The following is a 55108-nucleotide window of genomic DNA, read 5'->3' on the forward strand; positions in this document are numbered from 1 at the left end:
CGACCCGTCCGTTCCAGCTGGTGACCGGCCGCAACTGGCGCGGCACCGCGTTCGGCGGAGCCAAGGGCCGCACCGACGTGCCGAAGATCGTCGACATGTACATGACCGGCAAGATCGAGATCGACCCGATGATCACCCATGTCATGGGTCTCGAAGACATCAACAAGGGCTTCGACCTGATGCACGCCGGCGAAAGCATCCGCAGCGTCGTGCTGTTCTGAAGCCAATTTCAACCAGGAGGATATAATGGCAGTGATTTCGGGTGACGGCGTGTTCTCGCACGCAACGGTTGGCGCCAGCGATCTGGCCGCGTCGACGTCCTTCTACGATGCGGCGCTGACGCCGCTGGGCGTGAAGAATCTCGGGCCGTTCGGCGACAGCATCATGCTGTACGGCAAGGACAAGCCGGCGTTGCTGGTGCTCAAGCCCGGCAATGGCGACGCGCCTTCCAGCAACGGCGTGACGCTCGGCTTCGCAGCCGCCAGCTCCGCCGATGTCGACAGCTTCCACGCTGCGGGTCTCGCTGCGGGTGGCGTTTGCGAAGGTCTTCCCGGTCCGCGCGGTCATCTCCCCGGCGCTTATGCGGCCTATCTGCGCGACCCGGCCGGCAACAAGGTCTGTGCCTACACCTTTACTGCGGCATAAGGCGCGGCATGGCACTCGACATCGTATCGACGAGCGTCAGCTTCGGTGGCGTGCAGGGCGTGTACAAGCACGCTTCTGCCGCCACCGGCACCGGTATGACGTTCAGCATCTATGTGCCGCCGCATGCCCCCGGGCAGAAGCTGCCGGTGGTCTGGTATCTGTCGGGGCTGACCTGCACCCACGCCAATGTCACCGAGAAGGGCGACTATCGCCGCGCCTGCGCCGAGCTCGGCCTGATCTTCGTCGCGTCCGATAGCTCGCCGCGCGGCGAGGGCGTCCCGGACGATCCCGAGGGGGCTTATGATTTCGGCCTCGGCGCGGGCTTCTATGTCGATGCGACCGAGGAGCCCTTCGCGAAGCATTACAAGATGTGGAGCTATGTCACCGAAGAGCTGCCCGCGCTGGTTGCGGAGCATTTCCCGGCGGACATGACGCGCCAGTCGATCCTCGGCCATTCGATGGGCGGGCATGGCGCGCTGACGATCGGGCTGACCTATCCAGACCGCTACCGCGCGGTCTCGGCTTTCGCGCCGATCGTCGCGCCGGGGCAGGTGCCCTGGGGACATAAGGCGCTCGGCGGCTATCTTGGTCCCGACCGGGCGGCCTGGCGCAAGCATGACGCGGTCGCGCTGATCGAGGATGGCGCGCGGGTGAAGGAGCTGCTCGTCGACCAGGGCGAGGCCGACGGCTTCCTCGCCGAACAGCTGAAACCCAGCCTGCTCGCCGCCGCCTGCGCCGATGCCCGGATCGCTTTCACCCTGCGCATCCAGCCCGGCTACGACCACAGCTATTATTTCATCTCCACCTTCATGGAGGACCATCTCCGCTGGCACGCCGAAAGGCTCGGATAGTCCGCTCCGCACAGGCGGGGGAGCCGCCGCACCGCATCGGACAGGCCTATACCGCGTCCAGCGGAAGCGCCGTGGTGGCCTTGACCTCGGACAGCGCGGCGATCGAGTTGATTTCCTGAATGCCCTGCAGCCGGCTGAGCTTGTCGAAGAAGAAGCGCTCATAGGCTTCGATATCGGCGGCGACGATGCGCAGCAGGAAATCGACCGGCCCCATCAGTACATAGGCTTCGAGCACCTCGGGAAAGCCGCGAATTGCGGTGGTGAATTCATCGAGATGCTGGCGGCCATGGGCGTTGAGCTTCACCTGCGCGAATATCTGAGCGTTGAGACCGACCTTGCGCCGATCGACCAGCGCCACTTGCCGCGCGATGATCCCCGCTTCGCGCAACCGCTGGATGCGCCGCCAGCATGGGGTGGTGGAAAGCCCGACGCGTTCCGCCACCTCGGCGGCGGACAAGGTGCAGTCTTCCTGGAGAATGGCGAGGATCTTGCGTTCGTAGTTGTCGAGTTTCATGCAATAACATTCTCATAAATCGCGAAAAAGCGAAACATAAAACACAAGAAGACGCGATTTGGCCGAATTGAGGAACGGATTTTCCGGGATTTTCGTGTAAAAGCCTCCTTCCACCACAGGAAGGTAGACCGTGACCATTGCCGCCATGCCGCTTGCCGACGCCCCGCTGCCGGCGACCGCCATCGAGATCGAGGCGGACGTCGATCTGGGCGTGACGAGCCGGCTGCTCGACCTGCTGGTGACGCATGACCGTTTTCCGCGCCGCATGGACCTTGCCCGTGACGGCCGGACGATGACGGTAACGATGTCACTGCCCCCGGCGGCTGACAATGGCGGCAGGCTGCTCGCCAAGATGCGCCAGATACCGGGCGTGCGGCGTGCCGATGCACTGGCTGACGCGCCGTGAGCGCGCTCGCGACGCCGGTGGCGCGGGCGGAGCCGGCTGAAGGCAGCGGCGCGGCCTACCTGCTCGCGTTGCTTGCCGATGCCGGCATCGACACGATCTTCGGCTATCCGGGTGGCGCGGTGCTGCCGCTCTACGATGCGCTCGCGCGGCAGGATCGGATCCGTCATGTGCTTGTCCGTCACGAGCAGGCCGCGATCCACGCCGCCGAAGGCTATGCACGCGCCAGCGGGCGGATCGGGGTGGCGCTGGTCACGTCTGGACCGGGAGCGACCAACACGATCACCGGGCTCACCGATGCGCTGATGGATTCGGTGCCGGTGCTGTGCATCGCCGGGCAGGTCAACCGCGCGCTGCTCGGCACCGATGGCTTTCAGGAGGCGAACACGATCGCGCTGTCGCGCGCCGCCACCAAATATAATGTCGCGGTGCGCCGGCCGGGTGAGCTTGGTCCGATGCTGCGCCGCTGCCTCCACCTCGCGACGGCTGGTCGGCCCGGACCGGTGCTGATCGACCTGCCCAAGGATGTGCAGGCGATGGTCGCGCCCGACCATGTCTTCGAGGATGAGATCGCCGCGCTGACCGTGCGGCCTGTCCCGTCCCCCGATCTCGCACTGATCGCGCAGGTCGCGGCGCTGCTCGCGGAGGCGCGACGGCCGCTGATCTACAGCGGCGGCGGCGTGATCAATTCGGGGCCGCGCGCGGCCGCGCTGCTGCGCCGCTTCGCGCAGGCGACCGGAGCACCGGTGACGTCGACCCTGATGGGACTCGGCGCCTTCCCCGCATCGGACCCGCAATGGCTGGGCATGCCGGGGATGCACGGCACCTATGAGGCGAACCTCGCCATGCATGGCTGCGACCTGATGCTGTGCGTGGGCGCGCGCTTTGACGATCGCGTCACCGGGCGCGTGGCGGATTTCGCGCCCCATGCGAAGAAGGTGCATATCGATGTCGACCCAAGCGAGATCGGCAAGATCGTCGCGGTCGACGTGGGCGTAGTCGGCGACGCGGCGGACGTGCTCGATGCGCTATGCGACGCGGTGGCGCCGCCCGCGCCCGGCGCACTCGACGGCTGGTGGGCGACGATCGGCGAATGGCGCGGGGCGGAGTGTCTCGCCTATGAACAGCCCGCCACGGGCGCGATCCTGCCCCAGCACGCGATCCGCCGGCTCCACGAGCTGACCCATCGCCGCGAGCCGATCATCAGCACCGAGGTCGGGCAGCACCAGATGTGGGCCGCGCAACATGTCGGCTTCGACGCGCCCAATCGCTGGCTCACCTCGGGCGGGCTCGGCACGATGGGCTACGGCCTGCCTGCCGCGATCGGCGCACAGATCGCCTTTCCGGGCGCGCTCGTGATCGACATCGCGGGTGAGGCGTCGGTCCAGATGAATATCCAGGAACTGGCGACCGCGGTGCAATATGGCCTGCCGGTCAAGCTGTTCATCCTCAACAACGGCCATATGGGCATGGTCCGCCAATGGCAGCAACTTCATCATGGCGGGGTCTATTCCGAAAGCGTGTCGACCGTGCTGCCCGATTTCGTCCGGCTCGCCGAAGCCTATGGCTGGACCGGCCTGCGGATCGAGGAGGTGGTGGATCTCGACGCCGGGATATTGCGCATGATCGACACGCCCGGTCCGGTACTGGTCGATTGCCGGGTCGCGCCGCTCGCCAATTGCTATCCGATGATGCCGTCGGGCGCCGCGCATAACGAGATATTGCTCGGCTGACATCGCGAAAGTGTTCAAAAGCACGGATGGACCGTGTCCTCCTGCACGCAAGCCGCTGATTTCCTGAAATCATTTGGCAGCTTTGCCGCGCACCGTTACGCAGGCGGCGATGATTGGAGCTCCAGAGACCAGCGAAAGACGGGAAGAGCGGCGTTTCGCGCGCAGCGTGCTGCTGTTCATCATCCTTGGCTTTGCGGCGGTGGCGCTCGCCGGAATCACCTCCGTCGCGGTGATGGTGCAGGGCGAGGAGCAGACAGGGCTGGTCAATCACACCCATGAGGTCGAGCGCGGCGTGTCGGGTATCCGCCTGGCGCTGGAAGAGATGCGCAGCGCGCGGCGCGGCTTTGTCCTGGGCCTCGCCGGCGATAGCGGGGCGACCTATCCGGAAGCGTCCCGGCGGCTGTTTGACGGCATCGCCAGGGTTGGCCGGCTTACGATCGACAATCCGGTCCAGCAGAATCGCGTGGTGCGGCTGTCGGCGATGGCCGGCACGCTCGATGGCCTTTTCAAGGCGTCGATGGGGTCGAGCGCCCAGCGCGTGGCGATATCCGAGCGCGAGCGCCAGCAACTGGCCGGCAAGGTCGAGGCGCTGGCGATGCAGATGCTGGTCGAGGAGCGCCGTCTGCTGGTCGCGCGTGACGCGTCACGCATCGCGTTGGGGCGCACTTTCTATGCGGTGCTCGCGCTGACGGCCTTGTTGCTCATCGCCGTCGCGATCGGATCGATCTGGGTCATCCGCCGCTATACCGGCGAGTTGCTCGCATCGCGTGACCAGATGCGCGCGCTCAACCAGAATCTCGAAGGCGCAGTGGCCGAGCGGACCACCGACCTCCAGCGCGCCAATGACGAGATTCAGCGCTTTGCTTATATCGTCAGCCACGACCTGCGCTCGCCGCTGGTCAACGTGATGGGTTTCACCGCCGAACTCGATGCCGCAATCGAACCGCTCGACCTCATGATCGGGCGGGTCGAGGCTGAAGCCCCTGCGCTGGTCGACGAGGAGGTGCGCCGCGCGGTGCGCGAGGATCTGCCTGAGGCGATCGGCTTCATCCGCGGATCGACCCAGAAGATGGACCGGCTGATCAACGCGATCCTCACCTTGTCCCGCCAGGGCCGCCGCACGATCACGATCGAGCCGATCGCGCTCGACCAGCTCGCCAGCAGCGTGGTCGACGGCTTGCGCCACCAGATCGACGAACATGGTATCGCCGTCACGATCGCGCCGGACATGCCGAAAGTGGTCAGCGATCGGCTCTCGATCGAGCAGATATTGTCGAACCTCGTCGAGAATGCGGTCAAATATATGAAGCCCGGCCGCGCCGGCGAGATTTCGATTGCCGCGCGCCAGCTGAATGGCCGCGTTCTGGTCGACGTCGCCGACAATGGGCGTGGGATCGACAGGCGCGATCATGAGCGCGTATTCGATCTGTTCCGCCGCTCGGGCGTCCAGGATCGGCCGGGAGAGGGAATTGGCCTCGCGCATGTCCGTGCGCTGGCCTATCGTCTCGGCGGCACTATTACCGTCGACTCCGATCTCGATGTCGGGGCGACCTTCACCCTCAACTTGCCCGCGGAGTTCGCCGGCGAGAAAGCAGCATTGACGTGAGAAAGGCAAAGGCATGAACGCCCAGCAGCCCGTGAATATCGTGATGATCGAGGATGACGAGGGTCATGCCCGCCTGATCGAGAAGAATATCCGTCGCGCCGGTATCTCGAACACGATTCATCATTTCCTCGACGGCACCTCGGCGCTCAACTTCCTCTATGAGGATGCGAGCGGGCCGGTGCATGGCGGCCCGGCGCTGATCCTGCTCGATCTCAACCTGCCCGACATGAGCGGCACCGATATCCTGGCCAAGATCAAGGGCGAGGGCAGCCCGCTGCGCCGCGCGCCGGTCGTCGTGCTCACCACCACCGACGACAAGCTGGAGATCCAGCGCTGCTATGATCTGGGTTGTAACGTCTACATAACCAAGCCGGTCAATTATGAGAATTTCGCTGCGGCGATCCGCCAGCTCGGCCTGTTCCTGTCGGTGATCCAGGTGCCGGACGTCGAAGAGGGCTGATGACCGACACGCCCCCAGCTATTCTCTATATCGACGATGACGAAGGCCTGCGGCGGCTGACCGCGCGCGCGCTGAAGCGGCTCGGCTATCGCGTGGAAAGCGCGGGCAGCGGAGCGGAGGGCGTGGCGATGGCGACGGCCGAGGCGTTCGATCTGGTCGCGGTCGACCATTATATGCCGGGACAGGACGGGCTGCAGACGCTGTCGGCGCTGAAAGCGCTCCCCGAGCCGCCGCCGGTGATCTTCGTAACCGGATCTGACGAGAGCCAGCTCGCGGTCGCGGCGTTGAAGGCGGGCGCGATCGATTATGTCGTGAAGACCGTCAACGAGGATTATTTCGACCTGCTCGGCCAGTCGATCGCCCAGGCGCTGGCGACCGGACGGCTGCGCCGCGAGAAGGAGGCCGCCGAGGCGCAGCTGCGTGAAACCAACGATCGGCTTCATATGCTGCTTCAGGAGGTCAACCACCGCGTCGCCAACAGCCTTCAGCTGGTGTCGGCCTTCGTCCACATGCAGTCGCGCACGCTGGGCGATGGCGATGAGGCCGCGAAGGCCGCGCTCGATGATACCCAGCGCCGGATCGCCGCGATCGCGCAGGTCCACAAGCGGCTCTACACCTCGGCCTCGGTCGAGGCGGTCGACATGGCTGACTATCTCGGATCGCTGGTTGAGGAACTGGGCGACACCTGGTCGACCCCGAAAGCGCCGCGCGATATCCGCCTGGCCGCGGAACCGCTCAAGCTCGCCACCGACAAGGCGGTCGCGCTGGGCATCATCGTTACCGAGCTCGTCACCAACGCCTGCAAATACGCCTATGCCGCGAACAGCGGGGGTGAAGTGCGGGTGACGCTGACCGACGCCGGCGGCGACCGCTTCTGCCTGCGGGTCGAGGATGATGGCTGCGGCATGCCCGCCTCGGGCACGGCGCAGGGCACCGGCCTGGGAACCAAGCTGATCACCGCAATGGCCCAGACCTTGCGGGCGACGGTGGATTATGAACCTGCCGATCGCGGCGTCCGTGTGATCCTTCTCGCCGCGCAATGACCGGCCTTCGGCACGTTTGGCCGCATGTTAGGGAACAATCTTAACCCAGCGCTGCCAAGGCGATTGACCGACTCAAATGGCTTGTGGTCGTTGCATCACAACAGCAGACTTGGGGGTGTGTTGATGCTGGTTTTCTTCATATCGGTCTATGGATTCCTGGTCATGTTCGTGCTGCCCAGCCTTTCGCGCAACCGCCGCGAGCAGCGCCCTGACGCGCCGATTCTGGCCTTTGCGGGACGGGGGCTGATGGCCGCCTCCGCCACCGGCGCCTGCCTCGCGCTCAGCGCGGCGGCCTGGGGCTCGCTGATCCATTAAGCGGGTTGAAGAGAGCCTCCGTTTTCGGCTATCAGGCCGGCCTCCGGCGCGGGCGTAGCATAGTGGTAATGCTCTAGCCTTCCAAGCTCCCCGGATTGGCGGCTTTCTGCGGATTTCGATGTAAAACCCTGCAAAAAGCCGCGCTATCCTTTCAATAGCTTAGCGACACCCTGTAAAATTATCCGGTGCCTGGAAACAGCTCGCCCAGGCGATCGGCCGGCAGGTTGCTGATGATCAGTTCGCGTGCCTCAACCTCATTGCCACCGCCGGCGATCGAATAGATCAGCTGCAGTTCGACCATTGCGAACCCGTCGAACGTGCGGCGGATATCCGGATGGTCATTGATGCTCAGCAGGAAGGTGCCAGCCATGGCGCGCATCATATCGGCCATGACCGCGAACTGGCCGCGATCGAACAGGTCGCGGCCATAGTCGCCCTCGCTGCCGTAATATGGCGGATCGAGATAGAAGAGCGTCTCGGGTCGGTCATAGCGGCCGATCAGGTCCTGCCACGGCAGCCGCTCAATCACGACACCGGCGAGCCGCTCATGGATCGCTTCGAGCAGCGGGCCGAGCTTCGTCACGTCGAAGCCGGCCGGTTCGCCGGGGCTCACGCCGAAGTTACGGCCGGCCACCTTTCCGCCGAACGCGAGGCGCTGCAGATAGAGGAAGCGCGCCGCCCGTTCGAGGTCCGTCATGGTGGATGGATCGACCCGCGCGAGCTTCTCGAAGCCGGATCGCGTGGTGAGCTGGAAGCGGAGCATGTCGAGGAAGGCGACATAGTGCCGCTGCAGGATGCGGAAGAACGTCGCTACGTCCTCCGACCAATCGTTGACTACCTCCGCCTTAGCCTTGCGGCCGCGACGCAGGAAGACGCCGCCCATGCCCATGAAGACTTCGGCATAGGTGTGGTGCGGAACACGATCGATAGCGCGGGTTATCGGCCGGGCCAGCCGGCGCTTGCCGCCGATATAGGCTGCAGCCGGGTGGGTAGATGCGACAAAATCGTCGAAAAGTAGACTCGACTCCATATCCGATGTTCCATATTCGTTCCGCCGTCCGGTGCCGGATGGCGGGATGCGACTCATGTGGCCGCATGGGGACATGGTGGGTTCTGTCCACCGGCTCGGAGCGTTGGCGCGCTCCGGCCCCCGCCCACCGGGCGAGGGAGATTTTGTGTCACGCCGCGTACCGACCACCCTGCATGATCTTTGCGAGCTGTATGGAGGCGGGCGCATGCTGGTGCGCTGCTCGAACAGCCAGTGCGGCCGCGCGAGAATTTTTGACGTGCGGGCGATCCGCGACCATTGGAAGAAGAAGCGCTGGAGCGATCGTTTCCGTGATGTGCCCCTGCATTTCTATTGTGCGATTTGCCGATCGAGACCGGAGCGGTTGCAATGGATCGAGCCGGGGCCTTACGGCCTCGGCAGCACCATCAAAGCCCCCGCCGCATGTCTCGCGCCCTTTGGGATCAACCCGCTGGCGTGGGCGCTCGCCAGCCCCGAGGACCGGGAGCGTTTGATAAAGGCGCGAAGATAGCGAGTGTCACTTTTATGTTGACAGTGAAGATGGTGTCTCTTAAAAGAGACGAATGAAGACGACGCAAACTCCGCAGTTCGCCAAGTGGATCGATGGTCTGAAGGACCGCAAGGCGCAGGCCGTCATCCGTATCCGCATCGTGCGGGTCGAGGCTGGGCTGCTCGGCGATGTGAAGTCGGTCGGCGACGGCGTCAGCGAACTCCGCATCGCCTTCGGCCCCGGCTACCGCGTCTACTTCACCCGTCGCGGCGACGAACTGATCATCCTGCTGAACGGGGGCGACAAGGGCTCCCAGAGCAGAGACATCGAAGCCGCAAAGAAACTGGCCGCTCAAATCGAATGAGCGGCCTCAACAGCCATTTCGGAGGCACTCGAAGCCATGGCTATCACACTGGAAAACTATGACAGCGCCGAGCATTTCACCGATCCGGCGGCACAGGATGAACTTATTCGCGACGCGATCGAGCAGGGCGACGCCGGCTATCTCGCGCATGCCATCGGCATCGTGCTGCGCGCCAATGGCATGACGAAGGCGCAGAGCGACACCGGCATGAAGCGCCAGGCGCTCTATCGCGCCTTCAGCCAGGCGGGCAACCCGACGCTCGACACCTTTCTGAAGGCGCTGAAATCCGCCGGGCTGGAAATCACGATCAAGCACGCCACAGCCGCCTGACGAATTACTTCGGCCAGGCAGCGACCGTCCACCAGTGCCGAGCCGCGCAATCCCCATACATGGCGATCACCTGAGCTTCCCAGTCTGCCCGGTCAGGGTCGCTCGGTGGCATCGGTGGGAGGTCTGGGCATCGCTGCGCCAGATTGGCCTGCAGCCGCACCGTTGGCGCGGATACGCGCGGCGTCGAGCATGACGGCAACAGCATCAGGAACGCTGCACTCAGCGGGAATAGGCGGGCCATCTCGGTAAATCTCCCTGATCGTGTTGCGAGTTTCTACGGTCGCAGGTTCGGCCTCGGCGCGGGCTTGCTCATATCTTGCCGCGCCGGCGTCGACCTTGCCCTGCATCCGCTCGCGCAGCGCATCGCGTGCCTCGACCGCTTTCAGCGCGTCCGCATCGGCCTTCCAGTCGCGGACGGTCCACCCGCCCAATAGGCCGGCAAGAAGGACGACTCCCGCCCCGATCGCGAGGATCTGCGGCGGGATCATTCCGTCGCCGCCTTGGCCTTGGCGACGCCCTTATCCTTCGCCGCCACGCCAAAGCCCCCTGCTATCAGGATCGAGCCGAATCCAGCGCCAAACTCGATCGCGTTGAATGCCTGCTTGTTCAGGTAGATGGCGACGCCCTGATAGACGATCATCGCCAGGACGCCGACTGCCCATAATATCCTTCCAAGCTCGAACTCGTCACCGATGCCCTTGAGCATGTTCACAAGGCCGCTCATGCCTCGTTCCTCGACAGCGCGCCGCCGCCATCGGCGATAAGCACGAGCGCGGTCGGCAGCGCGAGCGTCGCCGGCCAGCGGAAGCCAAGGACCCGCGCACGGTCGAACTTGGCCTCGCAGACCTTGTCGCCCTGATTGCCGCCGACACCCCAGACGAAGTTCTTGGACACCTTCATGACGAAGAACACATGGCCGCCGCCGTCGCGATCGAGAATGCAGACAGCGCCGTAGGCGGGCTGACATGCCCGGCCCCAATCGAGCCAGCCTTTCGCCCGGTACCAATGCTTCGGCAGCGCAAAGCCCGCTTTCTGAAGGACATGGCCGACGAACACGCCGCACCAGGGCGTTGCATCGTCAAACCACCAAGCCTTCAGGCCCTTGAGCCATCCGGCTATCACTGCGCTGTTGCCCGGTCCGGGCACCTCGCGAAGCCCGATCAACTGTAGCGCATACGTCATCCATGCCAGTGACGCTGTCGTCATTGGAACCTCCTTCAGGGTGTGAGTTGTCGATGGTGAGCCGCCGCCCGCTTAGGCCGTGCAGCGATGGGTCATTTCGCTCGCAGGATAGTTTCCAGCATGTCGGGCGGCAGCGTGCCGCTGGGGAACGCCCGCTTGAGCAAGTCAGGAAAGGTGGACCCTATCAGCGCCTTCGCATGCCCGATGACGGGCGCGTCCGGCCGATGCTGGCCGATATCGTTGACGAGAAGGAAACACACCGCGACTAGGCAATCGACCTGCCGGACGTAGTCAATCTGCCCACCCGCCAGTTGCTCGACTCTGGCTTCAAGCCGCGCGATCCTGCCCCTGCGATGACGGATAGCCCAGACGATACCTCGGCCAAGGATGGCCAGCACACCGCCGGACGCCGTGACGACGGCGGCGGCTTCCCCGCCCGACATGCCCCCCGTGTCGGTCATGGATCAGAACTCCCGCTTGAAGTGGATGCCGATTGTGGTGCCGGTGACGATCAGGTTGACCCGCGCGATCGTGCGGGCCGCGCCGGGGTCGCGGTCCTGCACGATCGACACGGCGACCGACGACAGGATGATCGTCCCCATCCGCGTGCCGATCACCTGCGCCGCGTTCGGATGCTGGCCGAACGCCAGCGCCATCGGCCCCACTTCGCGGCACGTTCCGCGATCGAGGCAGCGCACCGTCCAGGCGGCGTCGATCGCCGACACGGCGACGGCCGCCTTCTGTTCGTCGGGAAGGTCGGCGATCCGCTCGCCGATCGAGCGCGCAGCGGCCGGTGATGCGCAGCCCAGCAACAGGGCCGCGACAATGGCGGTTTTCATGGATCTTCTCCGGGCAATAAAAAGCCCGCGCGAGGCGGGCCAAAACACAGATGATGGAGAGCCGATCAGCCGGCAGGCGAGGCCCAGGGCAACGGCGGGGTGACCATCGGCGGCGACACTTGCACCGCTATCTGGCCTTCGATCGACTCGATGACCGCATCCATGCCTGCGTCGCCCATCGCCGATTGCGCCCAGCCGATCACCACCTCGGGCGTAAGCTGCTCATAGGGCGTGAAGTTCTCGTCGTCCGCGAACGGGATATTCTGCGCCCCGTAACGGGTCGCGACATAAGTGCCGTCCGTGCCGTTGACCCGCCAATGGATGCAGGACACGACATTGGTGAAGCCTTCTACCTCGGGAAAGCAGTCGATCTGCTCGACGATCCATTGATAGCTGATCATGCCCCCTTCTCCGTGCGGGGCTTGGGGGCGCCACGGCTCGCGGCGCGACGCTGCTGCCGGTTCGGGACATCTGCTGCACCGGACGCCTCCGCGCTGGCGGCCGCGATCTGCGCGTCCGCCTGCGCCTTGATGTCGCACAGCAGGGGAAAGGCACCCGATGATGTCGGCAGCTGGCCGAGGGTGTTGATGATCCCCTGCACCGCCTCAACGTCCAGTTCGAGTTTGATTTTGGTCACGATCGTCTCCTTGGTTAAGCTGCTGCGATGGTGGTGACGGTGCCCGAAGAGCCCCGATATTTCAGGGCGCCGGCCTCGACATAGAGCTGGCCGCCGCTGATGTTGGTGGTAGGCGCGGTGCCGTTGGCGAGGCCGATGACGCGCAGGGCGGAAGTTCCCACCGCCGTAACCCCGAGCATGAAGTTTCCGCCCTCGAAACGCGCGCGCGCTGTGGCACCATCGCCGAGGATCAGAGCTTTCCCGGTGTCTGCGTAGATGAACCCATTCCCGGATGTATCCACCTGCATCACCAGATCGGCGAGCGTGTTGCCCACGAGGATACGCGCTGCGCTCGCCCCCGAATCGCGAAACGCGCCGAGCAAGGCTCCGCCGCTATCGACTACCGTAAGCTTGCCGATGCTCGTTGGCGTGCCGATCGTGACATGCCCAGTAGTGTGAAAGCGTACCTTTTCGCCGAGCGATCCCGGATTGAACGTGATCGGCTCACCCGTCGTGCTGCCGAACGAAACACCCGAACTAACCCCGTAGCTTAGGATGCCGTAGGCCTTGGCGGTCGAGCCCCACTTGATCGGGAAATTGGTGTCCTCACGAACGTCCAGGCGAGCATCGCTAATCGTGGTCGTGCCGATTAACACATGGCCTGCGAAATGGTTGGGGGCCGTGCCCACCATAAAAGCATTCCAGCGGCCTGTCGCCGCGGCGAGGGCACCAAAGAAGCCGTAATTATTCGCCGCACCCGTGAGGCCGGGTTCCGCCTTAAACCCGTACTGATTAGTTACGGTCGAACCTGCTCCAATGGTGCCTTGATCGGCGCGAAACTGTGCGAGGTCTGTCAGCGTGAACGATGCGGCCTGAGTGCCCAGGTTTGAAAAATAACCGACAGCTTGGCTGGTAACGTCAGATTGCGCTACACCCGAAGCACGGAAGGCATAGGAGCTTGTCGAGCCCGATAAATTCTTCTGATTGAAGAAGTTGGTACGGGCCTCGGGGCTACCGCCCATGCTGATCGAGCCGTCAAAGCGCGAGAATGCACTTCCTGCGCCATAGAAAGCGTAGGTCGCGCCTCCTCCGGAGGCGGCATTCTGGTTCGTATAATAGGCATAATGCGTCTTGCCCGAGGTGACGGCGGCCGCATCCGCCGCGTAAAATGCGTAGTTGTTCGTAGCGCCGATGAGGGTGCCGGAAGCCAAAAATCCGTACTGTCGCGTTACGGTCGAGCCCGCGCCGAGCGTGCTTTGATTGGCCCCGAAGTGCACAAGGTCGCTTAGCGTGAAGGCCGCGGCGGCTGTCTGTGCCTGTGAGCGAAAATAATATGCAGACGTTACATCGGACTGGACAGTTCCATCAGAAAAGTGCGCGGCGGAAGTTGTGGCCCCGGTGATGGCCTTGCCATTGCGGAAACTGTAGCCGGTCAGCGCCGTTACACCGAGGCCGAGCGATCCATTCTCGATGCGCATCCACTCGGTGCCCGCTTGATTGCGCCACACATGCTTTGTGAATTCGGAGCGCAATTCCGTTACAGCCGAGCCGCTGCCGAAGGTGGCGAAGGGTGCACCGCTGTTGTCGTTTAACGACAGGTTGAGACCGGCATTTGCCGTCCCCGTCCCGAGCATAAGAGCAGCAGCCGCCGCCGCGCCGGTCGCCAAGTTCTTGATACGGTTGACGATCGACCCGGCCGACGACTTCTGGATATCGAAGTCATAGGCAGCGGCCGCGCCCACGCCGATCCCGGTGCCATCGAAACGAACCGTCTCGACCCCGCCGAGCGCGAGCGCGAGGCTATTGGCGCCGGGGCGAAAGAAGCCGGTGTCGAGATCGGACGCGAACTTGATCGCGGGCGCGGCCGCATCGCCGTCCCCAAAGCCGTTCATCACCAGCCCGGCAGACAGCGCAGCCGCCGACGCACTGGTAGCGGCTTCCCCCGCCTTGGTCGTCGCGATGCCCGCCTGCGTCGTTGCGGTGGTGGCAGATGCCGCCGCCGCCGACGCGCTGCCCCCGGCGGCCGCAGCCGATCCCGCCGCCGTCCCTTGCGAAGTCGCGGCATCGGTCGCGCTCGCGGCAGCGGCGGATGCGGAGCCGGCGGCGGCGGTCGCCGAACCGGCGGCGGCCGTCGCGCTGGTGGCGGCATCGCCCGCCTTCGTAGTCGCTATGCCCCCTTGCGTCGTCGCGGTCGCGGCCGAACCGGCGGCGGCGGTTGCGCTGCCGGCAGCGGCCGTGGCGCTGTCCTCGGCTTCGGTTTCCGATTCGGCTGCAGATGCGGCAAGGCTGGCAGCGGCCGCCGCGCTGGTCGATGCGTTGGTCGCCATGCTGGTGGCGGTGCCCGCACTGGTCGCGGCCGATGCCGCGCTGGTCGCCGCGTCGCTCGCCTTCGTGGTGGCGATACCGGCCTGCGTCGTCGCGGTCGCGGCCGAACCGGCGGCCGCCGTCGCACTGTCGGCCGCGTCGCCCGCCGAACCATCGGCCGCCGTCGCGGAGCCGGCGGCGGCGGTCGCGCTGGTCGCCGCCTCGGCGGCCCTGGTCGCGGCGGTCCCCGCCTGCGTCGTCGCCGTGGCGGCCGAGCCGCTGGCGGCCGTCGCGCTGGCGGCGGCCGCTGTCTCGCTGGCCGATGCGGCACCGGCTGAGGCATCCGCCGCCGTCGCCGAACCCGAAGCGTCAGCCGCGCTCGCCGAGGCCTCACCCGCCTTCGTGGATGCGATGCCGGCTTGCGTCCCGGCCGTGGTCGCGGACGTCGCCGCCTCGCTGGCCTTGGTGGTGGCGATACCCGCCTGTGTCGTCGCGGCCGTCGCTGAACCGGCGGCCGCGCTCGCGCTGCCGGCGGCGGCTGTCGCGCTCGCGTCCGCCTCGCCGGCGCTATCTGCCGCGTCGATCGCCTCATTGGCCGAGGTTGAAGCGGCGCTTGCGGCGGCGGCGGCGCTTGCCGCCGCCTCGCCCGCCTTGGTTGTCGCGATCCCCGCCTGCGTCGTCGCGGTCGCAGCCGAGCCACTGGCGGCGGTCGCACTGCCGGCCGAGGCCGTCGCGCTGGTCGCCGCAGCGGCCGCCGAACCATCGGCGGCGGCGGCGCTGGTTGCCGCTTCCGCTGCCTTCGTGGTGGCGATATCCGCTTGGCCCAATGCTGTCGCAGCGGCGCTGGCGGCGGCGCTGGCGCTTGCGGCCGAGGCGGCGGCGCTATCGTCCGCATCCTCGGCCGAGCCGGCCGCAGCCGTGGCCGAGCCGGCCGCAGCTGTCGCGCTCGCGGCGGCACCATCTGCCGACCCATCAGCGGCCCCCGCCGAGCCCGAAGACGCGGCCGCGCTGGCAGCCGCCTCGCCAGCCTTCGCCGTGGCGATCCCGGCCTGTGTGGTCGCGGTCGTGGCCGAGCCTGCAGCCGCGCTCGCGCTGCCCGCTGAAGCGGTCGCGCTGGTCGCGGCGGCATCCGCCGAGCCATCGGCCGCATCGGCGCTGGCGGATGCCTCACTGGCCTTGGTCGCGGCTATGCCTGCCTGCGTCGCTGCCGTCGCCGCCGATCCCCCAGCTGCGCTCGCGCTCCCCGCCGAGGCCGTGGCGCTGCCGGCGGCATCATCCGCCGAGGCATCAGCCGCCGTCGCCGATCCGGCCGCAGCAGTGGCGCTGCCGGCGGCGGCATCGGCGGACGCATCGGCCGCCGTCGCCGAGCCCGACGCAGCGGTGGCGCTGCCGGCGGCCTCGCCCGCCTTCGTGGTGGCAATGGCCGCCTGTGCCGCCGCCGTCTCGGCGCTGCCCGTCGCGGCCGTGGCGCTGCCGGCAGCTGCCGTCGCGCTCCCGGCCGCATCGTCCGCCGATCCTTCAGCCGCCGCCGCCGACGCTGCCGCCGCGCCCGCGCTCGCGGCGGCGTCATCCTTCGCCGCGATCAGCTCGGCCGTCGCGTCGCTTTGCGGTATCTCGAAATCCAGCACCGCCGTGGTGCGCGTCCCCACGTTAGTGACGCGGGCCGGCTGACCGCCAGGCACAGTCACGACCGCGCCGACATCGACAGTCGCCGGGCTGCCGCGCTCGACGAAGTTCACCCGGTTCGACGCCTGCACGATCGTCACCGCGACATAGGGCGAGGGCGAGATGCTGACCGGCGGCGATTCGACGGGGCTTAGGGCGGGCGAGCGCGACACGAACAGCGCGCCATCGCTCAACACGGTGCGGCCGTCCTCGACCACTTCCGCGATCTGAAGCCGCATGGCGCCCTCCACCGCGTCGGCGAACAGCGCCTCGGTATCGGCGCCGACAAAGGCAAGCAGCACGCTATCGCCGGCCGCGACCGCCGACACGCTCTTCAGCACCACGGCGCCGACCGCGCGATACGCCGTCATCACGAAGGTGCGATCGGTGAGGTCGATCGGATCGCCATCGACTTCGGTCACCAGCGTCAGTTCGACCGGAAAGGTCTCGCCGGCATAGATCGTCACATCGCCTTCGACAGAAAAGCGGGCGCGGATTCTCGTCATCTATTTTACCCCGTGCGTGGAAGATTAGGCGGTGGGCCATTCTATCTTTGCGGCGGCCGCGAACTCGGCGAGCGAGCGCGCCTGCCGGGCCGCTTCCTTGGCCGCCGTCCTGACCGCTTCGAGCGGCACCGCGTGCGCCAGTTCGGCAGCGCGGTCGGCTTCGGCGCGCTCGATCACGCGCGCCGCCAGCGTCTTGAGGGGGATATCCTTCAACCGCGCTTCGGCGTCGAGGAAGGGCGTCGGGCCTTTCAGGTCGCGAGCCTCGGCCTCTTTGGCCGCATAGACGCGCGCCAGCGCCTCGTCTTTGACGGGGCGGCGCGCTGCCGCCTCGGCGTCGATCCTGCGCAGCAAAGGTCGGCGGATCACATCGAAGTCGTAGCTTTCCTTGATGCCATCCTTGGCAATCTCATAGCTGCGAAAGCTGCCCTCGATCTCCAGCGGGATGAGCCGCCCGCTATCGGTGTTCGCGGCCAGCTCACTTTCATGAACGTGAAGGATATCGCCCTGACCCGTGATCGGGTCGAGCATCACATAACTGCCCATCAGTTGTTCCTTTTTGCTGCATCGACGGTCATCACCGCATCGGACAGGAGGATGCCTGCGCCGCCGCCGCGCCAGCGCATGCGAATTATGAAGGTGACCGGGTAACTGCCCGACGAAAGCGAGACGATCGCACCGGCAACGCAGGTCGCCTGATAGTCGCCAGCGCCGCCCGACGATCCCATGCCGTATTTCACCCCGTCGATCGTGACCGCGAATTCGTGATCGGGGATTGAGCCTGAGTAATTTTGCGCGCCATTGGCCTGAATGATCACCGAAACCGGCTGATCGATGGTCAGGCTGATCGCCGACCCGACGTTGACGAAGGCGCCAGAGCCCGCGACCGCCGACCCGATCTGCGTTCCCGCCCGCGTCGCGAGCGCGCCGACCTGTACGGCGAGCGAGCCGACCATGTTCGACTTCACCGTGCCGTTGCTGTTCAGGGCATCGGTGATACGGCCGTCGGTTAATTCGGTCGGCCGACTGTCGACCAGTGACCAGCTCGCCTTCGTGCCGGCAACTTCATCGATCTTGTTGAGCAGGGCTTGCCGGGCGCTATAAACGTCGTTGAACCGTGTCCGGAACGTACTCGCGACAATCGTCGTGTTGCCGGTGAGGTTGTTCCACGCGACCGCGCTGGTCAGGCCGCCCAGGTAGCTTGTGAGGGTCGTGACCGCATTGTTGTAGCTGGTGCGCTGGGAGGTGATCCCGTAGGCCAGCGCTTGCGACGATATACCGCTCTGCTCATTAAGGATCGCGGCATATTCCCTGATAAGGAAAGGCTTCTCACCGGGCGTCAACAGCGCATCGTTCGCGATATCGGCCAAGGTCGCGAGAGCGGCGGTCAGACCCGGATCGGCAGCCTGATAGAGTGACCAATAGGTGACGTTCGGCGGCGCGTTGCCGGCGGTCGGCGTCGTGCTGACATACAGGTATCGCGCACCGGTGGTGGGGCTGAAGACTATATGACCTTCGCGATAGGTCTCCCCCGCGTCATAGGTGCCCCGGTCGATCAGCTCGGCCGTGAACGCCACATCGCTCAGCGCGTGAACTTCCCATGTCCGTTCGGCCTGCACCGCCATGCGCCAATAGGGTTGCCCGACCGCGATCTGCGCGACATCGCCGACCGGCGGCCAAGCGGTGCCGTCGCTGCGCAGCGTCGTTGCCGGTGCGCCGATCGCGATAGGCACCACAAACAGCTGCCCCATCCACGATACGCCCGCGACCGCATTCACGCTGGCCGCGATCCGCTGGATGATGTCGCGCAGCGTCACTTGCTCCGCGAGGTAAATCGACAGGTTCCACGGCCGCGATATGTCGAGCGCATCGACCGATGCTTCCGAGACCCGGCTGACAAAACCGCGCAACTCGGCAAGCCGCTTGATCAGCTGGCCCGGCTTGCGCACCCAGCCATCACTGCCGGCGGCATCGCCCCGGAGCATGTAGCTGGGCAAGCCCTGCAGCGGAGCGCCATGGCGTACAAGGCCGAGGGCGTTGCACGTCGCCCACTTGCCCGGCGGAATGGCGGCCGCGACCAGTGCAGCGAGGCTGGCATGATTGCCGGTCGCGGCGCCGAAGCGATTGAGCTTTTCGAGCGCGGTATCGATCCCCTGCACCGTGCCATAGCTCGACAGCTGCAGGACGTTGTTGGCGCTGTCGATCAGCACGCCGGGCGCATAACGTGGCTGGCCCAGGCTGAGCGGCTTCGGCGTTCCCTTCTGCGCCGCCTCGCCCTCGATGCCCGTCGTGCCGGCGTAGAGGTCGAGCACCGGCGTATCGAGCCAGCGGTCATCTACCGCGAACTCAATCGCCGCCGTCAGTTCGTCGATCCGGGGTTGCCCCGTCACGATCCCGTCAAAGCGCTGGGTGAAGCCCGCCCACGCCGCGCCGACCTCGCCCGTCCAGAGCTGCAGCCGGGCATCGGCCAGCGCGAGGCGCGGCAGCGTGGGGAACGCTTCGGTCATCAGCGTGAGGTTCGATGACGGTGTATCGATTACGCCGTCGAAGCTGCCCGAGAAGAAATCGTACCGCAGCTTCGGTAGCTCGGCGATGGCCGGCCACCACAGCTGTCCGTTCAGATGACAGACCGCCGGATGATCGTGGCTGGCTGCGCGCAGCGTCACGGTTGCGGCAGCCACCGGATCATAGGCGTCGATCTGGATCAGGGTGGCGAGCATCAGATCAGGCTCACCATGTTGAACCCCGACTGCCACGCATCGGCCTTGCGCCACACGGCATTGATCTCACCGACGCAGAAGCCGAAATAGGCCCGACGCTGGCGCATCGCATGCTCGGCAGGGTCGGTGATAACCGCCAGCATGTCGGTGTTGCCGAGCGCTTCGATCAGCGGCAGCACGGCGGCTTCGGCTTCGCTCTTGTGGATCGACTGGAAGGTTAGCCCGAGCGTGCGTAACTTCTTGCCACGCGCCCGCTTCAGCACGCCGAGCCGGCTCAAGTCGATCGAACCCGTGTCGCGAATCCCGAAGGCGGCGGGGAACGAGAAATTGCGGGCGAGAGGCACGGCAGCACCCAGCACCACGCGCCCGATCGTCGCCTGCCCACCGGCCAGACCAGCGATCGTGAACCGCCAGTAGCGGGACGCCGGCGGCGGACTTGCCGGCGCCTGCCACAGCGCGACGCCTCGATCGTTTTTCGGCATCTCGCTGCCGGCAAGAAACGGCAGCGTTGCCCCCACCCATGCGCCGCCGGGAAAGCCCGAGCCAAGAGCGGCCGTGCTTGCCTCGACCTTCAGCGTCATGGTGCCCGTCGCGCCGTCGCAGCCGAACAGCATGGCCGTATCGCACAACACGTCCGCGCCCATATCGACGGTCAACGTTGCCGAGCTGCCCGCCGTGCTCTTCCAGACGATGCCCATATAGTCGTTGCCGACATAGGCCGGATCGTAGCCGGGCGCGGTTCCGCTGGCCGTCGCCGACGATATCGGCTCCGGCTTCAAAATCAGGACATTCGACATGCGCTATCCGAACAGTTCGAGGTTGGTTGCTTCGTCTTCGAGATCGATCTCGAACCGGGCCGGGATGCAGGCCATGTTGGCGGCCTGATCGGAGTCGACCAGCTGATAGGTGGGCAGCCCGGTGGTCGGGTCGATCCACAGCACATCCTGCACCGGCACCGTGAAACGGCGGCGCTCGACGCCAAGCAGCGCGCCGCGCTGATCGATGGCGGCCTGCGCGTCGGCCTGCGTATCGAAGAAGCCCTCGGCCGGCGGCGAGCCTTGGTCGCGCGCGCCGGGATAGCGCGTCTTGATCGTCGCGCTCTGCCAGGTGAGATTGACCGCTTCGCGCGATGCCGCGGCGATGTCGGACGGCAACGCAGCCATCAGCCGAACTGCCTCATGCCGCCGAGGAAGCCTGTCCCGCCATTGGCCCGCAACGCCGCGAGAATGCCGTCAAGCGTGCCCTGCTGCGTCGCCGTCTGCTGGCTGATTTGCGACAGCAGATCGACGCTCGCCTGCGTCGCGGTCGATATCTTCTCGGCGAACGGATCGCTGGCAGGGCCGCCGATCGGAACGGCATTGTCGATCGCCGCGATGGCCTTGGTGGTCGCCGCCTGGATCTGATCGAACGCCGCGAAGAAGTTGCTGGTCGAACCATATAGCTGCCGCTCGATATCGAGATAGGTCTGCGCGGCCGCCTGATAGGCCGATTGGTCGATGCTCGAACCCGCATTGATCTTGTCGAGGAACGGCTTGAGCGCCGCTTCGGCCATCGCCTCCTGATCGCGCAGCGACAGTGGCGACGCGGAGCCCATCCCGAGCGCCTGCAGGAAGTCCTTCAGATCGGCCGAAGCCGCGCGCGTCGTATTCTTCACCTCGTCCAGTTCGAGATTATAGAGCTTCTGCGCTTCCGCCATCTGCTCGGCCGAGGCGCCGCCCTCGCGAAGCGCGTCGACGGTCCGTTCCCACTTGTCGTTGAGCGCATCGATCGCCGCGCCGAGTGGATCGAGCCGGGCTTTGAGGCTCTTCGGCACACCTTCGATCAGGCCGGCCTTCATCACCGCGTCTTCCAAGTCCTGATCGGATTTCAGGATATTCTTTGCCGCCTGCGAAATCCCGTCGATCACCGCGCCCGACAGCATCTGCTTGATCGCATATTCGATCGCCGCCTGCTGATCGTCGTCGAACTCCATCGCGCCCTTGGCGATCTTGAGCGAGGTGCCGCCGGTGTTCACGCGATAGTCGCCGTGACGCTGGCCGATCGTGATATCCGGGGCGCTCAACAGATTGCCGCCCAGCTGCTCGATGATCGATTCGAGGCTGCCAACCACGGAAGACGCGCTCGCGCTAGCTGCCTTCTTCGCGCTGCCGCTGTTGCCCGTCGCATCGCCCGCCGACAGCGCGCCATCCTTGAAGGATATCGTGGATGCGCCCCATTTCACTTTCGTAAAGGCGCTCCCCAGTGCCGAACCGAGCAGGCCGCCGGCGATTGAGCCGAGCGGACCGGCGAAGCCCGCAAGCTTGCCGAGCGACTTGCCCATGGACTTGCCAAGCATTTCGCCGGCTTTCTCGCCCAGCGCCCCGCCAGCCATGCCGCCAAACTGCGACGCTTTCGACGACCCGATAAGGCCGCCGGCCTGCGCGCCGAGAGCAGCGCCCGCGAGCATGCGCCCGATCGACTGCGTGAACTCGCCCGACAGACCGAAGATGCCGCCAATGGTTTTGTCGAGCTTGCCGACCGACTCTGCCGTTTCGCCATCCTTTCCGGCAATGCCGCTATTCTTCCAGATGCTCCCGCCCTTCGTAAGCATATCGAGATAGGGCGAGGTCGAACGCCCACCGCCGGCAACGGAGAATAGATCGCCGATCAGCTTGCCTGCCTTGCCGCCGATCAGGTCGGTCATGATATCGGCGACATCCTCGACGGCGCGCTTGTTCACGTCCTTCCAATAGTCGGCCGTTTCGCGGATTGCGGCACGCTGCGCCTCGCCGATGTCCTGCGCCTCGCTCGCGCGTGTCGTCAGGTCGCCCGTCCCCAGCTGGGCCTTCACGGCGGCTGCCAGCTTCCCGTCCGGGTCCATGCCCGCGACCTGCACGTTGAGCTTGAGCCGGCTTGCCTCGGCCGGGCCGATGGTGCCCTTGCTCTGCAGATGGTCGATCTCGCGCAGCGCCTCGACATATTCCCATGTCGCGGTGGAGACGCTGCCATATTTGTCCCGCAGCGAGTCGAGGCTGCTCGTCAGGTCGCTGGCTGTCTTTTCGGCCTCGCGCTCTGCATCGGACTGCGCCTTGGTGGCGGCCTTCTTCGCCGCCTCGGCCGCGCGATCCTTCTTTCGCTGCGCCTCGGCGGACGCGTAGGCGCGTCCGGCTGCCCCTTCTGCGATCATATCGCCGAGCGACGTGAAACCGGGCCGGCTGTCGAGGTCGCGCATCGTGTCGCGCATCTCGCGCGGTTTGGGAGCTGGCGTGCCCGGCGTGAGATATTCGACCGTCGCGTCAAAGATATCGCGTGCGGATTTAGCGTTGGTGTAGCCGTCCGCCAGCCTTCCAACCGAGTCCGCGAGACGGTCCACCGCGTCGCGCGACGCGTCATATGTGCCGGTGCTGGTCGCAAGCCCACGCGTTGCGTCGCCGACCGCATCCCCCAAGCGGAAGAACGCGCCCGACAGGCCTTCCCCGTCTTCCTTCTTGTTGCCGCCGACGCTGCCGGCGAGCGCATCGAGCAGGGCTTGCTGCGCTTCAGCCGTTTTGCCCATCTCAGCGAGATTGCCGATGGTGGTCAGCGTCTCGACGCCGAGGAACTTGAACCCCTTCGACAGCCCCGTCACCTCGCCCTGCGCGAGGTTCTGCAGCACCGTGCCGACCTTCTCCACATTCGATGTGAGATCGCCGCCATAGACCGCCGACAGATCGGCTGCGCTCTCGATCGCCCGCTTGAAGGTCGATCCGGCTACACCGTCGAAAGAGGCCAGGACCTGTTCGGCCTTCATGATCTCTTCCGCCGGCGTCGCCCAAACACCTTCCATGTCGTTGGCGAAGCCGACCAGCTCATCGCGCGCCATACCGGTGTTGTTGCCGGTCGCCTTCAGGACGGCATCGATCCCGCGCACCGCCCGCTCATAGGTCTCGGCCTCGGCGATTCCGTTCATCATCGCGAGCGTCACGGCGCCGAGGCCGGCGGCCGTGATGAGCGCCGTACCCGAAAGCCCCGTCAATGCACCGCCCAGGACAGGCACCCGCGATGCTGCCTGCTGCAGTCCGCCGCCGATGCCATCGCTCAGGTTCCGGCCGATGACGCTGCCCGTGCTGCCGAAGCGGCGCTCCGCATCGCCGAGCGTGCGGCCCAGCTCCGCCGAGAAGTTCTGGCCGTTCATCTTCAGGCGGGCAACAATATCCATGCGTACCGGCTCCAATGAAAAGGGCGCCGGTTTCCCGACGCCCTTCGTAGTGCTAACTCCCTCGGGTCACTGACCGGGGAGAGGTCTAACTATGCGCGTCGTTTTCCACGTCCTGATCGCCATCTCTTGCCTGATCGGCGGCCTTGCTCTGCTGCTCGCCGGTTTCAGCGGCGCAATGTCGGCAGTCCAGCAAGCAGCGATTGCGGCCATGGTCTCCGCCTGGGTGATCATCTTCCACGTTGTCAGTTCGATGCTCGATCGCCGGTTCATCGCCGAGGGCTGATCAGCCGATCTTACCGCGCACCTCATCTCGCGCGGCCATGATCATCCGCGACTGCTGATCGAACACTTGGGCCATCCGGCTGCCCGATCCGCGCATCACGCTCTCGACCGAGAACTTCTGCTGGAAGGCGAAGGGCGCAACCAGCACGAAGATCGGCACGGACATTTCGCCGCGCTGATAACCGCGCTTCGCATCGGCCGCCGTGCGCTTGCGGGTGATGGTCCGATAGCTGCCGCTGCGGGCGTTCAACGTCCCCTTCGCCACCAGCAGCGCCGGCTTGTTCCCACCGCGATACACATATTGCAGGCGTTGCCCGTTCTGGCGCTCCCACTCGCCCGGCGTCAGATCGCGCGTGCGGCCGCGCGATCCGGCAGCGGGCAGCGGGATCGCGAGATATCCGCCCGTCTTGGAGGTGACCGTCCCGCGTCCCGTCAGAAACTCGATCGCGCCGCGCGTCCGCTCACCGCCATTGACGTAGATGAACCCGGCCGGCTCGCGGGCAATCTGGCGCTTGCCCTTCGGGCGGACATCCGAAGCCCATGCACGCCAGAGCTTCCCCCGCGCCGCGACCTCCGTCGCGCGCTCCAACTCTTTTTCATATTCGCGGGTGACGATCGTGACCGTCTCTTTGGCCGCGTACAGCATCCCCCGGATCGTCGCCTCGCGGGCATCGCGCAGGGCCGGGGCATCAAGCACCAGGTCGGCAAATCTATCCGCCATCCTGCAGCATCCCGTCGAGAAGAGTGAAGGCTTCCATCAATCCCGCCGGCTGATCGGCCGGCCCGCCGGAGCAGGGCAAAGGGCGGCCGGAATAGATACCCGCCTGGGCGCGGCAAAAGCGCCAGAGATCGACCACGCCCCATATCCATTGCGGGACGATCAGGCGGGGGTTTTCGCTCCACGCTTCACCGCCGATGAGCCACCCTTTTTCGATCGTGCGCCCGAAGTCGAAATCGGCCGGGCGTCGGCGGACTTCGAGGGCGCCACGAAGTTTTTTAGCTGCGTGCCCGCCTGCAGCATCGCATAGGCTTCGCGCCCCGCGAACTTCATGAGCAACGACGGGATCGAGCCGGCAGCCGGCAGCGTCACCAGCCTGTCAGGACCCGCCGCATAGGGCAGGGCTTCGGGGAGATTTTCCCATCCGACGCAGAAACGACGGAAGGCCAGCAGCGGCACCAGCTGGTGCCGCCGATTATACTGCGCGACCAGGGCGCGATATTCCGGCCAGTGTTCGGTCAGGACCTCGCGCGCCACGGCGAGCTTCTGACGCTCATCGGGCGGCAGGACCGCATCGCCTTCAAGCGCCTGTTCGGCCGCCGCGAGCGCGAGCCACTCGTCCCGGCCGGGATCATCGCCCATCAGCGTCACGATACCGTCGTTGAACGCCCGCATCAGATCTCCGCCGAAAACATGGCCGGCGCGATATTCGCCGGCCAGTTCGGCTTCGAGCAGATCCCGCTCGATGACGGTGCCGGGGCGGAGATAGAAGGCCGGCGACGTCTCATCGCCTTGGTCGAAACAGGCCGGCACATAGCGCACCGGCGTGGTGGATGTTGGGATCATGTCAGTGCCCTGTTGGGGCGGCAGGCCCGGCCCGCCGCCCGCGCGTCGATCAATAGAAGCAGATCACCATGTCGGTGTTCCGGTCCTGCGCATCGCGCCCGCTGCCGAGCAGGCGATATTCGTTCTGCTCCGACCGCATCTTCTGCCGCTCGCTCGGCTGACTGCCCGTCGTCTGCACCTTCGGCAGGGTGATGGCGATCCGGTTGCCGGCGGCGCCGAGGAAGCGGATCGCTCCGGTAAACTGCGTGCCAGCGGCAAGATCGGCCAGCGTGTCGCGTACCGCCACGTGCGTCCCCAGCGGGTCGCAGCTCAGCATCGGAGTGCGGCCGCCAATCACGCCCGGCCCGAAGCCATAAGGCGTGTTCGGATCGTCCGGGCTGGTGAGATCGCCGCCGGTCTTGATGCTGAAATTGCTGATCGGCAGGGACGTGCGCTTGAGCGAGAAAGCCGGGCTGATGCCGCTCGGTCCGCGCACCAGCGTCGGTGCGCTGTGGCCGGGATATGCGATATCATCTGGGATAGCGACATCGGTGCGGCCCCGGAAAATCCCGCGCAGCTTGAACGTAGCGAAGCCCGGCTTGGCTGTGTTGGCGGACAATTCGTCCATGACAGCACGGCAACCCGTGAACTTCAGCAGCGCGCCATCCTCGTAGATGTACAGCGTGCCCGAAGGATGGTCTGCCGCGCGATCCGCCACGCCCTGCGGCGAGGTGCCGGCATAGGTCCAGTTTGCAGGCAGCGCTGCGCTGCTGTCCGTCGCCAGCGGCGCGCCGAACAGATCGGTGAGCGTTGCCACCTTGCCGGCGGAATAGGCGGTGATCAGCGCGATTGCCCCCGCCGAAGCGCCGCTCATCAACAGCGGCATACCGACATAGGCGTTGACCGTGGTGTTGAAGCCGGTGCCAAGCGTCGCCGAGCTGGTCGTGCCGCCGGTAAGGGCCGCCGCCGCGATGGCCGCCGTGAACAAGCCGCGCATGCCCGCGATCGTGAACAGCGCGTGATGCGGAGGCTTGACCAGCGACGTGTATGTGGCGGCCGCACCTTTCAGCCGCACGCGGATCGAGATATCCGCCGGCTGCCCGATGATCAGCGGCGCACCCGCCACCATGTCGCCGGTCGCCTCGTTCGAGTCTTCGCTGGTGAACGGGCTGTTGTAGCTATAGCCGTCCGTCTCGAACGGGAAGGCATCGACGGCCGCCGGGGCGGCATCAACGTCTTCGGTCGTTTCGACCTTCAGCAACATCGCGACGTTGGAAATGCGGATGATGGATTCGGCCATGACGGCGCTCCTTTCTACTGACTCGCGGGATCGCCGCGCCGGGTGGTGAAGATGATGGTGAACGCCTTCTTGAAGCCCTTGCGCGGCTTGGAGGCGAGCTGGGCCGTGTAGCGTTTGAGCGGCCCTTCCTCGAACCGTTCGGCCAGGCCGTCGATCGGGGGTTCCTGCATCAGCGCCTGCACGACGGCGGCGTGGATTTCATTCAGCTCGGCCGAGACCTCGCTGCCATGATAGCCCTCGGCATAACATTCGATGTCGAGCGACATCGCGTAACGGGTGATCCCGGACTCTTCTTCCAGCGGATCGTCGCCATTGTCCGTCATGCTGAGCGCGGGAAAGTTGGTGGGATCGGCCGAAGGGTCCCGCTCATATTCGGCGATTCCGGGGATCGACTGCAGGCGCTGATCGAGGATCGCGGCGATGCGCTCGCGGACCGCCGTCATCGCGCCTGCTCCACGATCGCAAACCATGCATCAACCGGATCGCGATCGGTCACGTCCTGCACGCGCCAGAGCTGGCGGCCGTCGTCGATCGTGTCGCCCTTTTCCGGCCGCCTGGGCAGGGAGACGCGCTTGATCTCGAAGCCGATCATGGTGACGGTTGCGCCCGGTCCCATGAACGGCTCGCCGGGCATATCCTCGCGGATCGCCGAGATGGGATCGTTGAGCGCGATCCCGCTCCCCGCATAAGTGACGGACACGGCAAACGCCGCGTCGATCGCCGCAGATGCCGTGTCCCAGATACTCACTTGGCGTCGCTCGGCGCCAGCTGATCGACAGTGATCTGTTCACCGGTCAGTCCGAGCGAGGCGCTGGCATCTTCCAGCATTTCGCCCTCGGCAAGGTCGCGCGGTTGCAGCTCGGCCGTGTCGGCAACATCGACTGGCGGGCGCGGCTGACGCGGCTTGCTGCCGCCCTTCCGCCCGTTATCGTCATGGTCGAGCGGGTCCGCCCTGACAGCGCCGCCACGCTCAACGAGCAGCGCCGCACGCTCCGTCGTGGTATCCCCGCCAACGACAAGGGTTTCCCCCGCATCCGCGAATATCCAGTTGCCGTCGACCAGCTTTCTATCGGCGGTGTTAAGGGTGATCTTCTTCATGGGAATCTCCTTTCCAGGCCGTCGCACACGGCGGCCTGAAAAAGAGGGCGGCCCCGGCAAACCGGAACCGCCCCCTCTCGTTCATTATGATCAGCTAGATCAGGTAAGGATCACGCCTGCCGCTCGAAGCTCGGCGAGCAGGATATTGAGCTTGACGACGACCGCCGCGACGTTGTCGCCGCCACCTGCATCGGCGATAGCTGCGCCAGCAGCCGCGATCCGGGGAACAAGTACAACCTTCGCCAGCGCAACCGTCGAAACCTTGTCTTCGACAAAGACGCCGACCAGCATGTTGCCAGTGGCCGTCTTGGTGATCTTCTTGGCCGTGGCATCCCAATAAGCGGAATCGCCGGCAGCCGCCGCCTGGTTGGTGGCATGCACCGCCGCTGCCAATTCAAACACGCCACGGCGGCGCCCGATAAAGGGTTCACCTTCATCAGCGTCGATCGTAGCGACGACAAATAGAGCACCGATCAGGACACCGCGAAGGGCGACGACACCCCCGGCGGGAGCAATGAGAGGAAGGGCATCGCCTTCCGGCTGAATAATACGAGCCATAGTCTTTCACTCCAAACGACAAGGGCGGCCCGAAGCCGCCCTTGTCGTGATTTCAGAATCTTCCGATGCGCCGGAACGCTTCGGATTGATGGTTTAGGCGACGCCGGTGCTGCGACCGGCCGATCGAGAGTTGACACCGCCGACGCCATAATCGAACCGCACCTTCCACTCGGTGCCGTCCACCCGCCAGCCTTCCTCACTGTCGAGGAACGGTTCCTGCACACCGTCGAGGAAGGCAACCTCGATCGCCGGCGCGATGTTCGGATCGGCGAAGCTGTACCACGGGGTGCCCGTCAGCCTTGGCGTCCCGACAACATCCTGGAACATGCCGGCCACCATGTTGGGCTTCTGCAACTTGTTTGCGGTATCCGGATCATATTCGGACCGATTGATGACGTCGACCGTGCCACGCAGGCTGAGCGGCCCGAGCCAGACGGCCGGGCGGATGTCGAGAAATTCATTCCCGCTCAAGTCGAGCTGGCTTCCCATCAGCACCGCCATTGCATCGAAGGCAACAACGGACGGCGCCCCCGTGCCGACATTCAGGTGGTCCACATGGAACAGCGCCTTGCCGTCGTTCATCGTCGGCCCAAAGCCGCCATTCTGCGCGAGTAGGGCATAGACGTCCTTCTCGATCGACAGCTTCGCCGCACGGCCGAGATCGACGGCCAGGCCCGAAAAGGCGTCCATATCGTCGTTGACGATCGCCTGTCGCGACAGGGCGATGATATTGCCCTTCGTCTTTGCGGTGATCGTTTCCTTCGCAGCGTCGGGGATCGGCTTGTTCTGGAACTCGCCATTTTCCAGCAGATCGTCGAGGCTGCTGAAGGTGCCGCGCAGATAGCGGTTGTGCGCCCGGAAATCGGACACGGAGCCGACGCCGCAGAAGCGCGACCACGTATCGGGCGTGATCGCATAGGCTGCCTGCAGCACCTTGTGCATCACGTTCTCCAAAAGAACGGGAAACTCACTGGTGGTCTGATAGGAGCTGGAGCCCTGCGCGCCGATCGCCATCTTGACGATCACGTCGCGATCGTAACTCGCACAGCGGATGCCCGCCATATCGAGCGACATACGCGCCAGCTCGACATTGCGAATGCCGCGGAACTCGCCCGGATCGAGGTCGATCTTATCGCCGCGCGCCTTTGCGGCCGCGTTGATGAGGCCCGCGAGACCCGCGCGATGGATGATCGAGTTCATCGCGCCGATCTTGAATTTCTCGCGCGCGTCCTGCGTCACAACGGCGGGTCCGCTATGCCCGATGCCGACCGCATCGCCGGCCTCGGCGAGCTTGTCGAGGATCACGCCGCGTGCGTCTTCGAGCGACTTGCCCTCGGCGATCAGCGTGTCGGCCAGGGCCGTGCCCAGCTTGTGCTTCTCGACCAGAGCGCGAATCCCGCTGATGCGCGTGCGCTCGGCCGTGACTGCGGCGGCCGAAGCCGTGCTGGCGAGCGCCTGGGCGGCTTCGGTCGTGATCGTGTCAGGTGCCTGGTTGCCCGGCACCGTGTCATTACCCTGTGGGTGGGGCATGTCATTACCTTTCGGCTTGGGACCGGCAAAGGCCGGCCGGGTGGTGCCCATCGCCATGGCGGCGATGCGCGAACTATCGGGCGCCTTGCGGAACCCGAATTGCTTGATGTCGAAAGCGGCCACCTGGGCGGCGGCGACTTCGACCGAACTGATCGACGTGATGAACTTCTGGTCGAGCGCCTCGCTCGCGGTCAGCCAGGTCTCTGCGTCGAGCATCGGGATCAGCGTCGCCGCGTCGATTCCCGTCTGCTTGGCGTAGATGCTGACCATGATGTCGCGGAGCTGGTCGAGCCGATCGGCCGCACTGCGTAGCTCGATCGCGTCGCCACAGGCGCAGTCCCACGGATTGTGGATCATCATCAGGGCGTTATCGGCCATGACGATCTCTCCACCCGCCATGGCGATGATCGAGCCCATCGAGGCCGCCAGACCATCGACATAGGTGGTGACCTTTCGGCCCTTGGCGCGCTCGCGCGTGATCGCGTTGAATATCGCGATCCCCTCCATGACTAGGCCACCGGGGCTGTTGATCCGGATGTCGAGATCGTCGTCACCCGCCGATATCAGCGGAATAAGCCGGGTCGCTTCGAGCCCGTCCCACCAGTCGCCGATCACCCCGTAAACAAGGATTTCTGTCATTTCGCGTCCCTCTGTTCGGTGTGCTTGTCCAGTGACACCGCGTTGCCGACCGCAGTCACCTTGCGGGGATCACTGTCGAAGGTCAGGCCGAGTGCGTCGAAACGCTGCGCGTCTTCGGCCCATTCGGTGAAGAAGGTGTCGGGATCGTGCCCGCGTTCGCGGACCGCCTCCGAAGGCGTCATCTGGCCCGAGCGGATCGCGTCGCGGATCGCCGGCACCTCGCTGGCCGGATCGAGCATCGGAACGCGGGGCGGCGTCCAGCGCATCGTGACCCCCTTCAGATCCTCGCCCATCATGTCGAGCGCATCGAACGTCCAGCGCTGCACCGCGCCGCAAAACTGCGGGATGAACATGAGCCACTGGTGCGTCGCGTTCTTGCGATAAAAATTGAGCCGGCCGAGACGGCCCGAGATGAAGCTGACCCCCGACAGATCGCCGGTCATGATCTCATAGGGAACGCCGAGCCCTGCGGAGATGGCGTGGAGCGAGACGCTCGAATAATCCTTGTAACCGTCGACCGTCGGCGGATTGGCGAACTCGATCTTCCCGTCCCCCGGCATGTCATAGATCATGCCCGGCTCGATGCTCTCCAGCTCGGCGCTGTCGTCATCCTCGTCATTGTCGTTGGCGAGCGCTTCGGCGCTGTCCGGATCGCCGAAGCGGAACGCCGCAAAGCATGCCGCTATCTTCTGCCGAAGCCCCTGCGCATCCTCATAGTCGGCGAAGTCCTTCATCCGCAGGATGACGGGCGCGAGCCATGGAACGCCATGCTCCTGCTCGGGCCGATCGGCGCGGAATACATGCGCGACATCGCTAGCCGGCACGAACTTCGACGTGCTCGATCCGGGCCTGATCGAGCCGGGGTGATTCGAGTAGAGCCAGTATCCGCGACGGCGGCCGAGCTGGTCGAACTCGATCCCGTTGATGATGTATCCACCGTCGGCCAGCGGGCCGTGCTTGCCCATGTCGATATAGTCGGCTTCGAGCAGCTGAAGCTGGAACGGCAGCGGCAGACGATCGCTTGCCCGGCGCCAGCGTCGGCGCATCACGATCGCGCCGCCGGTCACGATCGCCTTGGCCGCCTGCAATTGGAGGCCATAGAGATCATGGCGGCCGGCCGCGTCGCAGTCGGCCCCATCAAGATGGGCGCGGACCTTGGCGGTCAGCACCGGATCATGCTTGCCGTCGCGGTAGAGCTGGAAGGTGATTCCCTCCCCGACGATGTGCTCGGCATGCGCCGCAACGCCACTCGACGCATGCGGATTGTTCCGCACTAGATCGTGCGAAATGCCGCGCAGAGCCATCATCGTGCGCGGGCTCAGCTCGGCATTGGCATCGCGGACCTTGCGGCGCCAGCTGGTCGAGCGGCGACCCTGCGTCGCGCCATCATATTCGGCGCTGACTCGGTGCAGCTTTCCTAGTACCAGGCGCGCATGCTCGCGCTTCGCCGCCCAGCGCGGCGACACGGCCTCAATGGCGCGATCGAGTGCGCTACGCTGGCGCATCACAAGCCGCTCCGATACGCGGCGAACCGCTTGCGGCGTACCCCTGTCGCGACATTGAGCTGCGATGCGATGACCCGCTCAGCCGCCATCAGCGCGTCGGTGGACTGATAGGTGACCTCGCGCCCATCGGCGAAGCGCACCTTCATGACGCCCGATGCGATGTGCGACCGGATCGTGGTCAGGTCATTCTCGGAATAGGCCACCGTCAATTCCTCTTCAGCCATGATCCGGTTGCCCGGCCCGTCAGCTTGTTCACGCCGCGTCGTTTCTTCTTCTGAGCAGCCGGCGCGGAGACGGCACGCGTGCCACCTTCCGCGCCGCGCCCCTGACCATCGGGCCGATCTCGCGCTGTTTCGTCGATCGCCCCCGATGCGGATGGCTTGATGCTGGCGCTATCGAGCGCCGCCGGTTGCGGGCCGTCGTCGTTCCTCGCCGCCATGAAGCTCTCCAGATCCTGTTCGGGCACCCGATACTCGGCCGGCACCCAACGCATATGCGTGCGCGTCCCCGCAAACGGCGGGCGCATCAGCGTAGCGATCGATTGCACCAGCAAATCGAGCGTTTCATTCCGGGGCCTGATCTTGACCCACTTGCCCTTCTGCTTTTCCTCGGCAGTCAGTTCGTCGAGATACTGATCGGCCAGCCCGTGCGGCAGGTGGATATATCCCGGCCCAGGCTGCTCCCGGCGGATGCGAGCGTCTAAAATGTTCTTCAGCTTATGGACGTTTACCGTCCACCGCGCCGGGCTGTTCCGCTTCACCCCACCCCGTGTCTTCTGGTCGGAGCGACGGGCGCGGCTTATCAGCTCGGCCTTCGGATTGTTGCCACCTTGCAACAGCGTGACCCGCTGCTGGTGGATGCCGGCCGCGACGCACATATGCCAGAACCCGGTCGGCAGATCGGATTCGCCGCCGCGCGCATCGACCGCGACCGATAGCGGCGGCGGGCTCTGCCCCGACCCGTCCGCGAGCGGCCAAGTGCGGCTGAACAGCGGCAGCAGCGCCGCCCAATGTTCGCGATATTTCAGCGGCTGCAAGCCGGTCAGCCCATCGTTCAAAGTCTCGATCGCCCAGCGATCAATCAGCCAGGTCTCGTTGCCCTCTCCGACGCCGACCGCCGCGCACTCGAAGCGATTGTGCTGCACATCGACCAGCAGCAGGATAACCTTCACCCCGCCCGGCACGGTGCCGATCTTCCATCCTGCCTCGCGCCGTGCGCCTAGTTCGTCGATCGTCAGCGGCTTCTCGCCTGCCAGCTGCGACCGATAATTCTGCCCGCCGCGCGAATTGAAGAAACCGATCAGCGGTGCTTCGTCCTGCCGCGCCTCCCAGGCGATCTGGGCGTTGCGCCATTCGAGCGCCAGTTTCGGCCAGCTGGTGACGTTCAGCAGGCCGTCGACCCGGAAGCCCCGCCGACGCCGCCCGACCTTCATGTTGGTCTGGACGAACCCGCGATTGGGCAGCCCGATCAGACTTTCCAGCAGCCTGCGCCGGTCGTCCGGCTGCAGGATGCACCCGTTCGCCGGGCAGATCACATGCGCGCTCGCCTCGGCCTGCTCCGCCGTGCCCTTGTCGTCGAACTTCAGATCGCGCCGGATATCCAGCTCGATGCGTTCGTCGCAACTCGGGCAGATCGGCCGCAGCCTTTCGTCAGTGCCCTGGGCGACGAAGGCTTCGACGCCGCCGCCATCCTCGCGCGCCGGCGAGCTGCTGATGAATTTCTTGTCGCGACCTTCGAACCATGTCGCGCGTGCGTCGAGCAATGTCGGCGCGGAGCCCTGCCCCTCGATGTCGTCGGGGATGGCGTCGAAGTCGTCGAGCCATCCACGCGGCACCGGCCGCGCGCGGAACTCCGAAGCCACCGGCCAGATCGAGGTCAGCAGCATCGCCCGAAATTGTTTCAGGAAGATGTTGTCAGCGCCGATCTCCGGCAGCAGCTGCGCCTTCACTACCGGCGTCTGCTGGATCATCGGCGCCACGCGGCGCACGACGAAATCCTGCATCAGCGATTTGCTGGGCTGGCAGATCATGAAGCCGGCCGGATCATGTTCAACCGACCAGCCCATCCAACCCAGCCCGATCTCGGACTTCCCCGCCTGCGCCGGCGCCATAAGCCCGACCTCAGCGGTTTCCGGATCGCTCAGCGCGTCCATGATCTCCGGCTGCCAAGGCGCTACCTCGGGATCATAGCTCCGGTGCTCGATCGCCCATTCGCTCACCGTCATCGGCCGCTTCGGCCGGATCAGCTTCGCCACCGGGCGCAGCAGAACCGCCGCCGTCGCGAAGGGCGGGATCGGCTTGATCGGTTGGAACAGCATCGCTCAGCTTTTCAAGTTGGTCGGCGACCCAGCCCAAGTCGGCCTCGACTATCCTTTGCAACGTCGCGAGCGCATCGCGCGCCAGCGTGATTTTTTTCGACACACGGTCGGGTAGGCTGAGAAACCGCCGCTGAAATTCGACGGCCATCTGCCCCAGCGCGGTCTCGACTTCCGCCCGCCGCACGAAATCGCCGCGCAGCACGCCGAGCTTGATCGCCGCGATCTCCGCTTCGATCAGCTGCTGCTGATCCTTCGCGGTCAGCTCTGGCCGGTCGGGCTGGGCCGAGGCAGCGGCGTCGCCGAGCAAGTTCAAACCGAACTGACGGACATCGAGCGCGCGCTGCCGGGCAGCTTCATCGGCCTTGCGCTGCAAGTCGCGGATGAACAGCGCAGCCGCGCCTAGGTCGATTTCCCACGCAACTCCACGATCGCCCCGCGTGATGATCGGGAAGTCGGGATTGTCGTCGATATACTTCTTGATCGTCGGCTCGGACCCGAGCCCCGGCATCGCAACCAGTTCAGACAGATTGCCGATCATGCGCGGCCGCTCAGCATTCGCGCCGTCGTCGATCATCGATCCGAACCCAAAAGAGAAAAAGAGCAATCCCGGAAAAACCGGACACTCACGTTTCATGCGCCTTTGCGCCCCGCATAGCGCAGGTGCCCAGGAAGGACCCAAAGGGTGGGGGTGGGTCTATGCCACCCCCACCCGGCGGGCTTCGCTCCGGGGGCATTATCGGTCGCTGCGGTGATCATGCCGCCCGGCCCACGGAACGGAACGGACGACATGACCAGCGAAGCGGTCGAAAAGCACCGCGCCCGCCGAGCAAGGGAGCAGGGCGGGCGCGGTCAGGCTTAGGAGAGGATGCCTGAAAGGCCGTTGGTGCCTCGCGTCCATAGCGGTGCCCCAACGTAGGAATAAATAGGCCCATTCACCCCTAGAAACGAACACGGAAAAGTTCACGCCGCGCAAGTTCTAGGGCTTGACGGCCTCTAGGCCCCGAAACTCCTAGCGTTCAGCGCATTGGCTATCGCGGTGATGGCGCGGCCATAGCGCATCCGGAGCGCGTCGGTGGTCCATCCCTTGCCGTCACGGCCAAGGCGGCGAAGCACCGCCGGCCATTCGATCCGCGAGCGGTTGCCGAGCGCGAGCTGCATCAACGCGATGCCGACGATCCGCCGCGCGATACCAGCCTCGACCCACGCCGCCACCCAGCCCATCGCCTCGTCCGCCCGCTCGACATCGGCGCGCGCCATGCCGCACGTCACCAGCACCTTGTCGGCATCCCCTGCGTCGGCGATCTCGGGCCGATACTGCCGCCACATCGCCAACGTGCCGGGATGCAGCCAGCCCCACTCACGATCCGACGATCGCATCAGCACCTCCATCGCCGCCCGCAGCCGTTCCTCGACCGCATTGAAGTCGTGAAACGCCTGCTGAAGCCCCGGAACCATCGCGGAAGGATCATGGAATGATCCAGCACCATCACTCACCATCACAAAACCCCTTATCTCAATTACTTAACCCAACCCTCGGAAGGGTTGGAAGGATTGGAAGGATAGATAGGGTTTGTGTGCGCACATCCGCGCGCACACCCGCACCCCCGCACATGGAAGCCCAGCAAGAAAACCCTTCCAACCCTTCCAGACGCGCAGAAATCCGCCATTTCACCCTTCCGTTAACCCTTCCGCCACCCTTCCACCCGGAAGGGTTACAACACCGGTTCGCCATCATCGGAGGTGCGGAACCCGTCGTCCGGGTCGCCCCAATTGCCCGCGCGATCGTCGGGTGGCGGCGTCGGCGGCGGCGCGGCCGAGGCGTCATCATCGACGCTGAAGCTGGTCCGCGCCTTGCCGGTTGCGGCGTCCACGAACTCGTCAGGGTCGCGCACGATGCGCATGCCCAGCCAGTACATCCCGTCGCTCTGTTTCTTCTGATAGCCCTTGGAGGACATCGCCCGGCTAAAGCCCTTCTGCTTCCACTCGGTCTCGTCCGCGCATTTGCACCACGCCTGAAACAGCTCGTAGAGCTTCGACGATCGCGCCGTGCTTTCCGGGTCGGGCACGGTGCAGAGCTTGAGGAAGCGCGCCAGCGGGTCATTCTCCGCGCGATATTGCGCCGTGTCCTTGGTCACGTCCTCCGGCTCGATCAGCCCGTTCGCCAGATAGTCGAGCAGGCCGGCGACCAAGCGGTTGAAGATGCCGCTCAGCTCGGGCGCCATCTTGTCCTTCAGGTACGGGTCCTTCTGCCGCGATCCGTGCGGGTTGGTCTCGTCTATGACGCGCTCGCCCCAATGGATCAGCTTCACGCGCCGCCAGATGCCGTCATCCGTCTGCCGGATGTCGGGCTTGTGATTGCCCTGCACCGTCAGCTTGAACTGGATCTTCAGATTGAAGAAACCGCGATTGAGGTGGCGCACCGGCACCGGCTCGCCGCCGGTCACCAGCTTGATCAGGCCGGTCGATAGCTTGGCCCCTTCGTCGGGCTCCGACGTGCGCAGCAGGCGCACACCGCCCAGCTTGGCGAGGTCGGGCGAGGCCTGATCGCCGCGCTTCTTGATGCCCTGGTCGAGGAAGCTCTCGATCGGGATGGTGTCGCTATAGTCGCCGAGCGCCTCGCACCACATATCCATAACGGTCGATTTGCCGTTGCCGCCTAGACCGTACCAGAAGTGGAGCATCTGCAGCCCGACCTCGCTGGTCATCGAATAGCCGCCCCACGCGTGGATATAGCGGCGCTTGGCGGCGATCGGCTGCGCCCACTGGATCAGATCGTCATAGATCGGGCACAGCGCCCCCGGCCGCCCATCGGCCGGCGGATCATAGATGACCGGAGCGAGCTTGCTCAGCAGATCGTCGCGCCGGTGCGGCGTAAGCTTCACCTCCGCCCGATAGCGTTCCTTGCCGTCCACGATGCCCAGCGGCACCTTCTTGAAGCGCAGCGTGCCGTTCAGCACGTTGATGGCGAGCGGGTCTGTATCGAACTGATCGACGCGCACCGCGAGCCAGCTGCGCGCGATCTGCGCGATGGCGGACAGCTTGCCCGACGCCTCCGACGTGCGCCCCCATTTCTTGATCAGGTCCGACCACAGCGGGTTGCCGCGTGCGTCGGTGACATAATCCATGGCATCGTCGCACTCGCCCGTCTCGATATACAGCGCCAGCTGCTTCTTTTCGCGAACCGTAAGGTCCTCGATCGCGACATGATCGATGTCGGGCCGCTTCACCCCGCTGCCGCCAACGAACGCCGCCTCGTCCTGTATGGCGCGCACCGTGTCGAACACGGCCTGCATCACGACGGCCGGCACGCTCTTTTCGTCCTGATCGAGCGCGGCCCAGCGGCGGCCGTCCCACCCCATCCAACCCAGCGCCGGCGACCAGCGGAAGTCGCGGCCAAATCGCGCGCGGAACCGCTCGGCATTGCCCAGGTCGGTATGCGGGAAGAACAGGCACTCGCGGTTGATCTCGTCCGCGTCGCGCTCGTCCTCATCCCCCCCGCCCCCTTCTTCAGCGTCAGGGCCGCTCCCTTCCGAACGGAAGCTTTGCAGGGCTTCCCCCGAGGCCGGGGGCGGGGGGCGCAGGCGAGAGGCGGCCGAGGGCGAGGACCTAGATCGCGAAGCCCGCGCGCGGGCCGCTTCCTCGATCTCGCGAAGGTCGCGCGGTTTCGCCTGCCCATCGCGCAGCCCGCGATCGAGCGTGGAGCGCGCGCCGTCCGGATCGTCATTGCCGGGCATCCGGTCGATCACGTCCTGTATCGCCGCGCGCGCCACGCCCTCGCTCAGCGCGCCGGCCGCGACCAGCGAGCCCATCTTAAGCCCGGCATGATAGATGCCTTGGTTGCGGCCGTTATATTGCCCGCCACCCTTCGGCGTCGCCGCCAATTCGCGGCACTCGCCGTCCAAGGCCGTCAATGCGTACTTTCGCACCGCATCGGAAGCGTCCGGAAGGGTCGCGCCTGTTCCCCCGGAGGGGGAGGAAGGGGAGGCCGAGGAAGAGGGGGGAGACGATGCGGATGTAGCGCGACAAGAGGTTCTGGAGTCTTGGACAAGAGGTTTTAGAGCACTCAATCGCGACGACATGGCTCCTCTTAGCAGCCGTTGAAGGGTCAATCAAAGGCCCTTCAACGGCCCCTTCCGAGTGTTAAACCTCGGCCCCGAAGCTCGCCTTGAAGCGCGCCAGAATCCCGTCAGCCTGATCATGTCGGATAACGGTTGGCGCAAACAGAATGTCACCGCGATTCATAGTGGAGACGGACCGCTCGCCCGAATATGGGCAGGTTGCCGTATGCACCTCCTGATAATGCCGCAGGCGTACTATGGTGGCTTTGTCTATGGTGCAGGCACCGCCGGGTACGATCGTGTTATCCTGTCCATTCTTCAGGCGTGATAGAGCAACGATCGGATCGAGCAGCCGCCCAGCCATGACACTGAACTCGGCAATGAACTGCTCGACCAGGATATCATGGGCGGTTCTCACAAAGCTCTGCCAGGCCTCTCCACGGGCTTCGCTAAGCGCAGGCTTCTCCGCATAGATCGAGGCGATCTCATCATCGATTCGCGATAGGGCCTGCTCAACAAGTGAGACGCCCGCGCGCCAAGCGTCCTCAGCCGCCCGAAACTCCGCCTGTCGGTTTACTGCGGCGGATATCACGTCCCCTCCGGCTTCAACTGTCGGATCGGCAGCGATAGCAGCGACCAGCCCGTCATCGACATTAGCAGGCGGACTTGGTTTGGTGGCGTGAAGAGCAGACAGCCTACCCTGAAGCGCCGCGCGGCGGGTTTCGACCTCATCGACGCGAGATTTGATAGCGTCCTCGTCGGCGTCACGCCGCTGATACTCGCAATAGATGGCCGCGACTTTATTGAGATAAGGCGGCAGTGTGGTTGTGCTTTTCATAGTTACTCCATTGTGGCTTGGGTGAAATTATCGACCGGGCAGGCGCAGGCCGAAGTCTGAAAGCTGAGATGGGAGCGCGGAGGTGCCGAGTTTGGCGACGGCCGCGATCAGCTCTTGCTGGCCCGACAGCAGACGCGACAAAAGGTCGTTGCCTTCGTCAACGCCAGTGGCGGTTTCTTTCGCCGCCTGAAGAGCCTCCTGCGCCGCGCGTTGGGCCGCCTGGGCTCGATCAGTCTCAAGCTTGATGATCGCGTCCAGCTCGGTTTTAGTGCTGGAGCGGTCGCCCGTATATTCAGCCCCCGCCGTGCCGAAGAATTGCCGATCCAATTCTAGGAGCCGGCGACGCAAATCGGCATACTGCCCCGATGCTCCCTCAATGCCCGCCTCGGCATCGGCACGCGCCTTCGCTACCTGAGCGAGAAGCGCGTTACGCTTATCGACCGCTGAGCCTTCGGCCAGCTCGCCGAAGTTGAGATCGTCTAGCAGCGCCTTCAACGGCTCGATGCGGCTGCTCAGAACCTTGTCGAACGCAGCCGCGCGCTCTTTCGCGTTGAGCTCCTCCAATTTGACCAGGTCGAAGCCATATTCTTTTGCGACGCGCAGCCTGTCCGCTGCCTGCTGTTCGAACGCCTTGAATTCGCGCTGCATGATCGAACCGAGGCCACCGAGAAGATCTTCGACCTCTTGGACCTTCAAAGCCTCGCGCACCGACTTCTCTACGTCGGGCGAAGATTGGAGCGCCTTCTGCACCTGGGCAGAGACCCCGACGATGCCGCCATCCTTGATCGCGTCGAAAACGGCCGCCATTACGGCTTCCGCTTCACTTTTGCCGTAATTCGTTGTGCCAGCCCCCTTGGTCAGGCCTGAACCGCTTGGGTCAACGACGAACTTGTCTTTCCGCACGCCGATGGAAACTTTGAAATCGCCGAGCTGGCCGCCGAGCTGATCTACGATCTGCTGAAGAACATCGCCGACATTGCCCGCCAGCCCCTTCGCAGCTTGGATGCGACTCTGGCTATTACCGGATGTTCCGGTGACGCCGGCTTCCCCATTGACGTTGCCGATTGTCGCGGAGCCCTTTTTGACCGTCGCGAACATACCGCCCACCAGCGAGCCGAGCATGCCGCCCGCAATCGCGCCTAGCGGCCCTGCCGCTCCGCCAAGGAAGCCTCCGAGTTTGCCGCCCACGGCCTTGCCGATCTCCGGGCCGATTAATTTTCCGGCCTCTTTGCCGAAGATGCCTCCAAGCGCTCCGCCTACCCTATTCGCGGTGCCCCCGCCGACGAGACTGCCATATTGTGAGCCCAGGCTAGCGGCCGCGCTGATCTCACCAACCTTCTCACCCCAGGCCTTAAACAGCTTGCCCATCTCGCTGTCGGGCCCGAAATTCTCCTTGAACGACGATTTGAGTTCCGCGCCGAGCTTTGCATAGCCTCGATCGAAGGAAGCGCCGCCGAACAGCTTTTCGCCCGTAGCGCTTATTTTTGAACCCGCACCGAGGTTATCTAGCGTCTTGCCCAGCGCCTTCGACACGGAAGGGAACAGGTTCTCGATCGATTTCCGAGCACCCTTGCCCAACTGCTCGCCCGCCTGATCGAGTGACGAGCTGAGCACCTGCACTGGTCCCGAGACCATATCGCGGAAGGCTTGCGACGAAGCCTTGGTCAGACCGTCCTGATATGCCTTTGCGACATCCTCATCGAGCTTAATGCGCGCATCTCGCATGGCGCGCTCTGCCTCAAGGCGCAGCTGGTCCGCCTTAGCGTCGCTGATCATCTTCGCCTGGGTGAGTTTTTCGATATTTTTAAGCCGCTCGGCATATTCATTCTGTATCGCCGCGAGCGGGTCTAGATCCTTAAGCACTGAGCCCAGCGTGCTATCCAGGCTCTTCGGCTTCGGCGTCTTCACGTCCTTCTTGAACACCGATGGTAATTTGCCGGTGTCGAGAGCCCTGTCGATCTCACCCGCCGTGACTTCCTTCGCAGCGGCGGCGGCAAGATCGATAACCGCCTGCCGGAATTGCTCCGCCGTTACGTTCAGGCCCTTGAAGTCAGTCTTTTCACTGAAGTTGAGCGCACTCTGCACAGCCTTCTGACGATCACCGTCGGTTTTGGCGTCGCCGACGCGCTTAAGTTCGAAATAAGTGGCTGCATTGCGGCGGCGAGCCTCAACCGCACCGCTCAATCCGTCAGAAGCGAACCCCCTCAGGGTAGACAGAATGCCGGAGTTCTCGTTGGCGTCCTGCAGCGTCTTGCCAGCACTGGTCCGCGCCTGGCCGGCTTCGCCACGAAGATTGATCGCGGTCAGCCGGGCATTTGCGATCAGCAAAGCATTTTGCTTGTCGATTTTACCCGACGTGAGATCGAAGATGCCGCCGAGCGCACTCTGAGCGTCCGCCAGGCCGGAGCTGCCCGTTTCTGCGGCCTTGGCGGCTTCACCGGTTTCGAACAGCTTGGAAGCGAAAACGCCAGCGATGGCAACGATCGAGATGAACGCCGCGCCCAAGGGCCCTGATAGCGCCCGGCCGAGAATACCGACCTTGCCACCCATGTCGGACATCGCCGCCGTTACCTGCGCGGCTTGCTGACCGAAAATTAGAAAGCCGTTGGTCCCGGACGCGACCTGAACGCCGACATCGCTGATCTGATACCCCAGATTGCGCATACCAAATTGCGCCTGTCGCGCCGCGCCGGTCGCCTCGCGTTGCGCGGCGGCTGCCGCTCGCGAAGCCGATGACAAACGGCCGGTGGCTTCAGCAGACCGCTGCGCCTCGCCTGCCTGCCGGCGCAGCTCGGCGGCATTTGCGCTGCTGTCGGCGCTGAGCTTTCGCGTTTCGGCAGACGCGCTACCGATCGAACCCTTCAACCCGTCAATGGCAGATTGCGACGCGCGCGCCGTACCGACCAGGCCGGACCCGTCACCCTTTAGAACGACACCGAATACGAGCTGGGTCATCAGCCGGGAAACATCTCGCGTTGCGCCTGCTGATGTGCCTGGCCGAATGTCAGGCCAGACGATGCGGTCATGAGCTGCGAAGCGCGCTCAGCGACAGCGATCCGTCGCTTCGCGATCGGATCATCGGTCTGTTCCGCGAGGCTGACGAAGGTGTTGCGGTTATGCTCGGCCGCCAAAGCATCTGCGAACGACAATGTAGGATCGGCGGCGCTGGCACGCGAAGCAAGCGCGATGGCACCGACCCGCGCCGAACCGGCCTGCCCTGCTTGGCGGCGAAGATTGGCAATTTCGGCCTCTGTGGTTGCTTCCCTCATCGCTTCACCGAACGAGAGCGCCGGTCGATCAAGCTGGAGATCGACCGCGCGACGCACGCGCGCCAGGCGCGCGGCCTGCTTGGGATCGGCGCAGCCTTCGGCAAGACTGATAAAGGCCATCTGCTTGCTGGCATGCTCACGCGCCGCCTGGACTGACAATTGCGGGCGATCTGCCATGAGCATTTGCATATGACCGTGAAGCGTTGCGCGCAGCGGCGCGGCTTCGATTGTCACCGCTGATGCTGAGCGAGCTTCGCCGAATGCGAGCGTTCCCAAGCCTTTCACGGCCGGAGCGGCAGCGCCCAGGAATCCGACATGACGAAGATAATATTGGCCGCGCTTCGGGTTGCCCGGATGCTGCGGAGGATAAAAGGACGCAGAGACTTTCCGATATAGCCCCTTGCGCACCGCCTCAGCCATTTCAGGCACCATCTCCGATGGATCGGCAACAATATGCTCGCCGTCCATTCTTAGGCCGCCAATCCAGCCATAAGCCGGAGCGTCCATCTTAGGATGTCCCACGACTATTGGGGCCGGGTCAGATTTCGGATCGTAAGAGGCTACGATGCCGGCGAGATCAGTGGCGCTAAAGGAGACTTTCTCGCCTTCCATGCTCTCAAAGCTACCTGCACGAAATATCTTGATCGGCGAATATGAAGCGGCCGGAGAGATCATTGTTCGGTTTCCTTGGAAGAGGTGTCGGGCGGGCAGACCTGGCCAAGCCAGAGATCGACGATTTCCTGCCGCGCCTGCTCAATGGCCGGTCCCTCGGCGCCGGCTTCGATGAGGGCGCCAGTCGCAATGTCGGCGGCGTCTTCCACAAGGCAAAGCTCGCGGGGCCTGGGCAGTGGTCCAGGATTGATGCCGAAGCCCTCGGTTGAATTGTTGACCAGTTCGGACGTGTAGGGCCGCGTTGATCCAATGATCACAGCGGCCGTAGAGATACTGATTTGACCAACCCGCGCAGCGGCGATGACGCTAGCTCGCTTTGCTCGCCGTATGGAGGCATGTGCCGTCGCGATTTGCAGTCGGCACGAAGCGTATTGCTCAATCAGGATTTGGAAGGCCTGGTCGCCGACCAGCTCCGCAACGCGATGCGGCCTGTTGGACAGGCGCGCCGGTATGTAGATTTCTTGCCCGCCGAACCGCTCGCAGAGCAGCAATACGTTCGCTGCGCCGATATACTCGGCCAATTCCCGCATTTGCGGCCCCCAGGTCCGGTCGATCCGCACGTTGAGCGGGATCGGAAAGTCTGAGAGCTTCGGTAATAGATGGCGCGGGATTTGATCGTCATTGACGGCGTTGGGGGGACCGCCAGCGGTCGGTAACGCCCCATTTCCTGTCGATGCAGATTGTGCCAACATCTTGCCGCCCCGTCGCATTGCCCGGTGCGATGATCATGCGGCGAGGGAATTGAGATGCGCGCGTGCCAGTGCGCGGGCAACGAAATCAGGCTTCGGCGAACATATCGATTTGGCGAGGGTCAACCTTGCGGCCGATCGCGGGCGGTTCGGCTCCTAGCCCTTCCTGGGTTCGGTTGACCAGCTTCGAAGCATAGTCGCGCCGAACTCCCATGATACGCGCCGCGTGCGCCACGGTCAGCATGTCGCTGCGCACCGCCGCGATAATACTCGCGCGTCGTGCGACATTCAAAGCATAGCGCGCAGTGGGAATAGCCAGTGTCAGGCGACCGTAAACGAAACTGATCGCACGTGATTTCGCCGCACCGATCAGCGGGTGAAACGGATTCTTGGCGGCATCGATCGGAATGTAGACATCCTGCCCGCCATAACGCTCGCTGATAATAAGCGTGTCATATGCCCCAATATGGTCGGCCATCTCGCGCATTTGCGCGCTCCAGCCGGGGCCAGGCTGGACATCCCGAGGGATCGGGATGTCCGCCAGTTCTTTATAGGGAAAGCCGTCCACAGCGCTCAGCCCTGGCCTTGGCTGCTCTTGTCGCGCTTGATCAGCACATAGAACGGAAGGTCGAGCGTCAACCGCTCGATCACCGACATATCACGTTCTAGAATCCTGATACCGCCGAGCGTCGGCAAGAGGCGCTCATCGCCTCGGCCGGCATGGATACCGAGCCCGTCACGGCCCGCATTCCACGCGTCGCGGGCTTGGCCCGATTCCGGCGTCAGGGATATCCAGCGCCGGCCCACGCCGACGACGGGGCGAGGCAGGCGCACGACGCGGGTTCGCATAAACCGCCCCAATGGGGTGTGACCTCGTGGCCTGATCGGGTCGCAGTCGGGATTGTCGGCGCTAGGGGTGCCTTGACCGAGGCAAGGGCAAATGAAAAGCGGAGAGGCGGAGCCGGGAAGAAATAGCGACAGCGCACCCGCCTGGCTGCGATCGTCGGGAAGAACGATCTTGATGCGCGCGCCGGTCATAGCGCAGCCCTCCGTCGCGCCAGGAGATCGGCAAGCCGATCTTTAAGCAACTCGGTCCGCTCTGCTGCGCTCAGCCCACTAGGAACATCCTGATGCCAGCCATGACGTTCAGCCATAGCCTTCAGTGCCTCGATCAGCCGAAAGCCCTGCGCATGATTGGCCCAGTGCAGCCGATCGACACCGACCTGTCGCTTGCAAAAGGCCTCTAGCGCGCGCTCGGAGGGATCATTGATAGCGCCGAGCTGATGCAGCGATATCCACATCGCGCGCGCCTTCCGAGCGATAGGATGGCTGGCCGGCCCAGGCCGAGTTGTCGCGCGAACCTGTGATCGAAAACCGAGCCGTTCAAACTCGGCCACTATGGCGACCAGCTGACCAGCATCACACTGACCGGCGCTGCGCTTACCGGTTATCCTCTCCAGTACGGCGCGATAGTCGTCATCGTCCAGGCCGAGCGCCTTGCTTGCGAGGTGTACCTTGCCCAGAAGTGCGCGACGATCTGGCGCAACACTCGTATTGTGCGACCTGATCTTAGCCATTGGACGCCTCCCCGAAAATTTGACGCTGGAGGCCTTTTGGGCCGCTTAGGGGCGTCAGCCCCACAAATGCGGAGCGACCCTCATGGGAAGGCTTCCCAGCGCCATCGACGATAAGGAAGGCCGCACGCTCTCCAATGTCCTGTGCCATCAGCGGCCTCCCGCACGAAAATTGCGCCGCTTGGCCGCATCGCGCAGATGCGCGATCGAAATAGGCTGGCCCGCGCCCGAAGCTGTCAGGCTCGCAATCTCCAATATATGGGTCAGTTCACGCAGCGCGCCCGGCAATGCGCCGATCTTGCGCAGGAATGTGGCTTGCTCGGCATCGGTGACGCTCCAGGCCGACAGCAGCGCCTCAATATCGCCGGGCAGCGGTTCATATTGAACGTGCCGGTATGAGAACCGGCTGCTCACCTGAGCTAGTGCGCTTTTCCGACTGTCGAGCTGGCCGACAACCTTGTCATTGCCAAGCAACGCGACGCCCACCTTCGTGCGATCGTGCCAGCCTCGAATTTCGTTGAGCGCCTTGTCGTTGAGCTCTTGGGCTTCGTCGATGATCAGCAGGCCTTTCTTGCCGCTGATGTGCGCTCGAATCTTTCGCGAGAGCTGTTGCGGGCTGCCGGTGATTTCACCGAGGCCGATTGCCTCGGCGACTTCCGATGCCATAGTCGCAACGCCCGCCGTAGCGGGCGACATCGTAGCCAGCCATACGTTCGGATCGGCGTCGGCCAGGCGCTCCGCGACACGGGTTTTGCCGATGCCGGGCGCGGTTACGATCAGCACGATGCGGCCCGTCTGCGCATATTGAAGCAGGCCAGTAAGTTGCGTCGCCGTCTGCGTCTCATACCAGCTCGGCACCGCAGGCGCTTGAGCGCCGATCTTTGCCTGGACATCAAGGCGAGCGCGGTAGGCGAGCACTTTGCCCGCGACCTTCTCATTGCTCCCTCGGTAGCTGCCGCTCGCGAAGAGTGAGAGCGTGCTGTCGGCAACGTCGGTAAGCTTGCCCAAGGCGGGCCAGCTCAGCGTTTCATCTTCCTTGTGCGTGACTAGCCAGGCGCGCGCGCCCTCAATGTCCACGCTGTTGTCGATTACGATCTGCATGCTACCTGCTCCTTGCTCCTATGGACGGGAGTAAAAGGCCGCGTCGGGGTTGCAGCCCCGGCGCGGCCGACATCATCGGCGCTATCGCGCGGATGAACTGGAAAGCGCCGAACGGCGCGATGTTGAAGAGATCGGCGGGCATGATCAGCCGTCTCTCTTCGAACTGAGCGCGATCGGCGCTCCGTTCGGAACAGCCTTCAGCAGTTCCGAAACGTCGTCCGGCGAAAGCCCTGCCCGCATTATGTCGGCCGCAATCAAGCGACGATCGGCGAGCAGCTCAGCGGCCAAGTCGCGGCGATCGTGACGTCGAATCAGCTCCGCGACGGCTTCAAGATAGCCGCTCAACTCCGCGCGCCGTAGAACTTCTGCCATATCGATCAGCACGGCAGATCTCCCGCGAGGCGAAGCAGCGCGATATATTTGCCGAGCCGCGCGCGTGCGGCCCACGGCAAGAGGTTCCCGGTCAGATACGATCGCCGCACCATTGCCTCGGGATCGACCAGCGATGCCGCCAGGGCGGTCGGGGCTCCACGTCGCAGGAGCGTATCGATCGCGGCGAGGTAGCCCGCCAACTCCGCTGCTTGGGTGCGCGCAATATCGCCCGAAAGATCGGCGCTATCGATCAAGATATTATCGTTGGATGTAGTCGGGCCTGCCATAAACAGCTCAGTCCCCCACCGCGCGCAGCCGAGCGCCGCGCAGGAGGTTGTCCAGAAATGGCTGTTCAACGCCCGCTTCAACCGGCATTGAAGCGGGCTTCAACGCCGCCGCAGTTTGCCCGCGATGCCGCACAGGACGAACGACGGATGCGGTCGGCGTGGGAGATGGCTGGCGCGGCTGCGCATATGCCTCTGCGACCTTCTCCGCGACTACGAGATCATGCGCCCGCTCGGCCTCGCGAAATTTGCGACGCCAATCGGCCTCTTGTTTCGCCCGTCGAGTAGCACCGGCTCGATCGAAGAAACCCGTCGCTTCAATGACGGGCGCTGCACAGACATACTCGCCTGTCGTCCGGTAGATGTGGATTTCGCCGTGGAGATTGTCGGGATCGAACCGAACCGTGACCTTCTTGCCGGCGAAATTGTGTAATTCCGGCGTCCAGTAGCGGTTTCCATCGAGGGTGACGGCTCCATTATGACGGTCGCAACTACGATCCTCGGCGACAAGAAGGGCCAGGCGCATCTGTTCGGCCGTCGCCTTTCCAATCGGCGCGGTTTCATAGGAAGCCGAGAAAGCTGCATCGAAGCTCGCGCCGTTCGCTGCCTCGCTTCTACGACCGGCGCGCGCGTTCAGTGCTGCGACGCGACGCCGGACATGCTCGGCAAATTCGTCGAGCGGAATGGCGCGCTCACGGTAATTTTCCGGCTTCGCATCGGGTTTGTTGCCAGTGTAAGCGCCGGACATCGCGGGATGCTTGGCGATGTCGTCGCACATATCACGCCAGGCGCGCTCAATCGGCTTCGAAGATCCGCGATACGGCAGCGCCCAATGGATACGAATGCCCAACGCGGTCAGCACGCCGGTCGGATCGGTATCCTTGATCTTAAACCTATAGCGGGATTTCGCGCCGCCAGTGATCGCCTTCGATGCGAAGGCGCGCCCATTGTCGAGCACACATTCGAGGGGAATGCCCCAGTCGTCAAACAAGTCGGCGAAGGCAAGGCGGGTCAACAACGTGTTTTCGGTCTCACCGATCCGCCACGCCAGCAGCTTGCGGCTATAGATATCCTGGATGCCGACCATGACCGGCCGACCAACCCGGCCATCGGGCCAGCGAACGAACACATCGAACATATGGCCGTCGATATTGACGGCCTTCATCGCGTGAAGGTCTTTGACGGTCCGCGATTGCGCCGGGACAGAGCGACGTAGTGCCTCCCGTCCATTCCGCTTCGCGATCTTCAGCGACCGCTCAACCTCTTTCTCTAGCCGGCGCTGGAGGGTGCGCGGGTGCGGCAGCTCCATGCCACGCGGTGCGGCATAGTCCTCCAAAAGCCTGTAATAGCAGGACGCGAAGGTCGGCTGCTCAGGCCGAAGATAATCGGACTTGAGTATCTGCCACGCGTTGGCGTCGATCTCGACTTCTTTGCCGCCGCCAACGCGTCGCGGAGCGAGAAAGGGCAGCCGATCACTGAGCGCAACCGATTTGATCTCGGCGAACCAGTTGTGAATCGTGGCGGGCGAACCGCCCCATCGAACAATAGCCTCGCGGATCGCAATCGTTTTGGTTGCGCCGCTTTCAACAGCCCGTTCGATGTCGAGAATGATCGCAAGACGGCGCTCGGCCTCTGCCTTTACGCCTTCCGATTGCCGCGCAAACCAGTCCCATGCCTGCTCGACCTGGGGCGCATCGTTGGCAGCATCGGGCATGGAAGAAAGCGCGAGCTTCGTTTCCAGCGCTTGGCGCGCTGGTGCCGGCAGAAGATCAATGTGATATTCGAGCCCGCCACCGCGCCCCACGCGCTTCCGCGCGAGCGGAAGCCCGTAATCGCCACGGCGGACCGCCCAGCGCTCAACCGCGGCTAGATCAGATACCTGCCGCTTGTTCCGCGGCAAGCCCGGAAGGCTCAGCTCGGCCAGTTCGGCGGCTGAGAGCCATTCAACGGACGGCGCGGCGCTCAACGCTGCGCCTCCTCGTCGAGCAATCGCCGCAGCTCGGCTTTCATGCCCGGTGTCATGCTCTTGACCAGCTCGACGGTCGCCAGTCGCTTGCGCCTGAGATCGAGCCGATCCCAGTTCATGAAGAACCGCTGATAAAAGGCGTTCGCTTCGACGGCTTCCGTTCGCGTGGCCTTGCTCGTGCTGATGCCGAGCTGCACCATTGCCGCATCCACCGAAGCGAAATCCGGGTCAGCCAGGATGATCTCGATCACCTGGCGTCGGCCATCTTCGCCGACGATGCTGGCGATCTTCGCCATGTTCGTGAGCTGCTCGCCGAGCCGGTGAGTGTTCAGGGCTTCGGCAAGGTCAAGAAACGGCTCGGCGATCCTACGATAAATCACGCGATAATGGCGCAACGACCGCTCGGAAATTCCCGCCCTCTCGGCGGCAATGGCATCCCATTTTGATGCTACGGCAATCGTGGCCGTAGCATCGTGAGGGAACGCATCGGCGTTCCAACGGGCTCTGGCACCACGCGTCTGGCGGCTTTCTCCAGCCCGATCGCCGTACTGTTCAGCTTCGGCGATCTTCGCCAGCTCATTCAAAAAAATTGCGCGCTCAATCGGCCGCAACTCACGGTGATCAATATTCTCCGACAGTTCGAGGCGGCGCAACTCGACAGCGGCAGTGCTGCTGTCCGCAATTTGGATAGCGTCGATAGCGCTCAAGCCTGCCAATTCGGCACCGCGTAACCGGTGAAGACCAGCAACGAGCGTCCAGGCCAGCGCGGCACGATTGCCATTGCGGCGAACGTGAATGGGATCGTGCTGACCCTCGGCGGCCATGCTGGCCCCGAGCCGCGCTGCGTGATCCGCGTGGTAGAATCCTACGCGCTCACCGACAGCTATGTTGGCAAGCGGCAATCGCAAGATGGCGCGCGCGGTCATGGCTGTGCTCGCCAGAACTGATCGAGCGCAATCCAGAACCGATGAATCGACGATTTTGGAGGAACACGCCCTGGCCCGAACTGAGCAGCAAGCATTTCCTGAAGGCGACGCACCGGCATCTCGCGGTGCCAGCTGATCAACGCCCGGCGCACCTCCTGATCCGGCCAGAAATGGGGCTTCTTTACGATGAGATGCCACGCCGCTTCGACAGCCTCGACCCTCCGGCGCGACAGTTGATTAACTGCGCTGGAATCGAGCGACCGGAGCCCCATCACGATATATGCGATGTCGGCTCCGGTAGTGGCGATTGCGCGGAGATAGTCTGCATCGGGCGAACGTCGCCCGGCCTCATATGCGAGCTGCGAATTAAGGCTCTGACCGCCCAGCGCGGCTAAAGCGACCGGTGCAAAGCCCAGACGCTCGCGCTCCAGACGCAGCCGATCGCCTCCCGCCCGTCGGGCCTCAACCATTCTGGCCGCATGGCTCGCCCCCGCGCTCGCCATTAGTTCGCCTTTGCGATCCGCATGGCTTCCGACAACGGCGTGTTGTCGGCGACAATTATTCCGTCCTTGAGGCCGAGAATGACCGCGACTTTATGCGCATCCCCGCGTGCACCCTTCAGCTTGCCCGAAAGAACGCCACGCACGACCGGAACCGGCACGTCGAGCTCTCCGGCTACATCTACGGCAGTCTTTCCAATTCGCGCCAAACGGTCGCGAACCTCTTCCACTTGGAGTAAACTTGCCATAACGTAACTGCTCCATGGTTCGGATATCAGCACTATGGTGGCGAAATCAGAACCATGCAAGCGAAAGTGAGCAAACATTGTCTATTGGGGCGCGTCTGAAGGCAGAGCGATTGAGGCTTGGGCTCAGCCAGACCTATTTTGCTCAGATAGCCGGTGCATCAAAGAGTGCTCAGATTAGCTGGGAGAAGGATGAATCGTCGCCTACCGCGAAGGCATTGGTGTCGTTTCGCGAGGTGGGGGCCGACATCCCGTTTATATTATTTGGCGAACGCCGATCGGGGCAATCGGCGGAAGTCGATTCGCATTATGCAGCCAAGGTTCACGAACTAAAGGACCAAGTCGTCAATCCTGGCAAATATATGGCCGATGATGCGCTATCGCAGGCCGCCTCTTTCCACATTGTCCAGCGAGCTGCGGACGCCCTGGGACGCATAGCAACTTCGACCGACCCGCTAATCAGCGATCAAACCAAAGCGCTGGCTGACGATATCCTCCGCATTCATTGTAATGACGCAGCTGCGGCAGAGCGGCGGTCTGCCCGGTATGCAGCTGTCGTCGCAGATCGTAATCGTGCGGAGCACGATCTCCGGGATGCGCTAGGAGGCGTTGGGCTGAAAATTGGTCCTGACTTAAATCAAGCCTTACTGACGTTAATCGTGGATTATCGGATTGATGCTCGGGAGATACTTGGCCTTCTTCAAGCGTTGAAACTAGAATTAAAGGCTAACGCCGATGCTGCCTGATGGTGTCACCTTGGCCGACATTGCTGCCGATCTTAGTAAGCCCGAACGGTATGTCCGGCTTGCCCTCGCGAACATGCTTGCCGCCGAGAAGGAGCATGGCCCGCTTGCTCTCCGCATTGGGAAAATGGGTACGGGGCAAATACCCCACTATCGGCTCGATACCGTCAGCGAAATCGAATTACTCGATGCGTCGCTCACTCATCATTTCCCGGTGCAATCCTTTAACGGTCGAAACCATTTGGCGTTGGTTACCGAAGGTGAGGAGTCGGATATCCTCCGCGAAGAGCATTGGAGCCAAGGCAAAATGACCTGCTTAGAGCTTGCTGAATTGCTTGGTCAGATCCGAGCCAAGGGGAGACGAAGATAGAAACCGTTGCGATCTGGCGTTCATCCGCTATATTATTTTGGTCATTCGGCAGCTCCGCCGCGTCGATCTAATTTGGCCTGGGATGACACGGGCCCGAAGAAAGACGAAATAGGCAAATCAGGCCCCGCTTTGGCGGGGCCTTTTTATTCGGATATTCTCAATCAACCCGTTAAGCTATCGCGTGCCGGTCTGACAGCCGCGCGAGACGATTTGAACGAGGTGAGAGATGCGCGAGACAAAAGAACACCGAAGCGATGGCGATCTGCTGAGCGACGCAACGGCTCGCCTACATCACGCGACTGGCGGACTCAATTTTCACTTGGAGATGTTTGGTAACGAGTTGGCTAAGCGCGAGGGTTATCGCGAGTACAAGGCCATGGACGCCATTCATTTTTACCTGATGACCAAGCATGGTTGGCTACCGCGTGATATCCGATCGATGTCATTCGACGATTTGCGCTTCGCCCTAGGCGAGGAAATGGCTGGCTGGACGCTTCCGCACAACCTGCGCAATAGTTATCCGGGATAAATCTAAAACAGCGCCAGCGACCGCGAGGCGTTCAGGTCGCTGGCGGACAATCTGCGGCCGACCGTCTTCGTGGCTTGCCGTTGCCGCTGATTGGCAGAAATTCCCTCCCAGTTTCGCTAATGCCCGACCGTGCTGCATCGTGGCTACGCTCGCGGCAGAACGTTTATTACGTTGGGTTTTAAAGATTTCCCGCCGCCCAGCTCACCGCATTTCGGTTCAGCCAAGTTAATTATAGGATTCTGGAGAGCTGGAAGCCAAAAGCCGGTCGTTGAAAGCCAGTTGAAAGCGCAGTTTTCCGCCATTAAGAGGTCTTTCAAAGGTCGCGGGCGGCAAGCCTCTTAGAACGCGCAAACTCCAGCTTCTCTTGTCAAAATCGCGCGGATTCTGCCTTTGACTCCAGACACAGCATTTAACGGCAGATTTTGCCGGTAGTGCCGTACAGGATGCCTGATATGCCCGAATTACGGGGCGATTTTCGCCGACCCAGTTTGACCCCGCATACCCCGGCATGCCCCGGATTAGAGTCTAGATTCTCTTGTCATCTCACAGCGGACGCCGGCGTGCCGCCGGCGGCGCCGGTTTGTTTGGCGAGCGCACCGCCTGCGGCGGCCGCCTTCGGCTTGCGCTCGCGCAGGGCTTGGACGAGCGCTGCCGGCGCATCGACGGGGTCGATATCATGCTGCCCGCCCCGCCAGCGATAGCGGCCCTCGCTGCCATCCTCGCGATACAGCACGGACGGGGGCGCGACGATGTAGCCGCCCTTTCCGCGCACATCGACATGCCGCGGCAAATTGCCCCGGTTGATGATCGGGTCGCCTTCGGGCTGCCGATAGATGACATGCACCCCGTCAGACTGGGTTATTGAGGTGAGCGATACGGGCAGTTCGCAGCCGATCTGCTCTTCGGTCGCCGCCTTCAGGCTGATCAGGTCGAATATCTCGCCGGTCGACTCATCGACGCGCGGATCGAAGTCGAGCGCGAACCACTTATTGCCGCCCATCGCCAGGCCGATCATCGCCTGCGGATGCTGGCGCCACCAGGCGCGAATGCGCCCCTCATCGGTGGTCGCGTCGTTACAGCCTTTCCCGGTATAGGGCGACTTGGCCTTGTACAGCTTCGGCTTCGGCCCATCGGCGGTCTGCACCGTCAGCGTCTCGTCGCGCTCACGGCATGGGAACACCTTCCATCCCCGCCGCGCATAACGCAGCGCCGCCGTACACATCGGCGACGGCAGCTGCTCCACAACACCCATCGAAAACACCCCGCCCCTTGAGATACGCTGCAATCAGGCCGTCTTTCCGGCTGTCACGCCCCTGCGCGGGCGTTGGCGGCAATCGGCTAGAAGGGCACGTCGTCGTCATCGTCACCCGCTAAGGCCGCCGCTGCGGCCCGCTCGGTCCGCGCCAGGCGGTCGCGTTCCCACTCTTCAGCCAGCAGGCGATGTTGATCGGTGGCATGCGCGGCGAGGTCGTAACCGTCTTCGATCGCCAATCTGAACTGTTCCTGATGTCGATAGATATCGGTGCAGGCCGCGTTGAGCGGCCCTTTGCCGCAGTCCATGCCGGCGAGGCGTTCGTCGATCGGGTCACGATATTTCGCCGGCAACGTGCGCACGTCGAGATGGCTGGCCGGATCACTATCTTCCCGGTTGGCGGCGGCATCCAGCGCATACCAATAGGTCATCGGGAACGCTTGTTTATAAATATGGTAGATGCGCCGACCGCCGCACATCAGCCAGCCGTCGCGCCCCTTTTTGCTCTCATTCATGCTGGTAGTCTCCGCTCGGCTGTAGCTTAGAAGGGAACGTCGTCGTCGAGATCGCCGCCGGCAAAAGGATCGGCCTTGCTGCCACCGCCGGCATCGTTGCCCCAGCCGCCGCCTTGCCCCCCGCCGGCCGCGCCGTTGCCGGAATCCGATCGGCCCCCACCCGCCTGAGCGCCATCGAGCATCACCAGCACGGCGTTGAAGCCCTGCAGGACGATCTCGGTCGAATATTTCTCGACGCCGGCGTTGTCGGTCCATTTGCGGGTCGCGAGCTGGCCTTCGAGATAGACCTTGCTCCCCTTGCGCAGATAGCGCTCGGCGACGTTCGCCAGCCCCTCGCTGAAGATCGCGACGCGGTGCCATTCGACCTTGTCCCGCCGCTCGCCGCTGCCCTTGTCCTTCCACTGTTCGGACGTGGCGACGGTCAGGTTGACCACCTTGCCGCCATTCTGAAAGGACCGGCTTTCCGGATCGCGGCCGAGGTTGCCGAGCAAGATCACCTTGTTGACGCTGCCGGCCATTAAGCCGCCCTCGCCGCGACGTGCGGGCAAGCGCCAGAGATGCAGGAGCCGTGCCTGCGCGCGTCCCGAACCATTTCTGCATGGCAGGAGCAGCTTGCTACTGCCGCCTTCGCGTGGTCGACCGGAAC

General features: G+C 64.1%; 62 protein-coding genes and 1 pseudogene. 16 read left to right on the forward strand and 47 right to left on the reverse strand.

Annotated features, from left to right (window positions below; translation table 11 throughout):
- The 3 genes and pseudogenes from WP12_RS16440 to fghA form a co-directional block, all read left to right on the forward strand.
- Window positions 1-221 (forward strand): annotated as a pseudogene (locus tag WP12_RS16440) (S-(hydroxymethyl)glutathione dehydrogenase); the annotation flags it as partial.
- 25 nt (window positions 222-246) lie between these two features.
- The gene (locus WP12_RS16445) at window positions 247-645 is read left to right on the forward strand and encodes a VOC family protein (RefSeq protein ID WP_046194771.1); all 399 of its coding nucleotides are present in this window, start codon (window positions 247-249) and stop codon (window positions 643-645) included.
- An 8-nt stretch (window positions 646-653) separates the two neighbouring features.
- The gene (fghA, locus tag WP12_RS16450; protein WP_046194772.1) at window positions 654-1496 is read left to right on the forward strand and encodes an S-formylglutathione hydrolase; all 843 of its coding nucleotides are present in this window, start codon (window positions 654-656) and stop codon (window positions 1494-1496) included.
- Between the two features lie 46 nt (window positions 1497-1542).
- Here the strand turns inward: fghA and WP12_RS16455 are convergent, their stop codons facing one another.
- Complete coding sequence (locus WP12_RS16455) at window positions 1543-2010, reverse strand: Lrp/AsnC family transcriptional regulator (protein ID WP_046194773.1); 468 nt, start codon at window positions 2008-2010, stop codon at window positions 1543-1545.
- Between the two features lie 130 nt (window positions 2011-2140).
- On the opposite strand from WP12_RS16455, the gene WP12_RS16460 reads away from it, so the two are divergent.
- The 6 genes from WP12_RS16460 to WP12_RS16485 all read left to right on the forward strand — a co-directional run bounded on the left by WP12_RS16460 (window position 2141) and on the right by WP12_RS16485 (window position 7570).
- Complete coding sequence (locus WP12_RS16460; RefSeq protein WP_152664033.1) at window positions 2141-2416, forward strand: hypothetical protein; 276 nt, start codon at window positions 2141-2143, stop codon at window positions 2414-2416.
- Entirely contained in the window at window positions 2413-4146 is a 1734-nt protein-coding gene (ilvB, locus tag WP12_RS16465; protein ID WP_235399176.1) for a biosynthetic-type acetolactate synthase large subunit, read from the forward strand. Before WP12_RS16460 ends, ilvB begins: the two co-directional genes overlap by 4 nt.
- A gap of 73 nt (window positions 4147-4219) precedes the next feature.
- Window positions 4220-5752 carry a sensor histidine kinase gene (locus tag WP12_RS16470; protein WP_235399177.1) on the forward strand — a complete coding sequence of 511 codons (1533 nt, stop codon included), beginning with the start codon at window positions 4220-4222 and terminating at the stop codon, window positions 5750-5752.
- Window positions 5753-5765: 13 nt separating this feature from the next.
- Complete coding sequence (locus WP12_RS16475) at window positions 5766-6212, forward strand: response regulator (RefSeq protein ID WP_046194775.1); 447 nt, start codon at window positions 5766-5768, stop codon at window positions 6210-6212.
- A complete protein-coding gene (locus tag WP12_RS16480) occupies window positions 6212-7255 on the forward strand; it encodes a sensor histidine kinase (protein ID WP_046194776.1) in 1044 nt (347 codons plus the stop codon). Before WP12_RS16475 ends, WP12_RS16480 begins: the two co-directional genes overlap by 1 nt.
- Window positions 7256-7378: 123 nt before the next feature.
- On the forward strand, window positions 7379-7570 hold the full coding sequence (locus WP12_RS16485) for a hypothetical protein (RefSeq protein WP_046194777.1): 192 nt from the start codon (window positions 7379-7381) through the stop codon (window positions 7568-7570).
- Between the two features lie 178 nt (window positions 7571-7748).
- On the opposite strand, the gene WP12_RS16490 is transcribed toward WP12_RS16485, so the two are convergent.
- Window positions 7749-8600, reverse strand: a complete 852-nt coding sequence (locus WP12_RS16490; protein ID WP_046194778.1) for a DNA adenine methylase — start codon at window positions 8598-8600, stop codon at window positions 7749-7751.
- Window positions 8601-8805: 205 nt separating this feature from the next.
- On the opposite strand from WP12_RS16490, the gene WP12_RS16495 reads away from it, so the two are divergent.
- The 3 genes from WP12_RS16495 to WP12_RS16505 are packed head-to-tail and all read left to right on the forward strand — an operon-like array spanning window position 8806 to window position 9781.
- Window positions 8806-9108, forward strand: a complete 303-nt coding sequence (locus WP12_RS16495) for a hypothetical protein (protein ID WP_046194779.1) — start codon at window positions 8806-8808, stop codon at window positions 9106-9108.
- Between the two features lie 52 nt (window positions 9109-9160).
- Window positions 9161-9451, forward strand: a complete 291-nt coding sequence (locus tag WP12_RS16500; protein WP_046194780.1) for a type II toxin-antitoxin system RelE/ParE family toxin — start codon at window positions 9161-9163, stop codon at window positions 9449-9451.
- 36 nt (window positions 9452-9487) lie between these two features.
- A complete protein-coding gene (locus WP12_RS16505; protein ID WP_046194781.1) occupies window positions 9488-9781 on the forward strand; it encodes an addiction module antidote protein in 294 nt (97 codons plus the stop codon).
- A 92-nt stretch (window positions 9782-9873) separates the two neighbouring features.
- Here WP12_RS16505 and WP12_RS16510 read toward each other — a convergent pair whose 3' ends face one another.
- The 13 genes from WP12_RS16510 to WP12_RS16575 all read right to left on the reverse strand — a co-directional run bounded on the left by WP12_RS16510 (window position 9874) and on the right by WP12_RS16575 (window position 23787).
- Window positions 9874-10269 carry a hypothetical protein gene (locus WP12_RS16510; RefSeq protein WP_046194782.1) on the reverse strand — a complete coding sequence of 132 codons (396 nt, stop codon included), beginning with the start codon at window positions 10267-10269 and terminating at the stop codon, window positions 9874-9876.
- Window positions 10266-10505 carry a hypothetical protein gene (locus tag WP12_RS16515; RefSeq protein ID WP_046194783.1) on the reverse strand — a complete coding sequence of 80 codons (240 nt, stop codon included), beginning with the start codon at window positions 10503-10505 and terminating at the stop codon, window positions 10266-10268. Before WP12_RS16515 ends, WP12_RS16510 begins: the two co-directional genes overlap by 4 nt.
- Window positions 10502-10987 (reverse strand): TIGR02594 family protein, encoded by a 486-nt coding sequence (locus tag WP12_RS16520; protein ID WP_046194784.1) that lies wholly within the window; start codon window positions 10985-10987, stop codon window positions 10502-10504. Before WP12_RS16520 ends, WP12_RS16515 begins: the two co-directional genes overlap by 4 nt.
- Window positions 10988-11055: 68 nt before the next feature.
- The gene (locus WP12_RS16525) at window positions 11056-11424 is read right to left on the reverse strand and encodes a hypothetical protein (RefSeq protein WP_046194785.1); all 369 of its coding nucleotides are present in this window, start codon (window positions 11422-11424) and stop codon (window positions 11056-11058) included.
- A 3-nt stretch (window positions 11425-11427) separates the two neighbouring features.
- Window positions 11428-11802: a hypothetical protein gene (locus WP12_RS16530; RefSeq protein WP_046194786.1), complete on the reverse strand. Its 375-nt coding sequence runs from the start codon at window positions 11800-11802 to the stop codon at window positions 11428-11430.
- Between the two features lie 65 nt (window positions 11803-11867).
- The gene (locus WP12_RS16535; protein WP_046194787.1) at window positions 11868-12203 is read right to left on the reverse strand and encodes a DUF7936 family protein; all 336 of its coding nucleotides are present in this window, start codon (window positions 12201-12203) and stop codon (window positions 11868-11870) included.
- Window positions 12200-12439: a hypothetical protein gene (locus WP12_RS16540; RefSeq protein WP_046194788.1), complete on the reverse strand. Its 240-nt coding sequence runs from the start codon at window positions 12437-12439 to the stop codon at window positions 12200-12202. Before WP12_RS16540 ends, WP12_RS16535 begins: the two co-directional genes overlap by 4 nt.
- A 14-nt stretch (window positions 12440-12453) precedes the next feature.
- A complete protein-coding gene (locus WP12_RS23520) occupies window positions 12454-16893 on the reverse strand; it encodes a hypothetical protein (RefSeq protein WP_052730439.1) in 4440 nt (1479 codons plus the stop codon).
- A gap of 24 nt (window positions 16894-16917) precedes the next feature.
- Complete coding sequence (locus tag WP12_RS16555) at window positions 16918-17436, reverse strand: hypothetical protein (protein ID WP_046194789.1); 519 nt, start codon at window positions 17434-17436, stop codon at window positions 16918-16920.
- Window positions 17436-19646: a hypothetical protein gene (locus WP12_RS16560; protein ID WP_160299237.1), complete on the reverse strand. Its 2211-nt coding sequence runs from the start codon at window positions 19644-19646 to the stop codon at window positions 17436-17438. Before WP12_RS16560 ends, WP12_RS16555 begins: the two co-directional genes overlap by 1 nt.
- Complete coding sequence (locus WP12_RS16565; protein ID WP_046194791.1) at window positions 19610-20407, reverse strand: hypothetical protein; 798 nt, start codon at window positions 20405-20407, stop codon at window positions 19610-19612. Before WP12_RS16565 ends, WP12_RS16560 begins: the two co-directional genes overlap by 37 nt.
- Window positions 20408-20410: 3 nt before the next feature.
- On the reverse strand, window positions 20411-20773 hold the full coding sequence (locus WP12_RS16570; RefSeq protein ID WP_046194792.1) for a hypothetical protein: 363 nt from the start codon (window positions 20771-20773) through the stop codon (window positions 20411-20413).
- The gene (locus WP12_RS16575) at window positions 20773-23787 is read right to left on the reverse strand and encodes a hypothetical protein (protein WP_046194793.1); all 3015 of its coding nucleotides are present in this window, start codon (window positions 23785-23787) and stop codon (window positions 20773-20775) included. Before WP12_RS16575 ends, WP12_RS16570 begins: the two co-directional genes overlap by 1 nt.
- A gap of 91 nt (window positions 23788-23878) precedes the next feature.
- On the opposite strand from WP12_RS16575, the gene WP12_RS16580 reads away from it, so the two are divergent.
- A complete protein-coding gene (locus tag WP12_RS16580) occupies window positions 23879-24070 on the forward strand; it encodes a hypothetical protein (RefSeq protein WP_046194794.1) in 192 nt (63 codons plus the stop codon).
- Here the strand turns inward: WP12_RS16580 and WP12_RS16585 are convergent, their stop codons facing one another.
- The 29 genes from WP12_RS16585 to WP12_RS16730 form a co-directional block, all read right to left on the reverse strand.
- The gene (locus WP12_RS16585) at window positions 24071-24790 is read right to left on the reverse strand and encodes a DUF6441 family protein (protein WP_046194795.1); all 720 of its coding nucleotides are present in this window, start codon (window positions 24788-24790) and stop codon (window positions 24071-24073) included.
- Window positions 24780-24926 carry a hypothetical protein gene (locus WP12_RS25345; protein ID WP_160299238.1) on the reverse strand — a complete coding sequence of 49 codons (147 nt, stop codon included), beginning with the start codon at window positions 24924-24926 and terminating at the stop codon, window positions 24780-24782. The genes WP12_RS16585 and WP12_RS25345 overlap by 11 nt, the downstream gene beginning before the upstream one ends.
- 23 nt (window positions 24927-24949) lie before the next feature.
- Window positions 24950-25633, reverse strand: a complete 684-nt coding sequence (locus WP12_RS16590; RefSeq protein ID WP_152664034.1) for a hypothetical protein — start codon at window positions 25631-25633, stop codon at window positions 24950-24952.
- Between the two features lie 49 nt (window positions 25634-25682).
- On the reverse strand, window positions 25683-26912 hold the full coding sequence (locus WP12_RS16595) for a hypothetical protein (RefSeq protein ID WP_046194796.1): 1230 nt from the start codon (window positions 26910-26912) through the stop codon (window positions 25683-25685).
- A gap of 14 nt (window positions 26913-26926) precedes the next feature.
- A complete protein-coding gene (locus tag WP12_RS16600) occupies window positions 26927-27355 on the reverse strand; it encodes a hypothetical protein (protein WP_046194797.1) in 429 nt (142 codons plus the stop codon).
- On the reverse strand, window positions 27352-27660 hold the full coding sequence (locus WP12_RS16605; RefSeq protein WP_046194798.1) for a head-tail joining protein: 309 nt from the start codon (window positions 27658-27660) through the stop codon (window positions 27352-27354). The genes WP12_RS16600 and WP12_RS16605 overlap by 4 nt, the downstream gene beginning before the upstream one ends.
- Window positions 27657-28010, reverse strand: coding sequence for a hypothetical protein (locus tag WP12_RS16610; protein WP_046194799.1), 354 nt, complete (start codon window positions 28008-28010; stop codon window positions 27657-27659). Before WP12_RS16610 ends, WP12_RS16605 begins: the two co-directional genes overlap by 4 nt.
- A 99-nt stretch (window positions 28011-28109) precedes the next feature.
- A complete protein-coding gene (locus WP12_RS24260; protein WP_084691198.1) occupies window positions 28110-28568 on the reverse strand; it encodes a DUF2190 family protein in 459 nt (152 codons plus the stop codon).
- 93 nt (window positions 28569-28661) lie between these two features.
- The gene (locus WP12_RS16620; RefSeq protein WP_046194800.1) at window positions 28662-30737 is read right to left on the reverse strand and encodes a ClpP-like prohead protease/major capsid protein fusion protein; all 2076 of its coding nucleotides are present in this window, start codon (window positions 30735-30737) and stop codon (window positions 28662-28664) included.
- Window positions 30734-32242 carry a phage portal protein gene (locus WP12_RS16625; RefSeq protein WP_046194801.1) on the reverse strand — a complete coding sequence of 503 codons (1509 nt, stop codon included), beginning with the start codon at window positions 32240-32242 and terminating at the stop codon, window positions 30734-30736. Before WP12_RS16625 ends, WP12_RS16620 begins: the two co-directional genes overlap by 4 nt.
- A complete protein-coding gene (locus WP12_RS16630; RefSeq protein WP_235399178.1) occupies window positions 32242-32466 on the reverse strand; it encodes a phage head-tail joining protein in 225 nt (74 codons plus the stop codon). Before WP12_RS16630 ends, WP12_RS16625 begins: the two co-directional genes overlap by 1 nt.
- Entirely contained in the window at window positions 32448-34466 is a 2019-nt protein-coding gene (locus tag WP12_RS16635; RefSeq protein WP_235399184.1) for a terminase gpA endonuclease subunit, read from the reverse strand. Before WP12_RS16635 ends, WP12_RS16630 begins: the two co-directional genes overlap by 19 nt.
- A complete protein-coding gene (locus WP12_RS25930; RefSeq protein WP_046194804.1) occupies window positions 34426-35133 on the reverse strand; it encodes a hypothetical protein in 708 nt (235 codons plus the stop codon). The genes WP12_RS16635 and WP12_RS25930 overlap by 41 nt, the downstream gene beginning before the upstream one ends.
- Before the next feature lie 419 nt (window positions 35134-35552).
- A complete protein-coding gene (locus WP12_RS16645) occupies window positions 35553-36056 on the reverse strand; it encodes a hypothetical protein (RefSeq protein WP_152664036.1) in 504 nt (167 codons plus the stop codon).
- 215 nt (window positions 36057-36271) lie between these two features.
- On the reverse strand, window positions 36272-38470 hold the full coding sequence (locus WP12_RS16650; RefSeq protein WP_160299239.1) for a phage/plasmid primase, P4 family: 2199 nt from the start codon (window positions 38468-38470) through the stop codon (window positions 36272-36274).
- A 229-nt stretch (window positions 38471-38699) separates the two neighbouring features.
- Window positions 38700-39455, reverse strand: coding sequence for a hypothetical protein (locus tag WP12_RS16655; RefSeq protein ID WP_046194806.1), 756 nt, complete (start codon window positions 39453-39455; stop codon window positions 38700-38702).
- A gap of 27 nt (window positions 39456-39482) precedes the next feature.
- A complete protein-coding gene (locus WP12_RS16660; RefSeq protein WP_046194807.1) occupies window positions 39483-42410 on the reverse strand; it encodes a phage tail length tape measure family protein in 2928 nt (975 codons plus the stop codon).
- Entirely contained in the window at window positions 42410-43192 is a 783-nt protein-coding gene (locus tag WP12_RS23525) for a hypothetical protein (RefSeq protein WP_052730442.1), read from the reverse strand. Before WP12_RS23525 ends, WP12_RS16660 begins: the two co-directional genes overlap by 1 nt.
- A gap of 203 nt (window positions 43193-43395) precedes the next feature.
- Window positions 43396-44088 (reverse strand): hypothetical protein, encoded by a 693-nt coding sequence (locus WP12_RS16670; RefSeq protein WP_152664037.1) that lies wholly within the window; start codon window positions 44086-44088, stop codon window positions 43396-43398.
- An 85-nt stretch (window positions 44089-44173) separates the two neighbouring features.
- On the reverse strand, window positions 44174-44653 hold the full coding sequence (locus WP12_RS16675) for a hypothetical protein (RefSeq protein WP_152664038.1): 480 nt from the start codon (window positions 44651-44653) through the stop codon (window positions 44174-44176).
- A 5-nt stretch (window positions 44654-44658) separates the two neighbouring features.
- Entirely contained in the window at window positions 44659-45123 is a 465-nt protein-coding gene (locus tag WP12_RS16680; protein ID WP_046194810.1) for a hypothetical protein, read from the reverse strand.
- A complete protein-coding gene (locus WP12_RS16685; protein WP_052730444.1) occupies window positions 45120-45662 on the reverse strand; it encodes a gp16 family protein in 543 nt (180 codons plus the stop codon). The genes WP12_RS16680 and WP12_RS16685 overlap by 4 nt, the downstream gene beginning before the upstream one ends.
- Window positions 45663-45809: 147 nt before the next feature.
- Window positions 45810-46760 (reverse strand): AAA family ATPase, encoded by a 951-nt coding sequence (locus tag WP12_RS16690; RefSeq protein WP_046194811.1) that lies wholly within the window; start codon window positions 46758-46760, stop codon window positions 45810-45812.
- Between the two features lie 144 nt (window positions 46761-46904).
- Window positions 46905-47144, reverse strand: coding sequence for a hypothetical protein (locus tag WP12_RS16695; protein ID WP_046194812.1), 240 nt, complete (start codon window positions 47142-47144; stop codon window positions 46905-46907).
- Complete coding sequence (locus tag WP12_RS16700) at window positions 47138-47386, reverse strand: hypothetical protein (protein WP_046194813.1); 249 nt, start codon at window positions 47384-47386, stop codon at window positions 47138-47140. The genes WP12_RS16695 and WP12_RS16700 overlap by 7 nt, the downstream gene beginning before the upstream one ends.
- 40 nt (window positions 47387-47426) lie before the next feature.
- The gene (locus tag WP12_RS16705) at window positions 47427-49382 is read right to left on the reverse strand and encodes a transposase domain-containing protein (RefSeq protein WP_052730445.1); all 1956 of its coding nucleotides are present in this window, start codon (window positions 49380-49382) and stop codon (window positions 47427-47429) included.
- Complete coding sequence (locus WP12_RS24265) at window positions 49379-50308, reverse strand: ParB N-terminal domain-containing protein (RefSeq protein ID WP_084691201.1); 930 nt, start codon at window positions 50306-50308, stop codon at window positions 49379-49381. The genes WP12_RS16705 and WP12_RS24265 overlap by 4 nt, the downstream gene beginning before the upstream one ends.
- Window positions 50305-50778 (reverse strand): helix-turn-helix domain-containing protein, encoded by a 474-nt coding sequence (locus WP12_RS24960; RefSeq protein ID WP_152664039.1) that lies wholly within the window; start codon window positions 50776-50778, stop codon window positions 50305-50307. The genes WP12_RS24265 and WP12_RS24960 overlap by 4 nt, the downstream gene beginning before the upstream one ends.
- A gap of 32 nt (window positions 50779-50810) precedes the next feature.
- On the reverse strand, window positions 50811-51056 hold the full coding sequence (locus WP12_RS16730) for a hypothetical protein (protein ID WP_046194915.1): 246 nt from the start codon (window positions 51054-51056) through the stop codon (window positions 50811-50813).
- A 14-nt stretch (window positions 51057-51070) separates the two neighbouring features.
- On the opposite strand from WP12_RS16730, the gene WP12_RS23535 reads away from it, so the two are divergent.
- The 3 genes from WP12_RS23535 to WP12_RS16745 all read left to right on the forward strand — a co-directional run bounded on the left by WP12_RS23535 (window position 51071) and on the right by WP12_RS16745 (window position 52695).
- Window positions 51071-51799, forward strand: a complete 729-nt coding sequence (locus tag WP12_RS23535; RefSeq protein ID WP_152664040.1) for a helix-turn-helix domain-containing protein — start codon at window positions 51071-51073, stop codon at window positions 51797-51799.
- Window positions 51789-52166 (forward strand): hypothetical protein, encoded by a 378-nt coding sequence (locus WP12_RS16740; RefSeq protein WP_046194817.1) that lies wholly within the window; start codon window positions 51789-51791, stop codon window positions 52164-52166. Before WP12_RS23535 ends, WP12_RS16740 begins: the two co-directional genes overlap by 11 nt.
- Before the next feature lie 226 nt (window positions 52167-52392).
- The gene (locus WP12_RS16745; RefSeq protein ID WP_052730449.1) at window positions 52393-52695 is read left to right on the forward strand and encodes a hypothetical protein; all 303 of its coding nucleotides are present in this window, start codon (window positions 52393-52395) and stop codon (window positions 52693-52695) included.
- A gap of 538 nt (window positions 52696-53233) precedes the next feature.
- On the opposite strand, the gene WP12_RS16750 is transcribed toward WP12_RS16745, so the two are convergent.
- The 3 genes from WP12_RS16750 to ssb form a co-directional block, all read right to left on the reverse strand.
- On the reverse strand, window positions 53234-53947 hold the full coding sequence (locus WP12_RS16750) for a bifunctional DNA primase/polymerase (protein ID WP_046194818.1): 714 nt from the start codon (window positions 53945-53947) through the stop codon (window positions 53234-53236).
- 86 nt (window positions 53948-54033) lie between these two features.
- Complete coding sequence (locus WP12_RS16755; protein ID WP_046194819.1) at window positions 54034-54462, reverse strand: hypothetical protein; 429 nt, start codon at window positions 54460-54462, stop codon at window positions 54034-54036.
- 26 nt (window positions 54463-54488) lie between these two features.
- A complete protein-coding gene (gene ssb / locus WP12_RS16760) occupies window positions 54489-54980 on the reverse strand; it encodes a single-stranded DNA-binding protein (protein ID WP_046194820.1) in 492 nt (163 codons plus the stop codon).
- Between the last annotated feature and the right edge of the window lie 128 nt (window positions 54981-55108).

Origin of the sequence: Sphingomonas sp. SRS2 (genome assembly GCF_000971055.1) — a bacterium.
In the GTDB taxonomy this organism is placed as follows: domain Bacteria; phylum Pseudomonadota; class Alphaproteobacteria; order Sphingomonadales; family Sphingomonadaceae; genus Rhizorhabdus.

Coding starts and splice junctions, on each gene's coding strand:
- WP12_RS16730 (WP_046194915.1), bottom strand. CDS start 51,056: ATGGCAAGTTTACTCCAAGTGGAAGAGGTTCGCGACCGTTTGGCGCGA.
- WP12_RS23535 (WP_152664040.1), top strand. CDS start 51,071: ATGGTTCGGATATCAGCACTATGGTGGCGAAATCAGAACCATGCAAGC.
- WP12_RS16490 (WP_046194778.1), bottom strand. CDS start 8,600: ATGGAGTCGAGTCTACTTTTCGACGATTTTGTCGCATCTACCCACCCG.
- WP12_RS16535 (WP_046194787.1), bottom strand. CDS start 12,203: ATGATCAGCTATCAATGGATCGTCGAGCAGATCGACTGCTTTCCCGAG.
- WP12_RS16625 (WP_046194801.1), bottom strand. CDS start 32,242: ATGCGCCAGCGTAGCGCACTCGATCGCGCCATTGAGGCCGTGTCGCCG.
- WP12_RS16690 (WP_046194811.1), bottom strand. CDS start 46,760: ATGCAGATCGTAATCGACAACAGCGTGGACATTGAGGGCGCGCGCGCC.
- WP12_RS16530 (WP_046194786.1), bottom strand. CDS start 11,802: ATGAAAACCGCCATTGTCGCGGCCCTGTTGCTGGGCTGCGCATCACCG.
- WP12_RS16740 (WP_046194817.1), top strand. CDS start 51,789: ATGCTGCCTGATGGTGTCACCTTGGCCGACATTGCTGCCGATCTTAGT.
- WP12_RS24960 (WP_152664039.1), bottom strand. CDS start 50,778: ATGGTTGAGGCCCGACGGGCGGGAGGCGATCGGCTGCGTCTGGAGCGC.
- WP12_RS16495 (WP_046194779.1), top strand. CDS start 8,806: ATGCTGGTGCGCTGCTCGAACAGCCAGTGCGGCCGCGCGAGAATTTTT.
- WP12_RS16660 (WP_046194807.1), bottom strand. CDS start 42,410: ATGACCCAGCTCGTATTCGGTGTCGTTCTAAAGGGTGACGGGTCCGGC.
- WP12_RS16685 (WP_052730444.1), bottom strand. CDS start 45,662: ATGGCTAAGATCAGGTCGCACAATACGAGTGTTGCGCCAGATCGTCGC.
- WP12_RS16600 (WP_046194797.1), bottom strand. CDS start 27,355: ATGACGGCGGTCCGCGAGCGCATCGCCGCGATCCTCGATCAGCGCCTG.
- WP12_RS16510 (WP_046194782.1), bottom strand. CDS start 10,269: ATGATCCCGCCGCAGATCCTCGCGATCGGGGCGGGAGTCGTCCTTCTT.
- WP12_RS16610 (WP_046194799.1), bottom strand. CDS start 28,010: ATGAAGAAGATCACCCTTAACACCGCCGATAGAAAGCTGGTCGACGGC.
- WP12_RS16745 (WP_052730449.1), top strand. CDS start 52,393: ATGCGCGAGACAAAAGAACACCGAAGCGATGGCGATCTGCTGAGCGAC.
- WP12_RS16580 (WP_046194794.1), top strand. CDS start 23,879: ATGCGCGTCGTTTTCCACGTCCTGATCGCCATCTCTTGCCTGATCGGC.
- WP12_RS16515 (WP_046194783.1), bottom strand. CDS start 10,505: ATGAGCGGCCTTGTGAACATGCTCAAGGGCATCGGTGACGAGTTCGAG.
- fghA (WP_046194772.1), top strand. CDS start 654: ATGGCACTCGACATCGTATCGACGAGCGTCAGCTTCGGTGGCGTGCAG.
- WP12_RS16555 (WP_046194789.1), bottom strand. CDS start 17,436: ATGGGCAGTTATGTGATGCTCGACCCGATCACGGGTCAGGGCGATATC.
- WP12_RS16505 (WP_046194781.1), top strand. CDS start 9,488: ATGGCTATCACACTGGAAAACTATGACAGCGCCGAGCATTTCACCGAT.
- WP12_RS16635 (WP_235399184.1), bottom strand. CDS start 34,466: ATGACGGTGAGCGAATGGGCGATCGAGCACCGGAGCTATGATCCCGAG.
- WP12_RS16590 (WP_152664034.1), bottom strand. CDS start 25,633: ATGATCCCAACATCCACCACGCCGGTGCGCTATGTGCCGGCCTGTTTC.
- WP12_RS16575 (WP_046194793.1), bottom strand. CDS start 23,787: ATGGATATTGTTGCCCGCCTGAAGATGAACGGCCAGAACTTCTCGGCG.
- WP12_RS23520 (WP_052730439.1), bottom strand. CDS start 16,893: ATGACGAGAATCCGCGCCCGCTTTTCTGTCGAAGGCGATGTGACGATC.
- WP12_RS16565 (WP_046194791.1), bottom strand. CDS start 20,407: ATGTCGAATGTCCTGATTTTGAAGCCGGAGCCGATATCGTCGGCGACG.
- WP12_RS16655 (WP_046194806.1), bottom strand. CDS start 39,455: ATGAAAAGCACAACCACACTGCCGCCTTATCTCAATAAAGTCGCGGCC.
- ssb (WP_046194820.1), bottom strand. CDS start 54,980: ATGGCCGGCAGCGTCAACAAGGTGATCTTGCTCGGCAACCTCGGCCGC.
- WP12_RS16520 (WP_046194784.1), bottom strand. CDS start 10,987: ATGACGACAGCGTCACTGGCATGGATGACGTATGCGCTACAGTTGATC.
- WP12_RS16645 (WP_152664036.1), bottom strand. CDS start 36,056: ATGGTGAGTGATGGTGCTGGATCATTCCATGATCCTTCCGCGATGGTT.
- WP12_RS16475 (WP_046194775.1), top strand. CDS start 5,766: ATGAACGCCCAGCAGCCCGTGAATATCGTGATGATCGAGGATGACGAG.
- WP12_RS16755 (WP_046194819.1), bottom strand. CDS start 54,462: ATGAATGAGAGCAAAAAGGGGCGCGACGGCTGGCTGATGTGCGGCGGT.
- WP12_RS16455 (WP_046194773.1), bottom strand. CDS start 2,010: ATGAAACTCGACAACTACGAACGCAAGATCCTCGCCATTCTCCAGGAA.
- WP12_RS16480 (WP_046194776.1), top strand. CDS start 6,212: ATGACCGACACGCCCCCAGCTATTCTCTATATCGACGATGACGAAGGC.
- WP12_RS16585 (WP_046194795.1), bottom strand. CDS start 24,790: ATGGCGGATAGATTTGCCGACCTGGTGCTTGATGCCCCGGCCCTGCGC.
- WP12_RS16595 (WP_046194796.1), bottom strand. CDS start 26,912: ATGGCCGAATCCATCATCCGCATTTCCAACGTCGCGATGTTGCTGAAG.
- WP12_RS24260 (WP_084691198.1), bottom strand. CDS start 28,568: ATGGCTCGTATTATTCAGCCGGAAGGCGATGCCCTTCCTCTCATTGCT.
- WP12_RS16670 (WP_152664037.1), bottom strand. CDS start 44,088: ATGTTGGCACAATCTGCATCGACAGGAAATGGGGCGTTACCGACCGCT.
- WP12_RS16680 (WP_046194810.1), bottom strand. CDS start 45,123: ATGACCGGCGCGCGCATCAAGATCGTTCTTCCCGACGATCGCAGCCAG.
- WP12_RS16445 (WP_046194771.1), top strand. CDS start 247: ATGGCAGTGATTTCGGGTGACGGCGTGTTCTCGCACGCAACGGTTGGC.
- WP12_RS16750 (WP_046194818.1), bottom strand. CDS start 53,947: ATGGGTGTTGTGGAGCAGCTGCCGTCGCCGATGTGTACGGCGGCGCTG.
- WP12_RS24265 (WP_084691201.1), bottom strand. CDS start 50,308: ATGACCGCGCGCGCCATCTTGCGATTGCCGCTTGCCAACATAGCTGTC.
- WP12_RS16620 (WP_046194800.1), bottom strand. CDS start 30,737: ATGACAGAAATCCTTGTTTACGGGGTGATCGGCGACTGGTGGGACGGG.
- WP12_RS25930 (WP_046194804.1), bottom strand. CDS start 35,133: ATGATCGACGACGGCGCGAATGCTGAGCGGCCGCGCATGATCGGCAAT.
- WP12_RS16570 (WP_046194792.1), bottom strand. CDS start 20,773: ATGGCTGCGTTGCCGTCCGACATCGCCGCGGCATCGCGCGAAGCGGTC.
- WP12_RS16500 (WP_046194780.1), top strand. CDS start 9,161: ATGAAGACGACGCAAACTCCGCAGTTCGCCAAGTGGATCGATGGTCTG.
- WP12_RS23525 (WP_052730442.1), bottom strand. CDS start 43,192: ATGGACGGCGAGCATATTGTTGCCGATCCATCGGAGATGGTGCCTGAA.
- WP12_RS16485 (WP_046194777.1), top strand. CDS start 7,379: ATGCTGGTTTTCTTCATATCGGTCTATGGATTCCTGGTCATGTTCGTG.
- WP12_RS16525 (WP_046194785.1), bottom strand. CDS start 11,424: ATGACCGACACGGGGGGCATGTCGGGCGGGGAAGCCGCCGCCGTCGTC.
- WP12_RS16630 (WP_235399178.1), bottom strand. CDS start 32,466: ATGGCTGAAGAGGAATTGACGGTGGCCTATTCCGAGAATGACCTGACC.